The following is a 41,348-nucleotide window of genomic DNA, read 5'->3' as shown; positions in this document are numbered from 1 at the left end:
GTCTCTTGAAGTCGGCGGCGCCACGCCGGATCGCAACTTCACCTACTTCGTCGGTGTCGGCACGTATCATCAATCGTTCCGCTACTTCGACGAGAGCAACGGCGCCGGTATCACGCAGCAGTGGGGAACACCCGCGGCGCGTCTGCCATGCCCGGGCAATGCCACGGACGAGAACTTCGCCAGCTGCTACCCGAACGGCAACGGCCCTGGCGGCTATGCGCTCGCGGCGCCCGTGGACAGCGTCAACGTTTCAGACGTGTGGGATAGCGAGAACATCGTCAACCTGCATTTCGGCCTGCCGCACCGCAACGACGCCGGCAAGGACGACATCCAGCTGCTGTACGACAACTCATATCTGCACAACAACTACTACGGCTCCGCATCGGACTGGGGCGTAACAACTCCGGGTCTACTGCAGAATCTGAATGGCGCCCCGGTGTTCGGCTATTTGAGCGGACCCGGCATCGGCGCGCAGTATCTGGGCAAAGTCGGCGTAGCGCTCGGCGCGGGCGTCACTGCCGCTCAGCTCTCCGCGATGGTCAACCCCTACTACTTCCCCTACAATCCGGATAGCACGAAGCCGTCGCCGTATTTCGGCGGTGCGTTGGCCGCGATCGACCCCAACCATCGCGACGGCACGGAGAACCCGAACTCGATCATCAAGCTGCAATACCAGAAGAACATCGGTACCTCATCGTATTTCCGCATCTATGGCTATACGAACTACTCGGAATGGCCGCAGACTTGCCCGAACACGGCGTGGACCAACTTCGTCGGGTATTGCCCGCTCAACTATTACGTGCAGACGACCACCAACGGCGTCAGCGCGTCGTATGCGAGCCAGATCAACGACAAGAACCTGATCAACGTGGAAGTCGGCGATACGTATGCGCACGATTACCGCGCGAACGACACCACCATGGTCAACGGCGGCAATCGGCCGTTCCTGTGGGCTGTCAACTCGAGCGCTCCGACGAGCGGCGTGTGCTACACAGCGGCCGGACTTGCCGTGAGCTGCTACAGCGCGAATGCAGACAAGGTGACGCTGGGCAACATCACCCCCGCGACCCTGACTCTGCCGGCGAGCTGCGGCACGGGATCGTGCGAGTGGTTCGTGGCCGAAAACGGACGTCGCGGCGGCGGCAACCAAGCCGATCCGACGTTCCTTTCCGGTTCGATCACGGATCAATGGAAGCCGACGGGACAACTGCTGTTCAACTACGGCGTTCGTTTCGACAGCTTCCGTTACAAGCTCTCGGACACGGGCGGATCCGCGCGCAACTTCTGGTTCAACTCGTATAACAACAGCTTCTGCGTGTCGCCCACCGCAGGCAGCACCCCTGCCTACAACCCGGCGAACGACACCGGAGCAAACCAGCCGTGCCCAGCGGGAACGGTTGCGGTGCATCTCACGAACCTGCCCAACGACACGGTCACGTATAACGTGTTCCAGCCGCGTATCGGCGGCACGTACACGATCAACCCCGACAACGTGATCCGCTTCAGCTACGGCAGATACACGCAGGCGCCGAACACCGCCTACGAGCAGTACAACCTGCTGCAGCAAGATCTCGCGTCGTACGACGGCAACAACTTCTGGAAGTTCGGGTTCACGACCACGACGCACCAGATCCGTCCGCCGACGTCGAATAACTACGATCTTTCGTTGGAGCATCAGAGCGGCGACGTGAGCTTCAAGCTCACACCGTTCCTGCGCCAGACGAAAGACCAGATCCAGAACTTCTTCTTGGATCAGAAGACGGGCTTCGTCTCGGGACTCAACGCCGGTAGCCAGACCTCAGACGGCGTCGAGTTCGAACTGACGAAGGGCGACTTCAACCACAACGGGTTGTCCGGACTGCTCTCCGTCACGTTCACGCGCAGCTTGATCAAGTACAGCGCGCTGCAGAACGGCGGCAGCGTGCTCAGCACCGACAACCAGGCGATCCAACAGTACAACGACTTCACGAAGGCCTGCGCGGGCGTCGGACCATCGACGAACCCGAACTCGCTTTGCGGAGTAGCCGGCGGCGTCGGTACCGCGATTCCGACCGAGCCGAACGGCATCGCCAACCCGTACTACAATGCGCCGGCGCGGCCGCTGCTCGACCTGAACGGCGCCTACTTGCCGTTCAGCACCATCCCGGGTGTGGTCGAAGCCGCTTCGGGCTCCTACGAAACACCACTGGCGGCGACGCTCGTGTTGAACTTCAAAGCCAATAAGCTCGCCATCTCGCCGCAGTTCCAATACTTCGAAGGCGGCTACTATGGCGATCCGCTCACTGGCACCGGCGTTGATCCTTCGACTTGCACGGCCAACCTAGCCGGCACCGTCGCAGGCGATCCGCGCTACAAGTACGGCGGCACGGGCACTCCGTTCGATGCACTATCGTGCACCGGCTTAGTTCCCACGCCGGATCCGTTCACCGGCAACTTCGACAGCCTGGGCGCGTTCAGAGCTCCGAACCAGCTCCTGATGCACATGCAGGTCTCGTATGACGTGAGCCCGCGAGTTGCGCTGACGCTCAACTTGGCGAACATCGTCAATACGTGCACCGGCGGAACATCGGAGCCGTGGACTCGCTTCGCGAACCACAACGTGTGCGGCTATACCCTGCCGGGCTACGGCGCGCCGCTCCCGTACGGCTCGAACGTCTACAACCCGGGTTCGACCTTCCAACCGATGGTCCAGTACCCGTATCAGGAGAACCCGACGATCCAACCGTTCAATGCGTTCTTGGGTGTGAAGATCAAACTCTGATCGCCTAAGACCTCGTAGAACAGGGAAAAGCGGGTCCCGGCCTTCGCGGCCGGGACCCGCTTTTCGCATGCAGCGGGACGACCAGCCTTACGTGAAAACCTCGTTAAGGTCAAAGGTCCCAAGTCCCCCGACTTATAAGAATAGTTTTCGGCTTGCGCATTGCCGGCCGACGTTTATTGCAACTCGCCTCGGGAGGAAACCCTATGGGTATCAAGGGCCTACTCCGAATCGCTTTTCTGGCGCTCGTCGTCATGCTGGTCCAGGGAACATGGGTTCTGGCCGGCACCACGGGTTCCATCAGCGGTACGGTAACGGACCAGACAGGCGCCCCAGTAGCGGGCGTCAAGATCACGGCGACATCGCCGTCACAAAGCGCTAGCGTGACCACGGATTCGAAAGGTTTCTACTCGGTTCTCAACCTTTCGCCCGACACGTATAGCATCACAGCTTCCAAGACCGGATTCGATGTCAGCACGCTGTACGGTCTCACCGTCACAGCCGACCAGAACACGAACGGCGATGTGAAGATCCATCCGACCGCTGCAGTGCTCGGTCACGTCACCGCGACGGCGCAAGCCGGCGTGGTCTCGAAGACCGTCACCGGCGACTTGTATGCCGTCAGCGCGACAAAGATGAGCGGCTACCAAGGCTCTGCCGGCGGTGCCGAATCACTGTACAGCCAGAATGGCGTCGTCGGCTCGCTGCCGGGCGTCGTGCGTGCGGTGGGTTCGGGCGGAACGTATAACGGCCAGGGCACATTGAGCCTGCGCGGCGGCGCGTACGACCAGGTCGGCTTTGAGCTGGAAGGCATTCCGCTCAACCGCGGCTTCGACTTCTATAACAGCACCGCGCTTGCCACCAATGGTCTGGCGAGCATCGAAGTGTACACCGGCGGCGCACCGGCCGATTCAGGCCGCGCGATGTCGGGCTTCATCAACGGCACGATTCAGCGCGGCCGCTATCCGGGCGGCGCAGAATTCGACGGCTCGTTCGGCGGACAAGCGTTCGCACACGCGCTGCACATCGCGATGTTCGGCGGCACGCCGGACAACCGTTTCAGCTACTACATCTCCACGCTGTCGAACGACCAAGCGTATCTCTATGGCGATCGCGGCAACCAGGACAACCATCAGTTCAGCATTCCGGCAAACGATCCGGGCTGCGCGTACGTCACCGGCAACTTCGGCGGCGCGCTGAATTGCGCGGTTGGCCATACGCTCAACGTACCGATGGGCGCCTCGTTCTTCACCAACAACCCGCTGCCGTACAACCAGTCGCGCGACACGACGGCGAACTTGCACTGGACGCTGACCCACAACGGTCTGTCGGACGATGTGCAGGCCCTTGCAGTCATGGGCGCGACCGGCGGTCCGTTCCCGTACTCCGGCGCCAATCTCGACCCGAATTTCTACGGATACGAGACGGGCGGCGGTGTCGACCCGGTGTCCGGACGCCTTCTATGGCCTATCGGCAATCCGTATACCGGTGGGCTGAACACGCCGTATGACCCGACGAAGCTCGGCACGTACACGTGGCCGACGGCAGGCAATTCGAAGGGGGCCATTCCGGCAGGGTTCTTCGATAGCCAGAGCACGGTCTACAACATCGAGAAACTCGGCTACACGCGTTCGCTGACCGACACGTCGTTCGTCAGACTGTTCGCGTACTCGCTGTTCTCAGCGTGGAACCTCGACGAGCCGACGGAAGGCTTGAACGGCGGCACGTTCTACCAGCTGCACGATAACGCCACCGGTCTTTCGCTCAACTACCAGAATCAGCTCAACCGGCAGAACCTCATCAAGTTCGACGCCGACTACTCCAAGGACCTGACGCTACGCTACAATTACGCCAACTGGTTGGTCTCGCGCAACACAGGCCTCGGCGTGAACGCCGGCGGCGCCTACGCCACGTGCGGAAACCTTGCGGTCTTCACATCGTTGGCGCCATGCGCTACGCCGGGCGATAACGTCGCACAGATCAACGCGCCGTATGCGTACTGGTCCAGCACGACACCGATCACCACGGACGCGGTTCTGGCCGACACGTTCAAACCGAGCGACAAGCTCAACTTCGACCTCGGCCTGCGCTACGATCAATTCAAGTTCGGCCTTATGCCCCTACAGATCACCGGCGCGAACGGACTGGCCGAAATGGCTCAGAACCAGGATGGCATCTGCCTCTACGGTTATGCATATGCCCCGTCCGAGCCGTGCAACGGATTCTTGACGACCTACGCGGCCGATTCAGTCGCGAATCCGCCCAAGAATATCTCGCCGGGTCAAGCGAACTGGCAGAACGTAAGCGGCTCGCTCGTGTACAACGAGTTCAGCCCGCGCTTCGGCGTGACGTATGCCGCGGATCCGTCGAACGTCTTCCGCGCGTCGGTCGGACGCTACGTCCAACCGCCGAACTCGGCGTTCGAAGAATACCGAGCGGGCCCGCAGTGGGGACCCGGCGACACGGTCGCCGTGCTGAACCGCTTCTATGGCGGTCTAGGCTTCCTCGCGGTGCACAACGTGCAGCCTGAGGACAGCACCAACTACGACATCTCCTACGAACACGACTTCAGCGGCGGCTTGTCGTTCAAGGTCACACCGTACGCGCGCGTGACGCGCGGCCAGGTGCTGAACCTGCCCGTCAACCCGACGCAGCCGTCGTTCGTCACCGGTTACAACTTCGGCAACGCGAAGATCAGTGGATCCGAGTTCTTGCTGCAGAAGAACCGCACGAGCGAGAACGGTCTGACCGCGACGCTTGCCGGCACCTACACGGATTCCAAGATCCGCTTCGGTCCGGCGGCCAACGGCGTGTCGATCATCGACCTGATCAATAAGCAGATCGCCCTCTACAATACCAACAACGGCACGCACTACGCGATGGAAGATCCGAATGCGTATTATGCGCCGTCGTTCACGCAAGCGCCGCCCGCGAGCAGCTCGTACGACGTGAAGTGGGTGTGGAACCTCAACCTCGACGAACGCATGAACGGTTGGGACTTCTCACCATCCTTCAACTACCAGTCGGGCAATCCGTATGGCGATCCGCTTGACTTCGGCGGCAATCCGGATCCGTACACGCACACGTTCGATGCCTTCGGTTCGCTGACCGGTCCGTCGTGGGTGACCATGAACATGGGCATCTCACACGACCTCTCGAGCAAGTCGAAAGTCGGCGTGCTGTTCACGAACCTCTTCACCTCGGTCAGCAACCACGGCTATCCGTGGGAGTATCCGACCAAAGATCAGGTGATCGGTTACGGCAGCAACCCGTTCTACACGCTCAACGCCGGCATCAGCCCCGGTTACATCGGCGAGTCGTACTACCCGTACGTCCCGACCGCAGTCTCGCCGTACCACCAGATCCTCGTGCAATACTCGACGAAGATGTAACTTCGCCCGAGTCCACGATAGTCGTAGGGCAAGCAACGCTTGCCCTACTTCTTTTTACGCGCCGTTTGTTACGATCCCGCGCTGGTGGGTGGCCGTCTCGGGCAGGTCCCCGCCGCCCGTAGTGCAAAAACAGGCGCAACGTAGACCAGCGCAGGGGTGCGGCGCCGGCGACGCTCGAGCGCCTTTTTTCTTGCCCCGCTCATAGACAGCCGTAGGAGACCGTGCATTAGATGACCCCACGCTCGGGTATCGCTCTGCTTTTCGCGTTTTCAGTGGTCGCAGCTTTCGCCGTAGGCGCGTGCAGCAAGAGCAGCACGCCAACGCCCACGCCCATCGCATCCGTCAGTCCGTCGCCTTTTCCGGATACGCTCTACGTACAGGACGTGACATCGAAGACCATTCGCGTCTATAAGAATGCGTCGGGGTCGAACGGCTTCGTTCAGGTGAGCACAACGCTCTCTGCGGTGACCGTCAGCGTCAATGACGTCGTGTACTCGCCGGACAAGAACGTGGCATGGATGCCGTTCTGTGCAGGCAAGCCGTGCCCCGGCACTTCGGGTCCGATCAACGTTTACGCCGGCGCGAATGCATTGCCGACCGATGCCCCTCCGACGTCCACCGTGACGCTCGCCAATATCAACGGCGCCGCCGCTTACGACGATAACCACGATTTTCTCTACGTTCCTGTGAACAACTCCGCCGCCGTCGAGATCTATCAAAACGCGAGCACGCTCGGAACCGGCGGCAATACAGCGCCGGCTGCTTCGGCGACGTTGACGATCACAGATGCGGGCATCCAGTATCCCGGGCCGCCGCGTCCGCAAGAGTTGTACTACGACAAGGCGCGCGATCTGCTCTTCGTCAGCGATTTCGGCACGGTCGTGGCTGTGTTTGACAACTTCGGCGCGCAGGCCGCGGCAGCTGTGAGTAGCCACTCAAACATCAATCTCACCGCCAACAACGAGATCACCGGCCTCGTGCAGACCGATGGCATGGCCTACAACTCGTCACAGGATATTCTCTTCCTTGTTGCCGACCAACACGGTCAGCTCAGCGTTATCTCAAGCGCCAGCACGACCAATGGAGCCGCCGGTCATATCCAACTCGTCACGGGTTTTTCGCTTCCCAAGGGGATCGCGTACGACGACATCCGCAATATCTTGTTCGTCTACGATCCTGGCAATCCGCAAGGCGAAGGGCAGATCCTCAGCTTTCCGAATGCCACGACGCTCGCCGGCTCTCAGCACAGTTGGGCCGGCAGAAAAGGCTTTGTCGACTCGTTCGTCTCCAGCTTGAGCGGATTCGGCATCGCGATCGACGAGACGCACTAGCGGCGGAAAGTTGACTCTATTCTGAAGGGGCCGACGTTAGTCGGCCCACTTTTCTTGTCCAAAATGTAGGGCGGACCTTAATGGTCCGCCGGCGGGCCGTAAAGGCTCGCCCTCCATCAAAAACCTAAGAGGCGGCCGATCACCATGCGCTGCACTTCGTTCGTGCCTTCGCCGATCTCGTTGATCTTGCAGTCGCGGAAGTAGCGCGAAACGGGATACTCGTCCATGAAGCCGTAGCCGCCGTGGATCTGCACCGCAGCGTTGGCGCAGCGGCGCGACACTTCACCCGAATACAACTTCGACATCGCCGCGGCGGTCGCGAAATCGCGCCCTTGATCCTTGAGCCAGGCGGCTTTCAAGACGGCAGTGCGCGCGAGCTCGATCTCCACCGCCATGTCGACGAGTTGGAAACTGATCGCCTGAAATTTCGAGATCGGCTTGCCGAACTGTTGGCGTTCTTTCGCATACTTCGATGCAGCGTCGAAGCACGCTTGCGCTAAGCCGACGGAAAGTGCGCCGACGCTGATACGCCCGCCGTCGAGGATATCCAGGAACTGTTTGAATCCCCGCCCGCGGGGACCGAGCAGATTCTCAGCCGGCACGGTCGAGTTCTGAAAGGAAAGTTCGCGCGTATCGGAAGCGCGCCAGCCCATCTTCTTATAGGGCTTCGCTTGCGTGTAACCGGGTGCGTCCTGCGGCACGATGATGTTCGATATCTCGGGCTTGCCGTCGGCGCCTTTGCCCGTCACCGCAGTGATGGTGACGCCGCCGGAAATCGGGGTGCCGGCGTTTGTGATAAAACACTTCGTGCCGTTGATCGTCCAGCCTGAACTGGAGAGCTCGGCCGTGGTCTTCGTGGCGCCGGCGTCCGAACCGGCTTGCGGTTCCGTCAGGCCAAATGCCCACAGCTTTTCGCCGCGCGCGAGTGGAGTGAGCCAGCGTTCCTTCTGTTCTTCCGTGCCGAAGAGCAGAAAGGGCGATGCGCCGAGCGAGACGTGGGCCGCCATCGTGATGCCGACGGAAGCGTCGGCGCGGCCGATTTCCATGACTGCGAGCGCGTATGACACCGTATCCGCGCCGGCGCCGCCATATTTTTCCGGAAAAGGCAGCCCGAGCAGACCGAGCGCCCCCATCTTCTTGACGACGTCGAGCGGAAACGTGGCGCTCGCGTCCCAACTTTCCGCGTGCGGAGCGATCTCGCCGTCGGCGAACTCGCGGCACAACTTCTGCACATCCAACTGCTCGGTCGTGAGGTCAAAATTCATCGGCCCGGTATTCTCCGGGATAGGGCAGTCCCGCCTGGCGGCGAACTCACTCTTCGATGATCGTCTTCAGGGACGTGGGCCTCGTCTATCCAAACGGCGTGCACGCCCTGTCCAATGTGGACCTTGAGATCGGTCGCGGTGAATTCTTGTTCTTGGTCGGAGGCTCCGGCCAGGGCAAGTCGAGCCTCCTCAAATGCATCAACCGCGAGATCGATCCCACCTCCGGCAGCGTGGAGGTCGACGGCGTCCGTCTTCTCGACCTCTCGCCGGCGCAGATCCCGTTCCTACGCCGAAAAGTCGGGGTGGTCTTCCAAGACTTCAAGTTGCTCCAGCAAAAGACGGTCTGGGAGAATGTGGCATACGCGCTGCAGGTGACGGGCGCGAGCTCGCGAGACGTGGTGCGCCGGGTGCCGCGCATGCTCGAACTCGTCGGCATCGCCCATAAGGCCAAGATGTTCCCATACGAATTGAGCGGCGGCGAGCAGCAGCGCAACGCGATCGCGCGCTCGCTCGTGAACAATCCGCTGATCCTGCTCTGCGATGAACCCACGGGTAATCTCGACCCGGAGACGTCCAACGAGATCATGGCGTTGCTCGCGCGTATCAACGCGAAGGGCACGACCGTCGTGATCGCGACCCACAATCAAGCGGTCGTGGACCGCATGCGCAAGCGCGTGGTCCGGCTTTCGAACGGCCGCATCGCGCACGATCAAGAACGAGGACACTACCATATTGGATTGGGGTAAAGTGCGGTTTTTCTGGGCCGAAGTGGCCCAGAACTTCACGCGCAATCTCACTATGGCTCTCACGGCGATCGGCACGGTCGCCGTTTCGGTGGTGCTGCTCGGCACGATTCTTTTCTTCCACGACTCGTTCGAATTATTCATGAAGCAGGTCGTCGGGCAGGTCACGATCGCAGCCTATCTCAAGGACAAATCACCCCAGTCCGCCGTCGACGGCACGATGCGCGTGATGAAATCCGATCCGCGCGTCGATTCGGTGACGTTCATATCGAAGAAGACGGCGATCGATGCGCTGCGCAAGCAGCTGCGCGGCCAGATGAACCTCGATGTGATCAACACCAACCCGCTGCCCGACGCGATCATGGTGCATCCCATCGACCCGGCGGACGCCGCGTCGATCGCCACGCGGCTGCGCAGACTGCCCACCGTCGCAAACGTAACGTACCGCAGCGAGGTCACGGAAAAGCTGCTGCGCATCGAGTCGGTGCTGGGTGCGGTCGGATTCGGCATCGTCGCGCTGCTGCTCGTGGCGACGGCATTGCTCATCTACAACACGATTCGCTTGACGGTGTTCGCGCGCAGCCGCGAGATTCGCATCATGCAGCTCGTGGGGGCGACGCGATGGACGGTTCGTTGGCCGTTCGTCTTCGAGGGCATCTTGACAGGGCTCACCGGTGCGCTCATCGGTATCGGACTTCTCGACGCTGCGTTTCGCGCTTTTGCCCCGAAGATAGCGATCGATCTGCCGTTCTTGCCGTTTAACTTCACCGTCGTGCCGGTCGGCATGATCGCGATCGAACTGCTAGCGACGGGAGCGGTGGTCGGGATGCTCGCAAGCATGCTCTCCGTCAGCCGGTACCTGCGCGCCAGCTGATGAGCAGGCGACGAATCCGATCTGAAGGGGCCGACGTGAGTCGGCCCAACGATGCGAGACGTGGGCCGACTGGCGTCGGCCCCTTCAAAGAAGTCGGCCCCTTCAAGAAAGTCGGCCCCCTCAAAAAAGTCGGGGCGTTTCGGCACGTTGCAGCAATCGCGATGCTGGCAGTAACCGTGATGGCCGCCGCACCGACGCCGGTGCCCATCACCGAGAAGATCAAGCAGAACCAAGCCGCGATCCATGCGACGCAAGCGCAGCTGCACACAAAGCGGGTCCAGCTGCACGGCGCGCGCTTCAAGGTCATCACCATCGCGCAAGAGCTGGCCGACACGAACAACGGCATCAGCATGGTCAACGCCACGATCGACCAGCTCGACCGCCAGATCAGACAGATCAAACTGCGCTTGGATATCCGCCGCACGCAGCTCGCTGCCACGCGCGCGAGTCTCAACCGTCATCGCACGGCGCTCGACCAACGATTGGTCGACGTCTACGAATACGGCCCCGTGTCATACCTCGATGTGCTGCTCGAGGCGACATCATTCGCCGACTTCGTGGAGCGCTGGGATTTCGTACGCGCGATACTCAAGTCCGATTCGCAGCTCATCGCCGGCATCAACACGGAGCAAGCGCGCTACGAAGGACTCGTCCAAGGCCTCGAACAGGCCAACGCGCAGCTCGCCGCAGCCGAACAAACGCAAGCGAACAAGGAAGCGCAACTCGCCGGCTTGGCCGCGGAACGGCAACAATTGCTCGGAGCAGCGCGAGCGCAGCGCAACGTGATCGCTCAACAGGTCGTCGAACTCGAAGGGTTGAGCGCGGCAGAAGAAGCGCGACTCCAGGCGCTCATCGTCGAGAAGCAACGCGAGGATTATCTGGCCACGCTGGCGGCGCGGCGCGCGGCAGCTGCCGCGCGCCGCGCCGCTGCGATCGCCGCCGGCCTCCCGCCGCCGCCGGAATCGCCGATCGGCGGTCCAGTGACGTTCATCTGGCCCGTGCGTGGTCCGATCACATCGCCGTTCGGCTATCGCACCGATCCGTACACCGGCCGGTACGCCCTGCACTCCGGCGTCGATATCGGCGTGGACTACGGAACGCCGATCCGTGCCGCCGCCGACGGACGCATCATATATGCAGGTTGGTACGGGGGCTACGGCAATCTCATCACTATTGATAACGGCGACGGATATTCCACGCTCTACGCGCACTGCTCAGCCATGTACGTCTCGGTGGATCAGAACGTGCAGCGCGGTCAAGTGATCGGGGCCGTGGGCGCCACGGGCTATGCGACCGGCCCGCATCTTCATTTTGAGATACGTAAGAACGGCGTGCCTTTTGACCCTCTCACCAAGCTCTAAGGTCTGCAGTCCCGCGACGAACGCGCCGGATTTGACGTAAAGTTGACGACAATGCTATTAGGGCTTTAGCAGGCGGTTGGAGAAGAGAGCCGTCCGGGTACAAGCTAGACGGCCACGCCGCAAAATCAAGCAGCCTGCCCCCGATCAGATCGCCGAAAGGACCAACACCGCTCGTGCCGCTTAAATTCCGCATCGCCGCTCTCGCCGCCATCCTTTTCGCCGCAGCCGCCGGCATCGGGTTCACCGTCGCCGCCGCCGAGCGCAACGGTGGAGGCCTCTTCCAGAGCGGGCGACCCGCCTTAGCCCTCTCCGATGGCGGAAATCAGTATTCAAACGCGTCAGTCACGGACGCGACCGGCGGCGATACCAGATCGGGCGGCGTCGACATGCTCGACCGAGCCTTTGAGAAGCTGCACGCCGAGTATTACAAGCCCGTTGAAGACGCTGATCTCCTGAAAGGCGAGCGCGACTCCCTCGCCGCGCTGCTGAAGACCAAAAAAGTCGCGGCGGTGCTGCCGCAAGCATCGGTCTCGGAACCGAACGACGTCTCGAAGGATGAGGATCTTGCAAACCAGATCTTCACCGCCGCGTACGACAAGTATCCGGTGATGAACGGCGGCGACGATGTCGTGTACGCGGCCATCTCCGGCATGCTCGGCTCGCTCGGCGATCCGTATACGGTCTACATGTCGCAGAAAGATACGCAACATTTCAACGAGACGATCCAGGGCGGCGATTTCGGCGGCATAGGCGTCTACATCGAGCAAGACGCCAAATCGAAACAGACGCTCGTGATCGGTCCCATCCAAGACACGCCGGCGGCAAAAGCCGGTCTGCTGCCCGGCGACATCATCGTCTCGGTGGACGGCCATCAGACGAAGAACGTGCCGATCGACTCCGTTATGGGGTACATCCGCGGCGTCGAAGGCTCGACGGTTCACCTCGTCATCTCCCGCGTCGTCGGCAATTCGAAAGCGCAGAAGACGTTTGCGGTGATGCGCGAGCAGATCCACGTGCCATCCGTTTCGTATCGGATGGTGGACGGCAATATCGGCTACGTCCAGCTCTTCATCTTCGGTGAGACGTCGGCCGATGAGATCTCGCACGCGCTCGACGTGCTCGACAAGCGCGGCGCAAAAGCATACATCCTCGACTTGCGCAACAACGGCGGCGGGCTTCTGTACGCTGCCGTGCAGATCGCGTCGAAGTTCATACCCGACGGGCCTATCGTCTCCACGATCGACCGCGACGGTCATGTGGAATCCGAGAGCGCTCAACAAGACGCGATGGCGCCACACCCGCTTGCGGTCCTCGTGAATCAGTACTCGGCGAGCGCATCAGAGATCACTGCGGGAGCACTTCAGGATACGAAGGTCGGCACGCTCATCGGCGTGCGCACCTACGGCAAAGGTGTCGTGCAGACGCTGTATCCGTTCTCCGACTCGAGCGAGTTCAAGATCACGACCGCGCGGTATGTCACCCCGCTTGGCCGAGACATCAATAAGAAGGGCATCGAACCGAACATCGTCGTGCCCATGAGCCCGCAGCTCGTCGGCTATCCGGGCAAGGATGTGCAGTTCGACGCCGCCGTGCAATTCATCAAGAAGCAGATCGCGTTGGTCGGCAGCGTCGGGACCAAGTGATCGAAAGGAATCCCGCCATCATGTGGTCTCGCAGGGGCGCACGCGCCGCTTTCGTCCTCGGTCTTGTGCTCGCGCTGCAGCCTTTCGCTGCTTCGCAGCCGGCGGTCGCCACCGAAAGCGTCGACCGCGATATGCTCACGTATTCGTTTGCGCGCGCGACGACAGAGTTCTATCGGCAGACCGCCGACCAGGTGCTTCTCGACGGCGCGGTCGCCGGCATGCGGCAAGCGATCAAAGAGCACGGCGGCAACGCTTCGAATCTGCCGTCCGTGCATAGCGGCGCGAGCGCCGAAGCGGACAGCGCTTCGCTGGGCCGCGAACTCGATCTCGCCACGAAAGAGTTCGCCCGTTCGGTCGGCGAGCGCGAGCTCGCATATGCCGCGATCCAAGGCATGATGATGTCGCTGCACGACAAATGGACCGTGTTCTTGGATCCCAAGGAATACAAGAATTTCAACACCGTCCTCGACGGCTCCGACTACGCCGGCGTGGGCATCGTCATCGGCATCGATCCCGCGACGAAGAAGATCATGGTGCAGCAGACGATCGACGGCGGCGCGGCCTCGAAGGCCGGCGTCCAGGCCGGCGACGTGATGCTGACGATCGGCGGTCACGACTCCACCGGTTTGAGCATTCTCCAAGCCAGCAAATTGCTGCGCGGCCCGATCGGCAGTTCCGTCACCCTCGTCATGCAGCGGCCCGGCACAGCGTCGCCGATATCGTTCACACTGCATCGCAGCGCGGTGCGTACGCCAAGCGTGCTCGCGCGCATGCTGCCCGGGAATATCGGCTATCTCCAGGTGCTCGTCTTCGGATCGAGCACCGGCTTGGAGACCGACGAGGCGCTAGCGCGGCTCGACAAAGCCGGAGCGGTCGCGTATATCTTGGATCTGCGCAACAACGGCGGCGGTTACCTCAACGCAGCGATCGACGTCTCGTCGAAGTTCATTCCCGACGGCCCGATCGTCTCGATCGATAGCCGCTCAAAGCCGCTCACGACATTCGACGCAGACGACACGGCCATCACGCCGCGGCCGCTTGCGGTGCTCGTCAACGGCAACACGGCGAGCGCGTCGGAGATAACGTCGGGCGCGATTCAGGATAGCAAGGCCGGCGTTATCGTCGGCAGCCGCACCTATGGAAAAGGCGTCGTGCAGACGGTTTATCCCCTGCCCGACGGCAGCGCGATCAAGATCACGACCGCGCGATATCTCACCCCGGACGGCCGCGATCTGAACGCCGTCGGCATCGATCCGGACATCGTCGTGCCGGATGTCGATCCGGCGAGCGTCGGGCAGCTCAATACCGACGGCCAGCTGCGCCGCGCGGTGAGCATCATCCAGTCGCGTCTCGGCGCTCCCCCGGCACCTCCGACGAACTGACGTCTCGCGCAAAACGTCGTCCACCATCCATTTCGTCTACCATCCGAAGGGGCCGACGTCAGTCGGCCCGCTTGCAATTCATAACGTTGGGCCGACTAGCGTCGGCCCCTTCTAGGGAATCGCCCAAGTCGTAGGGGGCAAGCATCGCTTGCCCTGTCGCCGAACAATGGAACAGATGACTATTGGAATCGCGCCGCGGGGCGAAGACGTGGTCTGGTCACCGACTCCCGAAAACATCGCGAACGCAAACGTGACGGCCGCTGCCCGCGCGCTCGGCGTCGACGGCGTTGACGGTTTGCGCGCGCTTGCTCGAGCCGATATCGCCGACTTTTACGATCGGCTCCTGAACCACATCGGCCTCGCGTGGTTCGAGCGCTATAGCACGACACTCGACCTGTCTCGCGGCATGCCGTTCGCGAAGTGGTTCACGGGCGGACGCTATAACGCATCGTATAACTGTCTGGACAAGCACGTGCTCGCCGGCCGCGGCGCAGACGAGGCGCTCGTCTGGGAAGGCGAAGACGGCGCTCTAAGGAGCATGACCTTTGACGAGTTGCTCGCCGCTGTATGCCGGCTCGGCGGAGCGCTGAAATCGCTTGGCATCGTGCCCGGCAATCGAGTCGGGATCTACATGCCGCTCGTGCCCGAGACCGCAATCGCGTTGTTGGCGATCGGCCGGATCGGCGCAATCGCGGTGCCGGCGTTCTCCGGCTATGCTGCCCCGGCACTCGTCGCGAGGCTCGCTGACGCCGAAGCAAAAGCGTTGCTGACCGTGCGCTCTGGGTCGCGCCGCGGAAAATCCGTGCCGATGCTCGATACCGCGATCGAAGCGGCGAGCGCGGTTCCGACGATCGAATTCGTGGTGGCCTTTGGGTCGGAAGCTGCAGGGGCCGACGCCAGTCGGCCCAGGCGCTCGACGTCCTTTGCGATCCACGATTGGACCTCGATCGTCGACGGCCAACCGAACTTCATCGAAGCCGAGCGCACCGCAGCGGATGATCCGTATCTTTTGCTCTACACGTCAGGCTCGACCGGAAAACCGAAAGGCGCTGTGCACGGACACGCCGGTTTTCCGGTCAAAGTGCAGATCGACCAATACCTCTGCTTCGATGTCAAACCGCGCGACCGCATGCTCTGGTTCACCGACATGGGCTGGATGATGGGGCCGTTTCTCGTGCTCGGCGCGCTTGGGCTGGGCGCGACGATCGTATTGTTCGACGGTACGCCTGACTATCCGAGCCCCGACCGCCTTTGGAGCGTCGTCGCGAGGCACCGCATCACGCACCTCGGCATCGCGCCGACGGCGATCCGCGCGCTGATGGCCCACGGCGACGAACATCCGCACAAACACGATCTCTCCAGTCTGCGCATCCTCGGATCAAGCGGCGAAGCCTGGAACCCCGAACCGTATCGCTGGTTCTCGCACCACGTCGGCGCGGATCGCTGTCCGATCATCAACTACTCCGGCGGCACGGAGATCAGCGGCGGCATCTTGGGCTGCTTTCCAACGCAGCCGCTCGTGCCGTGCGCGTTTCACGGGCCGGTGCCCGGCATGGACGCAGATGTCGTGGACGAGAGCGGCGTTTCGCTGCGCGGGCACGTCGGTGAATTGTGCATACGCCAGCCGTGGCCCGGCATGACGCAGTCGTTCTGGCACGACGATCAGCGCTATCTGCAGACGTACTGGTCGCGCATTCCCGGCGTCTGGCTGCACGGCGATTGGTGCAGCGTCGACGAGAGCGGCTACTGGTTCATCCACGGACGCTCGGACGATACGATCAATGTGGCCGGAAAACGCGTCGGACCGGCTGAGTACGAGAGCGCGCTCGTCGCGCACCCGGCGGTCAAGGAAGCGGCTGCGCTGGCCGTGCCGGATTCCGTCAAAGGCGAAGTCGTCGTGTGCCTTGTCGTGTTGCGCCCCGGAACGAAGGCTGACGAGGCATTGCGCGTCGCGCTGGTCGGCGCATGCGCGCATAGTCTGGGCAAAGCGCTCGCGCCAAAGACCGTCCGCTTCGTGAACGATCTCCCGCACACGCGAAACGGCAAGATGATGCGCCGGGTGGCGCGCGCCCGCTATCTGAAGAGCGACGCCCTTGGCGATCTCTCGGCGCTCGAAAATCCGGCGTCACTCGAGGCGATCGATGCCGCCTCGTAACCCGCTCCTCGACGCTCTCACGCGGCGCGTCGTCGTGTTCGACGGCTCGATGGGCGCCACGCTGCAAGCGATGAACCTTTCGGCCGCGGACTTCGGCGGCAAAGAGGGGTGCAACGACCATCTGAGCCTCACCAAGCCCGATGTGATCGGCGCGCTGCATCGCGCTTTTCTCGAGGCCGGCGCCGACGCGCTCGAGACGAACACGTTTCAGGCGTCGCGTCTGAAGTTGGACGAATACGGCCTCGGCGATCAAACGCGCGAGCACAACGTCGCGTCCGCCCGCTTGGCACGCGAGGCGGCCGATGAATACACGAAGCGCGATCCATCGCGGCCGCGTTTCGTCGTGGGCTCGCTCGGCCCGACCGGCATGCTGCCCTCCGCAAACGATCCGGCCCTCTCACGCCTTTCATATGCCGATTTGTTCGAGATCTATCGCGAACAAGCCGATGCGCTGCTTGAGGGCGGCGTGGACGGGCTGCTGGTCGAGACGCAGCAAGATATCCTGGAGACGCGCGCGGCCATCACCGCCTGCGCGCGGGCGGCGCAAGCGCACGCCGATGCGACGGGCGGCGAGCGGGCCGCGGTCCTCGCCTCGGTCTCGCTCGACACGCAGGGCCGCATGCTGCTCGGCACCGATATCGCTGCAGTCTGCGCGATTCTCGAGGCGTTGCCGTGCGACGTCGCCGGTTTGAACTGCAGCACCGGACCGGAGTACATGCGCGATGCCATGCGCTATCTCGCGCAGCACTCATCCAAGTACGTCTCGTGCATACCGAACGCCGGCATTCCGCGCAACGAAGGCGGCCTGGCGATCTATCCGCTCGAGCCTGAGGGCATGCGCGACCATCTGGAATCATTCGTCACCGATTTCGGCGTCAATATCATCGGCGGTTGCTGCGGTTCCGGGCCGGAACACATACGGCTGCTCGCCATCGCCGCAAAAGGCAAGACGCCGCGAACCCCCAAGCCGAAGCCGGATCAGGAAGTCGCGAGCGCGATGACCGCGCTCCAGCTCGCGCAAGAGCCTCGACCGCTCATCGTGGGCGAGCGGCTGAATGCGCAGGGGAGCCGCAAGGTCAAGCGGCTGGTTCTTGCCGACGACTACGATGCGCTCGTGGAAGTGGCGCGCGAGCAGGTGAGCGGCGGAGCCCACGCGCTCGACGTCTGCATGGCGCTGACCGAGCGCGAAGGTGAAGACTCGACCATGGCCGAGATCGTCAAACGTCTCGAGCTCTCGGTCGAAGCGCCGCTCATGATCGACAGCACCGAGGCCAAAGTCGTGCGCCGCGCGCTTGAAACCAATCCGGGGCGCGCGATCATCAATTCCATCAACCTCGAAAACGGGCGATCGCGCATCGACGAAATCTTACCGCTCGCGCTCGAACACGGAGCCGCCGTCGTGGCGCTCACTATTGAGAAATCGATCGGCATGGCCAAGACGCCCGCCGCAAAGGCGGAGGTGGCGCAGATGATCGAGGCGATCTGCTGCGGCGAGTACGGCCTGCCGCGCGGCCGCCTCATCTTCGACGTGCTGACGTTCACGCTCGCCACCGGCCAGCCCGAATATCTCGATGCCGGCGCCAACACGATCGAGGGTATCCGCGCGGTCAAGACGGCGCTGCCCGGCGTGCTGACGGTCTTGGGCGTCTCCAATATCTCGTTCGGTTTGAACCCCGCCGCACGCGCTGTGATCAACAGCGTCTTTCTCTATCATTGCGTGGCGGCCGGTCTCGATCTCGCGATCGTGAATCCGAAGGACATCACGCCGTACGCGCTCATCATGGGCGATGAACGCGAGCTCGCAGAGGACTTGATCTTCAACCGGCGGCCGGACGCGCTGCAGCGCGTCATCACGCGATACGAAGGCGTGAGCGCCGCCACGGCGACCGACGGACAGGCGGAGCCCGACGACGCAGATCTCCCGGTGACCGAACGCATCCATCGCCGCATCCTGCACCGCAAGAAGGAGGGCATCGAAGCGCTCCTCGATGAGGCACTGCGCGATCAGTCGGCGGTCGATCTGCTCAACGGTTGTCTCCTGGGCGCGATGAAGGATGTCGGCGATCGATTCGGCGCGGGCGAGCTCATCCTGCCGTTCGTGCTGCAGTCGGCCGAGGTCATGAAGAAGGCGGTCTCCTACCTCGAGCAGTTCCTTGAGAAAAACGACAGTTACACCAAAGGCATCGTGGTGCTGGCGACGGTCTTCGGCGACGTGCACGACATCGGCAAGAATCTCGTGCATACCATCCTTTCGAACAACGGCTATACGGTGCACGATCTCGGCAAACAAGTGCCGCTGCACGCGATCATCGAGAAAGCCGTGGAGGTCAAGGCAGACGCGATCGGCCTTTCGGCGCTCTTGGTCTCCACGTCGAAGCAGATGCCGCTCTGCCTGCAGGAATTGCATCGCGAGGGTCATGCGTTTCCGGTCATCGTCGGCGGCGCCGCCATCAACCGTGCGTACGTGCAGCGCATCGGCTTCGTGGACCCGGAGACGTATTTTCAGCCCGGCGTCTTCTATGCGAAAGACGCGTTCGAAGGCCTTGCCCTGATGGACACGCTGCAAGATCCGTCGCGGCGCGAAGGCTTGCGCACGCGCGTGGAGATCGAAGCGCGCGATGCCGTCGCCCGGCGCGCGGCGCGGACGGTTCCTGCGGCTGTCGATATGCCGGCGCGTTCAGCTGTCGCGAAAGATGCGCCGATCCCGAAGCCGCCATTTTGGGGTGCGCGCGAGCTGCGCGACATCCGCGTTCCCGATGTGTTCCGCACGCTCGACGTCCGCTCGCTCTACCGCTTGCAATGGGGCGCGAAGAGCGCGAAGGGCGATGCGTGGCGTGCGCTGCTGCATGAGGAGTTCCGGCCGCGTTTCGAACGCATGAAGTCGGAAGCGATCGAGACCGGCTGGCTCGCGCCGCGGGCGATCTTTGGTTTTTTCCCGGCCGCCTCCGACGGCGATGACCTGATCCTGTTCCAGCCGAATGATCCGGCGATCGAACTCGCGCGCTTTTCGTTTCCGCGTCAGCCCGCGATGCCGCGCCTTTGCATCTCGGACTATTTCGCCAGCGTGGACGAGGAGCGCCGCGACGTGGTGGCGCTGCAGGCCGTCACCGTCGGCGCCGAAGCGACCGCGCGCTACACGCGGTTGCAAGCGGCGGGCGAATACGCCGAAGCGTTATACGTGCACGGCCTCGCCGTCGAAGCGGCAGAAGGTCTGGCGGAACTCGTGCATCGCCATATCCGCCGGGAACTGGGTATCGCTGCCGGTCAGGGCAAGCGGTATTCGTGGGGCTATCCGGCCTGTCCGGATATCGAAGAGCACCGGAAGTTCTTCGCGATCATGCCGTGCGATACGATCGGGATGACGATCACCGAGGCGTTCCAGCTCGTGCCCGAGCAATCCACCGTGGCGCTCGTCGTGCACCACCCAGAAGCCACGTACTTCTCCGCGCTCGGCGCCGGCGAGAGCGTGCTCACCGCATCGCTGCCTTAGATGTAGGGCGGACCTTTAAGGTCCGCCGCCGTGTTTATTCGCTCAGCCGACGACGGGGACGACGACATAAGAAAAGGGGCCGACGTGAAGTCGGCCCCTTCAGGGTCAGCGGCCGAGAATGTGGCGGCCGATCACAATGCGCTGGATCTGCTGCGTGCCCTCATAGATCTGCGTGATCTTCGCGTCGCGCATCATGCGTTCCACCGGATACTCGGTCATGTAGCCGTAGCCGCCCACGAGCTGCACCGCATCGGTCGTGACGCTCATCGCGACGTCGCCGCATTTCAATTTGCAGAGCGCGCCCCAATACGTGACGTCATCGGTGGCCAAGTCGCAACGGCGAGCCGCTTCATACAACAGCAAGCGCGCGGCCTGCACCTCAAGATCCATGTCCGCGATCATCCACTGCAGGCCTTGCTGCTTCGACAACGGCTTGCCGAACGCGACGCGCTCCTGCAGATACTTTGCGGCGAAGTCGAGCGCGCCTTGCGCAATGCCGAGCGCTTGCGCGGCAACGCCCGGACGCGATTTGTCCAGCGTCTTCATCGCGATGCGGAAGCCCTCACCTTCGGCGCCTAACAGACGGTTGGCGGGAATCGTGCAGTTTTCCAGCACGACTTCGTTGGTCGGTGACCCGCGAATGCCCATCTTGTGCTCGACCTTGCCCAACTTGAAGCCCGGGTCGTCGGTGTGGCAAATGAAGGCCGAGACGCCCTTCGGACCGAGTTCTTTGTTCGTGGAGGCGAACACGATGCAGATGTCGGCCACGGCGACATTGGTGATGAAGACTTTGGTGCCGTTGAGCACATAGCGATCGCCGTCGCGGACCGCCGTCGTGCGCATGTTGGCGGCGTCCGATCCCGACGATGCTTCGGTGAGCGCGTACGAGGCCATCAGCTCGCCGCTGGAGAGTTTCGGCAGGTACTCTTTCTTCTGTGCCTCATTGCCCGCGATCATGATCGGCAGTCCGCCGAGCTCTTGAACCGCGATGATGAGACCCGACGACGCGCACGCCTTGCTCACTTCTTCGACGACTTTGACGTACGTCGCAAAGGAACCGAGCCCGCCATATTCCTCGGGGAAGGGCACGCTGAAGAGTTCGTTCTCGGCGAATATGTCGCGAATATCTTTAGGATAGTTCCCGGTCGCGTCGATCTCGGCGGCGCGCGGTGCAACTTTTTCGGCCGTGATGCGCCGGACCGTATCCAATATCATGCGCTCCATCTCGAGCGACTCGGCGTTCCGTTCCGGTGCCAGCATGTCGGCGTTTCTCCTCAACGTCTAAAGAACAACGCCCATGGGTTCTGTCCGGCGCAGTGAGCGCCCTTGGTCTGCTCTCAGTTGCAGGGCGGCAGGCGCGCGGAGCAAATGCGGGGCGAATGGATCGCATCGAATGGGGACCGTAAGCCACGTGCTCGCGGAGCGAGCCGATCGGGAAGGCTCCGCCACCGCTCTCGTTTTTCCGGACGAACACGTCGAATTGACGTTCGCCGATATCGCCTCGCGAGCGCGCGACTTTTCGCGAGCGCTCGCGGTCCGCGGGGTATCGGCAGGCGACCGTTTTGCGATCATGATGGGCAATGGGCTCTCATACGTCACGTGCCTGCTTGGTGCGTGGCGGCTGGGCGCGGCCGTCGTGCCCATCGATCCGATGCTCAAGGGTCCTGACGCCCGCGACTTGATCATGGCGAGCGGTGCGAAGGCGCTCGCGATCGATCAGAAACGGCTCGTCGAGCTGCACGGATTGCGCCGCGAGTGCACGACGCTGCGCGCCACGATCGTCGCCGGCGCACGCTCGCCGGAGGACGGAGATATCGAGCTGGACGCGGCGCTTGCGGCGGCCGCACATTCCGATCACCACCAGCTGCTCAATGTCGCGAGCGACGCGGTCGCCGTAGAATCGTATCGCGCGCACACGGACGGTTTCGAACCGGTGCGGCGCACGCATGCCGATCTGCTTTCGGATGCGAACGCGCTGACGTCGGAACTCCATCTCGTCGAGACAGACAGAGCGATCTGCGCGATTCAGCTCGGTCATCGCGACGGCGTGACCGCGCTCGTCGCGGCGCTCACATCGGGCGGACAGTGCGTCGTGCCCGAGCGCTTCGATGGGCGCAGGTTCTGGGAGCTGGTCGCGGCGCAGCGCGCCACGTGGCTCGCGCTCGTTCCTACACAGTTCTACGATCTGCTCTTCGGAGGGCCGCCGCAAAGCGGCAGCCACACCTCAGTCCGTTTAGCGGTCGTCACGGGCAGCGCCATACCGGCGCAAGCGCGCGAAGATTTCGAACAGAAATTTGGCATCCAGATTCGCGGAATACCGCCGGCATGAGCGAGCAGCCGATCTCGCGTTTCCACAGCGTCGCGGATACGGCGCGCTGGATCGCGGCATACCGCGCACAAGAGACCGACAGACCCGACGCGATTTTCCGCGATCCATACGCTCGCACGTTCGCCGGAAACGCCGGCGTCGCGATGGCAGGCTTCAGCCGTCCGGGGAGATCGGCGGCGTGGGCCATGATCGTCCGCACCGCCGTCTTCGACGAATTGATCATGCGCGAGGTGACGGTGGGCGGCTGCGACTGCGTGCTCAATCTTGGCGCCGGTCTCGACACGCGCCCGCAGCGGCTTGCCTTGCCGCCAAATCTGCTGTGGATCGAGGTCGACTTGCCGGCGATGGTCGCTTACAAGAACGAAAGCCTTGCGGGCGTGCCGTCCGCCTGCAGGATCGAGCGTGTGGCAATCGATCTTTCGGAAGAGGGCCCACGTACCGCGCTTTTCGCACGGGTCAATGCGCAGTGCAAGCGCGTGCTGGTCGTGAGCGAAGGTCTGACGGTCTATCTGTCCGAGGAAAACGTGGCACGCTTGGGGCGCGACCTCTACGCGTGTCCGAACTTCGCGCTCTGGCTCATCGATCAAGCATCGCCCGCAATTCTCGACTTCATGCGGCGCGGCTATCACAAGGGTTTAGAGGCCGCGAACGCGCCCATGCTGTTCGGGCCGAAAAACGGTCTAGCGTTTCACGCGGCGCAAGGCTGGGTGCCGCGCGAAGTGCGCGATATGATCGGTGAGGCACGACGGCTCAAACGCGAGATGCGCGGCGCCGCGTTTCTCCGCGCCCTCGGCATATTGCGGGCACGAGACCCGAAGTATTGGTCGGCGATGGCTTTACTGGAACGAAAAACCGGTTAGGTGAGTTGGCGCTGCAGGATCTGGATCTCGTCGAGTAGCCGGAGCACGACATCGACGCCGGCCAGATTCAGGCCGCAGATGTCCGTGAGCCGGCGGATCGTGGAGAGCCGGTCGACGTCCGCAGCGGTGTAGAAGCGCACCTCGTTGACGATTGTGGGCCGCAAAAGTCCCGCCCGCTCGTAGCGCACGAGCGTCTCCGGCTGCACGTCGAAATGGCCTGCGATCGCCGTGATCGCATAGAGCCCGTCGACCGTCTCAGTGTCCATCAGCGTGCCTTCGCTAGTTCTGCCAGTTGTTTGAAAAGTTCTCGCTCCGCGTCCGTCAGATTCGTCGGCACCTGCGCCGCGAGCTTGACGTAAAGATCGCCAAACCCATTGCCCGAGCCGACGCGAGGCATGCCCTTGCCGGTCACGCGCAACGTGCGGCCGTTCTGGGAGCCGGGTGGAACCTTGACGTCGATCTGACCCGTCATCGTCGGCACCGTGATCTCGCCGCCGAGCACGAGCGTGTAGACGCTGACCGGGTGCTCGATATAGAGATCGTCGCCGCGCCGCTCGAAAACCGGATCGCGGCCGATGCGCATCACCATGTAGAGGTCGCCGTTCTGACCTCCGCCTAAGCCGGGCCCGCCCTGACCGGCAAGCCGTATGCGTTGGCCGTCGCGAACGCCCGCGGGGATGGTGACATCAAGCGTGCGCTGCGCGGCGACGGTGCCGGTGCCCCGGCACTGGTGACAGAGCTTGCCGTTGTCGCTGCCCGTGCCGTGGCAGCGCGGGCACGCGCTCTGCGTCTGCAGCGATATCGAACGCGGGCCGCCCGAAAATGCTTCGCGTAACGAGAGGTGCAACTCCGATTCGATGTCTTGTCCGCGCATGCCGCGCTGACCGCGCCGCACACTCCCGGCGGCGCCACCGCCGCCCGCGTTGCGGCCGATGTTGCCGAAGAATGCCTGGAAGAAATCGGAAAAACCGGCGTCTTCAAAATCGCCGTTCTCGAAATGGACGCTCTGCCCGCCCATGCCGCCAGGCCATTGGCCGTAACCGGGCGGCGGCGCTTGCGCGCGCGATTGCCAATCCGGCCCCAGCGTGTCGTAGGTCTTGCGCTTTTCGGGATCGCCGAGCACTTCGTATGCCTCGGCGATCTCTTTGAATTTCTCTTCGGCTTCTTTTTTCTTATTGGGGTTGACGTCGGGATGCCACTTGCGGGCAAGTTTGCGGTAGGCGGACTTGATCTCTTTTGCCGTCGCAGACTTGGGCACGTCCAGGATTTTGTAGTAATCCTTATATTGGACGGCCATATCAGTCGGCCGTTGAGACGATCACTTGTGCCGGGCGTAAGACTTCGTCGCCGATTCGATACCCTTTGCGAGCTTCGTCGAGCACCGTATGTTCGGCCACATCGGCGTTCGGGCGAGTGGCAACCGCCTCCGCGACGGCAGGATCGAACGGGCGCCCGACCACTTCGATCGGCCGCACGCCCTCGTTTTCAAGCAACGTCGTGAACTGCTTCACCGTGGCGAGCAGGCCGTCGACGAGCTGCTCGGCAGCAGCGCCCTGTTCGCGATATGCGGCGGCGCGATAGAGATTGTCGAGCACTCCCAGGACTCGCTTGAGCAGATCGCGGCGGCCTTCCGCCGATCGGTCGGCAGTCGTGCGGTCCACTCGCTTCTTGTAGTTCTCGAAATCCGCAAGCGAGCGCAGATAGCGGTCGCGCTGTTCATCGGCATCGGCGCGCGCGGCCGCAAGCTCTGCCTTCAGCCGCGCGACATCGCCGTCGGCCTGCCCATCTGCGCGCTGGTCCGCCGGCGCAGCGTCGTCGATTCCGGGCACCGGCGCGCCCGACAATGAATCGAACTCGTCAACCGGATTTAGATCGGGCATTCTGCCTTTACCGTTCTTTGAACTCTGCGTCGATGACATCGCCGTCGGGCGAAGATGCGGCTCCGGCCCCTGCCGTCTCCTGACCTTCAGACGACGTGGTGCCGTTGCCGGTGGTCGAACCGTCGCCGCCGCTCGCTCTGGCCTGCTCGTAGATGTGCTGGCCCAGCTTGAGCGAGATCTCTTGCAGCTGATCCGACGCCTTCGTGAGTTCCTCAGGCGAGCCCGTCTTGAGCAGCGACTTGAGATTGTCCAGCGCCTTTTCGACGTCTTGTCGATCTGAAGCTGCCGCTTTGTCGCCGACTTCTTTCAGCGTCTTCTCCGTCACGTACACGAGTTGATCGGCACGATTGCGCGCGTCCGCCGCCTCGCGCTGCTTGCGGTCGTCGTCGGCGTGCGATTCGGCTTCGCGGACCATGCGATCGACTTCATCCTTGGAAAGATTGCTCGACGCAGTGATCGTGATGCGCTGTTCCTTACCCGTGCCGAGATCTTTGGCGCTCACGTGCGTGATGCCGTTCGCGTCGATATCGAAGGCGACTTCGACCTGCGGCACGCCGCGCGGCGCTGGCGCGATGCCCTCGAGCCGGAACTGGCCGAGCGCCTTGTTGGCGCGCGCCATCTCGCGCTCGCCCTGGAAGACGCTGATGTCCACCGACGTCTGGCCGTCTTCGGCCGTGGTGAACGTCTGCGACTTGCGCGTGGGGATCGTGGTGTTGCGTTCGATGAGCTTGGTCATGACGCCGCCGAGCGTCTCGAGACCGAGCGAGAGCGGCGTGACGTCCAACAGCACGACGTTGTGCACGTCGCCCGAGAGCACACCGGCTTGGATCGCAGCGCCTACGGCCACGACTTCATCCGGATTGACGCCCTGATGCGGTTCTTTGCCCGTGAGCTGCTTGACGAGCTCCACGATCGCCGGCATGCGCGTGGATCCGCCGACGAGCACGACTTCTTGGATCTCCTTGACGGTGAGCTTCGCATCCGCGAGCGCCTGCTCGAACGGTTTGCGGCAGCGGTTGGTCAGATCTTCCGTCAGCTGCTCGAACTTGGCGCGCGTCAGCGTGTAGTCCAAATGCTTCGGACCGTTCTGGTCTGCGGTCACAAAGGGCAGGTTGATGGATGTCTGAGTCATGGACGAGAGCTCGACCTTGGCTTTTTCGGCGGCTTCGGTCAAGCGCTGCAGCGCCTGCCGGTCACCCGACAGATCGATGCCTTGATCTTTCTTGAACTCAGCGACCAGCCAGTCGACGATGCGCTTGTCGTAGTCGTCGCCGCCGAGACGTGTGTCGCCGTTGGTGGACTTGACTTCGAAAACGCCGTCGCCCACTTCGAGCACCGAGACGTCGAACGTGCCGCCGCCCAAGTCCCAGACGAGAATGGTCTCGTTGCCCTTCTTGTCCAGGCCGTACGCAAGTGCGGCGGCGGTCGGCTCATTGATGATGCGCAAGACTTCGAGGCCCGCAATGCGGCCCGCGTCTTTCGTGGCCTGGCGCTGTGCGTCGTTGAAGTACGCAGGCACCGTGATGACCGCTTGCGTGACCTTCTCGCCGAGATACGTGCTCGCATCGTTGGCGAGTTTCTGCAGCACCATGGCAGAGATCTCTTGCGGCGTGTAATTCTTGCCGTCAATGGTCACCTTGAAATCGGTGCCCATATGCCGCTTGATCGATGAGACGGTGCGGTCCGGATTGGTGATGGCTTGGCGTTTCGCGAGCTGGCCGACGAGCCGCTCGCCGCTCTTCGTGAACGCGACGACAGACGGCGTCAGTCGGCTGCCTTCCGAATTGGTGATGACTGTGGGCGTCGTCCCCTCCATACAGGCCACGACCGAGTTGGTCGTGCCGAGATCTATGCCGACGACTTTTGCCATGATGATTGGTTCCTCCGAGATACTTGTGAATCCGATATTTTTGAATGTAGTAGGGCGAGCATCGCTCGCCCTCTCTGTTCACGCTATTCCGCGCAGGGCGAGCGTTTTGCTCGCCCTGCTACGAAGAAGCGGGGTTGGCGACGCGCGTATCAGCCTTGCGGAAGGTTGAAGTTGTTCTCGTCTCCGAGGGTGACGTCCACGGGTTGGACGTTGCCCTGCCGCCACACCACGAGAGTCGCCTTTTCGCCGACCTTCATGGCCTTGATGACTTTGGTCACGTCGTCCGGCGATGCCACAGACTGACGATTGATCTGCTCGATGACGTCGCCTTGCTGCAAGCCTGCCTGATCGGCCGGACTGCCCTGCACGACCGCGGCGACGAGCACGCCCGTCTTGCCGTTATAGCCGAGGTAGTTGCGCCAGCGCGTGTCAAGCGGCGCCATCTGGACACCGATGAACGGGTGCGTCGCGGCGATATACTTTCCGCTCTGAATGTCGGCGAGAATGGGTCCGGCATTGTGCATCGGCACGGCAAAGCCGATGTTCTGCGCGCCCGAATCCACGACCGCGTTGATGCCCACGACTTCGCCCGTATCGGTGATCAGCGGGCCGCCGGAATTGCCGGGGTTGATCGGCGTGGTGATCTGAATGAGGTCGTTGTAGTGGATCGTCGGGATGTCCGCCTCACCGCCGGCCGTGATGCCTTGGCGGTCGACGTTGGCGACGATGCCGAACGAGACCGAGTTCTGCAACTCGACCGGCTCGCCGATCGCCAGCACGAACTCTCCCTGCTGGAGAATGCGTGAATCTCCGATGGGCAACGCGGGCGGAAGATTCGACCCCGTGATCTTGACGAGCGCGACGTCGTCCTGCATGTCTTTGCCGACGACCGACCCTGCGAACTTGCGGCCGTTGGAGAGCAACACTTGGATGTTATCCGCTTTGTACACGACGTGGGCATTGGTGGCGATATACGCGGTGTCGCCGTCACGCTGATAGATGAAGCCCGAGCCGGACGCGGTCGCGGTGAACGGCTGAGCGCCCTGCGGGCCGAAGAACTGTTTGAAGAACGGATCTTGGCCGAACGGATTATAGAACTGCTGGACACCATGCACGGTCGATTTGATCAGGACCACGGACGGTTCCGACTGCTTGACGGCCTCGATGATCCGCTGTTCGATGTCGGGATTGAGATTCGCGTGGAGCGCCGCTGCGGAGGCGACGTTCTGGTTTTGCGCCGCTGCGGATCCCAGGATCTTGCCCGACGCGCAAGCGACGATCAATGCTCCGACGAGTACGCCGAGGATTCCGGTGAGGAGAAACCCGATGGACGTGCGCACTTGACTTGCCATGTGAACTATTCGACTCCCTGTGAAAATCGCGCCACGGTTTGCGAGGGCCCGAGCCATTCGGCCCCTGTACCCCGGGCCAGCGGAAGACTAACCGCGGATGCGGCCGCGCGCGGACGATTGGTGCCCTGCATCAGTGTACCCGATATACGCCGTGAAAGTTCCGGGAAATGCCCAGCTCGGTGTCCCGCATCAATTCGAGGTTGGCTTGCGTTTCGCTTACTTTTAGCACTATAGCATCGAGAGTGCTAACCGTCAATATGGGCGGTTGTCCCGAGGGATTGGCGACCCGGACCACATAATTAACGACCCCTTAAGAAGAGACATGCGGCCATTTCGTGGTGCGCGTGCTTTGGCGTATTCCTACCATTCGCTTTTTGCTCGCAGCGAGGAAAACAAAATGTGGACGTATCGTAAACTGGCCGGAGCGCTTATCGCCTTCGCCTTGATCGGCGCGTTCTGCTCGGCGACCGCCTTCGCGGGTACTTCGGGCAACATCTCGGGCAAAGTCACAAGCACATCCGGAGCACCGCTCGCCGGCGTGCAAGTGTCCGCCGTGGCGCCGACGGGGACGTACAGGACGACCACCAACGCAAACGGGTTCTACGCGATCACCGGAGTGCCGTCTGATACGTACAGCATCACGTTTTCACTGAACGGTTACGACCCGCTCAACGAGCAAGGCATCAATGTCTTCGCCGATCAGACCGCGACCGTCGACGGTCAGATGCGGCTTTCGACCAAAACGCTTGGTCGAGAGATCGTGCACGGCGTGACGGGCGGTGCGTATCAGCCCAAGCAGACGGTGGATACGTACACCGTGACGCAAGCCCAGATCAACACGATCCAGGGCAACGCGATGAACATCAGCGAGACAAATCTCATCACGTCTCTGCCCGGTGCTGCTGCCGACTCCTCTGGTTACCCGACGATTCGCGGCGGTCGCGAAAATGAGGAAGGCTTTGCATTCGAAGGGATTCCCTACACCGACGCGTTTACCAACCAGTTCACCAATACGCTTGCCACGCCCGGTCTCGGCCTCCTGAGCGTCCAGTTGACGCCCGGCGCCGGAAGCGCAGCATTCGGCAATAACGGAACTGGAACGCTCAATCTCATCGCCAAGCGCGGCACGTATCCGGGCTACGCCACCGTACAATTCGCGAGCGGCGGCCCGAATTTTTTCCACGCCATGAACGGCGAGTTCGGCACGGGCGCACCGGATGGCCGGTGGTCGGCATACGTCGCATTCTCGGGCCAGAACACGGGCTTCCGGCCAGGTAACGATGCGGCGCCCTCCGCGCAGCTGCTCACATTCTCGGATACAAAGATGGAAGTCGATCGCGAACTGTTGGGCAATTTCACCTATCGCTTCGGCTCGAACAACAGCAAGGAAGTCCAGCTTTTCGTCGATGACGCGAATCACGAGTTCTTGGGTTCGAATGGCGGCAATCCGTATTGCTTCACGAGCTGCGACCAGGAATTTCGAGATACGATCAACGGTCCGCTAGGGCCGATCCTGACAAACGCGCAGTTCGGCGAGATCACGGGTCTGGATCCGTATCAGTCAAACCCCTTCGAAACGCTCGCACAGGCGAATCGAAATCCGTTCACCTACTACCAGCCGAACCACGCCTACAAACTGCAGTTCAACGACAATATCGATGCGTCCACATTCCTCACGGCGATGTTCTACAAAGTGAATGCCGTCACGACATTCGACTTCCCCTCGTGGGAGTCGTTCGGCGGCATCATCCAGCAAGGCGGTTTCGACAACGGCGTGAGCGCCAATTTGACGAAGCAGCTCGGCGACAAGAACTTGCTGAAACTCGGCGCCAGTTATGCGTACCTGCGGCCGGTCTACGACGAACCGGCGCAAGGCTACGGTCTGTATGCGACGCTGTTCGGAGGCGGCGATCCGATCACCGGACTGGGCGCGTTCGAATACGCCGACTTTTTACCGCCGACGGATCCCAGTTGCCCGGCATACGTCCCGGCGCTCGGCGGAGCGATTCCATGCGGCTACTTGGCGACGTACTTCCCCAACGGCATTCCGCGCGTGCCCGCAAACGAAGAGGCGTCCATCTCAAACCGTCAGGACATGTCGTTCTTCATCGACGACACGATTTCAGCGACCTCGCGTCTCAAGATCGAACCCGGATTACGCATGGACGGCGCGAACTATCGCCTGCCTGCTCCGGCTGTCGATCCCTACACCTGCACGACGCTCTACTTGCCGGCGACGTGGAACACGAATGTGACGTCCGGCTGTCCTATCGCGACATTCAACGTGACGAAGGATGAGACACAACCGCGCATCGTCGAGCCGCGTCTCTCGGGTTCTTATGAGATGGGCAACAGCAACTCCGTGCGCGTTTCCTATGGCCGATCGGTCGAGTTCCCGCCGCTGGGCCAGATAGACTTCTACGATCCGCCGTGGTACTACGCGGCGTTCGATAGAATCCCGTCATACGACAATCTCGGAACGGCACTGACCGGATCGAATCAAGTGGCCCAATGCGGCATTTCCGGTTTCAACGTGCCCTGCAAGAACTACGGCGAACAATTGGTGTGGGAGAACCAGAACTTCTTCCAAGGCGTGCCGCTGCAACCTGTGAAGCCGGAGTTGTTCGACAACTACGACTTCTCGTATTCGCACCAATTCCCCAACGGTTTTGCCGCAAAGCTGACGCCATGGTATCGCCGCGGCTACGACGCGACGGCATCGGTCGCTTCACCGCGTCTTGGCCCGACTGGCCAGCCGCTTCGCAATCCGGACGGGTCGTATCAGTTCTTGCCCCCGGTCGTCACGAACAAAGGCACGAATCATGCGACCGGCGTCGAGTTTCTCGTGACAAAGGAGGGCGCGGAAGGGCTTACCGGTCAGTTCACCGCCACCTACATCAACGAGTTCTCGAACGTCATCCCTCTGAGCCGCAGCGAGGACTTCTTCCCGTCCATTCCACCGGCGTCGCTGCTGCTGGGCAATCTCTACCGAGTGGGCTTCGTGTCGCCGTTCCAGACATCGCTCGACTTGAACTATCAGACGAAGAGCGGATGGCGCGTAAGCCCGCAGGTCACCTACAACATCGGCTATCCGAACGGAGCGGGAATCTACACCGCGGCGTTCATCAACGGCGTTCCGTACAACATCTATAACACGAATTTCTCCGGCGCGATCAACACGGCGCCTAACGGTACGACGCAATACGTCGACCCCGAAGATCCGGGTTCGCTCTTCAACCCGCATATCGACGCCACGCGCGGCACGCCCGAGGGCCCGTTCGCTGGGTCAAAATTGAGCCACCCGGCAAGCCTCACAAACCTCACGATTGAGTACGACCACAACAGCCACGCGGCGGTTGGATTTACGGTGTTCAACCTGTTCAACTCGCTCTACGGCGGACCGGGGCTGAACCCGTACTATCAACCGGTCGCGACAGGCTTCGCCGGCCCGCTCACGGGCCAAAATCCAGCGGCGGCGGCGTACCCGACGCTCGGCAACGCCAACTACGGAGCGATCATTCGCGGTCAAGACGCGTATATCAACTCACCGAATGGTTCGCGAACCTACTATCTCTACTACCAGACGAAACTGTGAGGGAAAACCGGTGAAGAATCGATATATCCTCGGAATAGTATCCGCCGGCGCTTTGCTCGCAGGCTGCTCAACGAATGGCTCGGGAATCAACCCGCCGGTCTCCCATGGGAACCTCGGCGCCGACAAACTCCAAATGGCGGTCGGCACGGCAAACATCGCGTTCGACGGCACCGTCGGATTGAACGTCGTCACCACGTTCCGCCAGCCGAATGGATTGTCGGCTGTGTTACTCGATACGCCGACGATCACCGGGCCCGCCGGCTTCGTGGTGACTGGAAACGCGCCCGCGAACGATGCAGGCACGGATCACATCAGCGGATCGCCGCAGACTGCCCCAGGTCCCACGACCTTCGGCACCGCCGGCGGTGCGTTCAAGTACGGATTCGCGCCTTACAACTCCGACAACCTCGGCGACCCGTATCCGAACGGACCGGCTCTTTACGCTGAGCCGTTCTACTCGGGCGACGCAGTCCCGATCGCAGGCGGCCCACCGGCTTACCCGTTCTTCAACAACGGAACGTTCATCAGTGGATTCCAAGGCTATTCGCAGGGCTTCAACGCGTTCGAAACACCGGTCACCGTTGGTTCGTATTCGTTGACGGTCAACGTGCCTGGCACGTCCGGGCCCGGAAGGAACTTCACGGCTACGGCGACGCTGGCAAGCGCGGTGCCTCTGCCAGCGCTCGGCGCGCCGTCGTTCGTGGAAGACGGGGCCGGCGGCGGCACCGCTTCGGTCACCGTTCCCGCGGACCCGCGCATCTTCGAGACGATGATCTACATAGCCGATCTGAACGCGTCGACGTTCTTCACGCTTGGGCCATTCAATGGAACCGGTTCGGTCGGCGGGGCGTTGCCCGATACGCTTGGACCATGCAACGGCAACGACTGTCAAAACGGCTCAGGCGCAACGCCTTCGCTGCCGGCCGGAGACTCGTATCTGGTCTACGCGATCTCGTACGATTATCCGGCGTTCGAAGCGTCGCCGCCGGGCAGCTCGTCGCAGACGCCGGCGATCACCGGCCCGAACAGCGGCGGCCAGGCTGACATCTCGATGTCGCAGGTCTTCGCGGGAACGTACCTCGTGCGCGGTTCGTCGCACATTCGCCCGCATCGGCACTAACGCGATTCCCGAACCATCTTGAAGGGGCCGACGCCAGTCGGCCCTATTTTTTTCTTCGCAGTCACTTCGTTCAGACCGTGCGGTTGGCGACCGGCTCGTCGCTCACGACGACGCCGTCGCGCAGCCGTACGATCCGTTTCGCGTGATTGGCCACGTCTTCGTCGTGCGTCACCATGATCACGGTCCGGCCACCGCGATTGAGCCGCTCGAACACGGCCATAATACCCTCGGCAGTCGTTGAATCGAGGTTGCCGGTCGGCTCATCCGCCAAGATGAGCGCCGGATCGTTCACCAATGCGCGCGCGATGGCAACACGTTGCTGCTGGCCGCCGGACAGTTCGTTCGGGCGGTGCGTGATGCGGTCGCCGAGACCGACTTCTTGAAGCGCCGCCGTGGCCTTTTTCTCGCGATCCGGATCGCCGGCGTAGAAGAGCGGCAACGCGACGTTGCGCACCGCCGTGGTGCGTGCGAGCAAGTTGAAGCCTTGGAAGATGAAGCCGAGTTTCTGCAGCCGGACGGCCGCGAGCGCCGTGTCATCGAGCGCCGAGACATCGACGCCATCAAGCTCGTACGTGCCGGAGGTCGGTTTGTCCAAGCAGCCGATCAGATTCATCAGCGTGGACTTGCCGGAACCAGACGGCCCCATAATCGCCAAATACTCGCCGCGCTCGACGACCAGATCGATGCCGCGCAGCGCATGGACTTCGATGTCGCCGATCGTGTACGTCCGCGTCATGCCTTTGATCCGGATGACTTCACTCATAGCGCAGACAGTCGATCGGATTGAGATAGGACGCGCGGACGGCGGGATAGATCCCGAAGATCAGCCCCACGCCTGCCGAGAACGCGATCGCGATGGTGACGATCGGGAACCAGGCGAACGAAACGATGGTGCCCACGACTTTTGCGATCGCGAGGTGGATGACGATCTCCGCGACGCCGACGCCGAAGACAAGCCCGATCAGGCCGCCGATACAGCAGAGCAGCAGCGCCTCCGCGAGGAATTGCACCGCGATATCGCGCCGCGACGCGCCGATGGCCTTGCGAATGCCGATCTCGCGGGTGCGTTCGCTGACCGACACGAGCATGATGTTCATGATGCCGACGCCGCCGACGAGCAGCGAGATCCCGGCGACGACGCCGACGACCAGCGTCAACACGGTGAACGTCTTGTTGATGATGTCGTTGACCGACTTCAGGTCTTGTGAGTCGTACTGCGCCCTCACACCGTGGATCTTCTGCAGCGCAGCGATCGCTTCGTCGCCGACCTGCGCCACCTTGTCCTGATCGCGCGCTACAATCGCGAGGCCGTCGACGTACGTGTAGCCGAGCTCGGGGATGAGCGAATAAGGAACGGTGACCGTGATAGCGTCGGACGAGTTGCCGAGCGCGCCGCCGTTCAACGGCTTTTGCTGAACTGCGACGACCGTGTAATAGATCCCGGCAAGCCGCACCGTTCGCCCGCTGACCGGGCCGGCGTCGGGAAAGAGCTCCTGGCGCGCCTGGTCAGAGAGAATCGCGACATGGCGGTGAGCGGTGACGTCGTCGACGGTGAAGCGCCGTCCCTCGGCCAGCGGCGTCTGATCGAAGCCGACGCCCGCGCCGTCGGTGTCCACGACGAGCGTCTTCTCCGTGTGCCGCACTTCGGTCGTCGTCACGATCTCAATGACCGGGTAGACGGCGCTTGCGTCGGCGACGTGCGGCGCGATGCGTTGTGCGTCTTCGTATCGGATCGCGGCGCTCTGGGGATCCGGCTGGTCCTCTTTCGGCGAGACGAAACTCGCGGCTTGAGAGAACGGCGACAGCAGATTCTTGACGGAGCGATTCATGGAATCGCCGACCGCCAGCGTCGTGATGACGGAGCCGACGCCGATGATTAGGCCGAGCATGGTCAAAAGCGAGCGCAGGCGGTTGCTCCAGAGAACCGCCAGCGCCTCGACCAGAAATTCGCGAAGCTTATTCATGGCGCAGACAATCGATCGGCGAAAGCCGCGACGCTCGCAGCGCCGGATACGTACCGAAGAAGACGCCGACGAGAATGGAAAAACCGAGCGAAATCGTGATGATCGGCACCCACGCCACGCTGCCCGCGCTACCCGAAAGTTTGGTGATGAGAAGCGTGCTCGCGCCCGCGCCGGCCAGACCGCCAAGAAGCGTGCCTATCGCACCGCCGAGCAGCGTGATGGCGGCCGCTTCGATGAGGAATTGGACGAGTATGTCGCGCGTCGAAGCGCCGATGGCCTTGCGAATCCCGATCTCGCGCGTTCGTTCGTTCACCGAGACGAGCATCATGTTCATCACGCCGATGCCGCCCACGAGCAGGGCGATGCCGCCGATCGCTGATATCGCGACCGAGACGAAGCCGATGATGTTCAAGAACGCCGATTCCTGCTGCGAGGAATCGATGCCGGTGTATTTCGCGCGCGTGCCATGCGTGCGTTGCAAGATCGATTCCACTTCGTCCGTGACCTGCGCCGAGGTGGCGCCTGGAATCGGATAGACCTGCAAGACTCCGATCGCGGTGCCCGCGAGCCGGTGATACGTCGTGTACGGGATGAGCACGACGTCGCCTTGCTGCGCGCCGAGCAATCCAAGACTGATCGGCGCGAAGACGCCGATGACGGTGAACCGATGATCGGCGACTCGCACGACTTGGCCGAGCGCGGACTGGTGTGGAAAGAGTTTTTGCGCTGTCTCGTACGTGAGCTGGCAGACCGAGCGCGCGCCGTCGACGTCGTCGGCGTCGAAATGCCGGCCTTCGGCCATCGGGAGGGAATCTTTGATGTAATCGCTGCGCGAGACGAGGCGCACGGGAGCCTGTTTATGCGCGATCTCCATGAAATACACGGCATTGTATGAGGGAAAAACTTTGAGGCAGCGCGTGCATGCGTCGCGGATCGTCCGGACGTCCGACCACGCGAACGGCTCCGCGACCTGCGTGGTGCTCGTGTTCGGGAAGATGATCGTGCCGCGATCGCCGGTGAGCTGAACCAAACCCGCGATCGACGACGACGCGCTCTGGCCGATCGCGAAGATGCAGATCACCGCGGACGTGCCGATGACGATGCCCACCATGGTCAAGCCGGTCCGCATGCGGTTGGCCCAGAGCGTGTCGAGCGCTGCCAGGAAGAACTCGAAAAGCTTCACCGGGGAGTTCTCGAGATCGCGAAGGCCGTGGCCCCGATGACGAACGCGATGAGCAGGACCACGAACGGCAGCACGGTGCGCATATTCAAGCAGCTGCCGGTGCGCGCGCTCTGCAGCATCCCGTGCTGGATCGCGTCGAACAAGACGAGCGTCATCGCAAAGACGCCGCACGGCATCGGAATCGGCGGTTGGAAAACCGCGCCGGTCTTGCTCACGAGCACAAAACCGAAGATCGGGTTTGTGACGCTTGCGGCGATGAACATCACGACGGCGATCGCCGGCACGAGGAACACGAATTGGCGCGGTCCCCACGCGTTTGGCTTTCCGGTCAGTCCGAAATGGATCGGAACTCTCTCGGGGAGCGTCGGATACGCCATGACGGTGACTCTGATCGCATCCGCCGCCGCCGCGAAGGCGATGACCTCGAGTATGCTCCCGACCAATTCGGTCGTCGACATCAGCTGCTCGATGTAGGCGCCGGCGTTGCGGCCGTGGCGTTGACGCGTGCGCCGTCTTTGAGGTCCTTCACGCCCGTCGTCGCTACGACGTCGCCTTTTGCCAAGCCGCTCAGAATCACCACGTCGGTGTCGTTCTTGATGCCTTCGGTCACGTACGTTTTGTGCGCCGTGCCGGACTTGATCACGTAGACGTAATGCTTCGAGCCGTCGTCGATCACCGCGACCTGCGGCACCGTAAGCGCGTTCGATGCTTTGCCGGTCACGATGTCGACGTCCGCCGACATGCCGTCGCGCAAGAAATCGTACGAACGGCCCAGCGAGATCGTGGTCTCCACGTTCTTGGCTGCGTTGCCGGCCTGGCTCTGCGCCACGACGACGGGCGCGATTCGCGTGACGGTGCCGACGAGCGTTTCGCCCGGGAAGTCCGCGCCGCTGATGAATGCATGTTGGCCAAGCTTGACGTTGATGATATCTTGCTCGTCCACTTGCGCCTTCACGACCATGGGACCGCTGCCGGCAAACGTGAACAGCGTCTGGCCCGGCTGCACGGCATCGCCGACGGCGAGATCCACGAGTCCGGTTCCCTGCGACGACTGCACCGTGCCGACGGACTGCACGACGCCGTCGAACGGCGCGCACACGCGCGTGGCATCGAGTTCGGCTTGGTCTATGACGAGCTGTGCGTTCGCGGAGTCGAGCCCGGCTTGACCCGAACGGACATCGATCGTCTTATCGCTGCCGGCCTGCACCCGCGCTTGGCGCACGCCAGCTTGCGCGCTCGCCACGGCCTGCCGATCGGCCTCGATCGTGCTTTCGAATTGGGATGCGTTATCGGAAAGTTGCCGCTTGACGAGGTCGTATTGCTGCTGCGCGGCGACCGCTGCCGTCTGCGCTTGCTCGTAGGCCACGCGATCGCGGTCGAGCACTTGCCGCGATACGGCGTCGATCTTATACAATGCTTGGTCCGATGCGTACGTTTCGCGTGCTGTCTCGAGATTGGTCGTGGCGGCCTGCAGCAGCTGCTGCTGTTGGATGAGCTCTGACTCACCGCTCACGCCGAGTCCGGCGGATCCCGCGACCGCGCCCGATAATTGGCCTTCGCGCTTGCTGTTGATGTCGGCTTGCAGTCTGGCCTGCGCCTGCAACAGCGTCTGTTCTGCGCCGGCGACGGTCTGAATGCTCGTATCGCCTGACGTCTGCTCCGCCTGTTGCGCCTTATCCAGCGTGGCGCGCGCTTGCGCGGCTTGCGCCTGATCGGCAGCCACCTTCGCCGCCGCCTGCCGATCGTCGAGCAGCATCAATAACGCGCCTTGCGAGACGTGCTGGCCTTCGTGTGCGATGATCCGTACGACCGTGCCTGCGCTCTGCGCCGCGATCGTGGCTGTCTGCGGCAGATCCACGACGCCGTTTTCAGGCAGCTTCACGACCATGTTCGACGGAGAAACGACGATCGTGGTGACGTCCACGCCGCCGCCGCCGTGGCGCGTGACCGTGCCGAGGATGACGAGCAATAGCACGCCCGCGACCACGATGACGGGTATGAGCCACTTGGGTCTATTCCGCAACGCGTTCTCCTTGACCAATGTAGGGCGGACCTTTATGGTCCGCCTGGGCAAGCGATGCGTGCCCTACGACGAGATTCATCACAAATCACCAACCGCAAGTTTGAGCTTTGCAACAGACAACACGTACCCGACTTGCGCGTCGAGCAGATCTTTGGCTGTTTGAAGATACGTCTGCTCGGCCGACTGCACGTCGATCTGGCTGATGAGACCGGTGCGGTATTGGACTTGCGAGACATCCGCGCTGCGTTTTGCGAGTTGGTCGTTCGCAGTCGCCAGATCGAGATTCTGCTTGTTGACAGCGAGCCGTCGAAAAGCCTGATCGACGTCGATCGCGGCTTGACGCTGCGCGGCTTCATAGGCCGCGCGCTTCTCGTCCGCCGCGGTCGAAGCGCTCTGGCGCGCCGCGTGCTTCGCGCCCCAATCGAGCACCGGCAGCGTCCACGTCGACGTCAACGACACGCTATAGAAATGCGACGCGCCCAACGCACACGGCACGCCGAGCGGGTGGCTCGGATTGTTGCATGCGGCAAGCGTCGCGGCGTTGCTGGTCGGAGAGACCTGGTTTCCCCAACCGCCGGTCAGGTTCACGATCGGCCGATCCGAGGCATCGACGAGCGATCGGAGGACAAGCGCCTCATCCAACGCATCGGAGGCTGCGAGCAAGTCGGGTCGATCGCGCAAAGCAAGCGCGGTCAGCGACGCCTTATCGCCGGCGGGCGGGGCAGGTACCGGTATCGAGTCCGGTAAGGCAAATGTCTGATCGGCGGGTGCGCCGATCAGCTGCGCCAAGTTTTGGCGAGCATCTTCGAGGTCCGCTTCAGACGACGACGAGTGCTCCTCGCTGGTCGTCGACTGGATGCGCGCCTTCAAGACGTCGATGCCGGCGACTTTACCCGTCTGATAGTTGATCTGCGCGATCTGGACGAGCGCCTGCTGATACTTCAGGTCCGCCAACGAGAGCGTGACAAGCTGGGCGTCCTCGGCCAAGCCATAAAAAGCCGTCATGACATCGAGCGTCGCTTGCGACTTTGCGCGCCGCAGATCGCGGTCGGCAGCGTCGTAGGCGCGCTGCGCCTCTTTGGCCTGCAGCGTCGTGGTGAGATCGAAGACGTTTTGCGAGGCGGTGAGCTGCGCCGTGTTCTGCGAGAAATTCGGGCTGGGCGAGAGCCCGAATTGCGCGAACGCGCCCGCGTTGCTCGAGCTTTGCCGATTCAAGATCGATTGTGCCTGGCCGTTGACGTTCAAGAGGCCGGCGGCGCGATTGGCTGCGAGCTGCGCACCCGCAGCCGCATATGCGGAACGCGCTGCCAGCACCGTCGCGTCGTGCGACATCGCAAACGAGATCGCCTGATCCAGTGTCATCGGCTGCGCCGCAGGTGCAGCAGGCGAAGGCGTCGCCACGATCGCGGAAGCGACGGCGGCTGCGAACCAGGTCGCGATCATCTGTTGGCCGCTATCTCCTTATCGCGCGAACGCCGCGGCGATGGCTGCGCCGAGCAACGCGTAGATGACGGCAGTGATCCAAGCCGCGCCCGGTTTCATGCGCATGACGATCTGCAGACCGATCGCTGCAACGACGTAGTACCAGAGCGCGAGCGGGTTGAACGCGTAGAGGAAAGCGAACAACTTTGGTTGGCTCTGCGCGATCAATCCGAGAGAGGGGATCGCGTACGCATCGCTCGCTCTGGTGATCGCATCCGGACCGCGCATGGCCACGATGATCGCATTGATGATCGCGGTCAAAGCGACGACGACAAACGAATTGACCGCAAGCACCCATGCGTCGGTGAACTTCGTCGAAGACTTTGTGGCGGCGCCGGCGATGAGGAAGACGACCGCGGCCACGAGCCAGATGATCCAGGGAACCACCAGTGAACCGATGGCTGCGAAGACCGGCACTGCGTGCGAAACGCTCGCCATGGTCGCTGTTGCGGCTGCTTGTCTATCGGCCGGCATCTGCGAAAGTTGCTGGGCGAACTGGACCTGGGAGACCTTAGCGATCTCCGGCAGCTGGACAATCGTCGCAACGACCATGCAGATGAGGCCGACGATAGCGGCCCAACCCCACATCGGCGTGCGCGCGAGTGTGGCGAACGATTCACCCGGCGAGAACAGGATGCCTAAGTACGTCGCCAAGCCGTTTGGCTTCGCGGCCGGGGGAACTGGCGGCGGCGCGTCGGGTCCGGTGCTATCGGTCGTCATCTAGTGCCTCCCAACTAAGGCGAACGCCGCCGGATTCTCGCCCGTGGGGGCTGCGGCGCTGTGCTTGCGGAGCGTTTCCGTGACGCCTTGCAGCGGCACGTCGAGCTCGTCCATGACCAGTGTTCGCGGGTCATACCAGATGGTGAACGCGGTCGGCGTGATCACGGAGACCGAGGTGTCGCCGGCAGGCACGCTGACGGGATGCGCTGCCTTCAGTTTGCGGTCGATCACGATCGGATACGCCGTGCCGTTGGCGGCGACGATAGCCGTCATGCTGTTGTCGGACGAACTCGACGCGATCGCCGGCAATACCACGAAACCCGCGAGCAACGCGCCATCGAGCACGAGCATCTTCGGTGCGCCGACGAGCGGCGCGATGCCGATCGGCTGACCCGATTGCCCGTCCACGGTTTCCGACGCGCTTTGACCGTTGAACGAGATCGCGACGGAACTCGGGTTCGATGAGCCGGGGTTATACGCCGCGACGTACGAGATCGGCGCGAGGGTCATGGGATCGAGAACCAACGTCGCGGTTGCGCTCTTGCTGGCGATCGAGGTGTTTTCGTCGACATGCAG

The 41,348-nt window shown here is 62.5% G+C and carries 29 protein-coding genes (1 of these 29 cut by a window edge); 14 read left to right on the top strand and 15 right to left on the bottom strand.

Annotation, left to right across the window (positions count from 1 at the left end; genetic code table 11):
* From VKT51_09560 to VKT51_09550, 3 genes are all read left to right on the top strand, one after another.
* A partial coding sequence (locus tag VKT51_09560) for a TonB-dependent receptor (protein ID HLJ84404.1) occupies positions 1–2,761 on the top strand: 2,761 nt, incomplete at its 5' end.
* A 203-nt stretch (positions 2,762–2,964) separates the two neighbouring features.
* Positions 2,965–6,150, top strand: a complete 3,186-nt coding sequence (locus tag VKT51_09555) for a TonB-dependent receptor (GenBank protein ID HLJ84403.1) — start codon at positions 2,965–2,967, stop codon at positions 6,148–6,150.
* A gap of 230 nt (positions 6,151–6,380) precedes the next feature.
* Positions 6,381–7,481, top strand: coding sequence for a hypothetical protein (locus tag VKT51_09550; protein ID HLJ84402.1), 1,101 nt, complete (start codon positions 6,381–6,383; stop codon positions 7,479–7,481).
* 116 nt (positions 7,482–7,597) lie between these two features.
* On the opposite strand, the gene VKT51_09545 is transcribed toward VKT51_09550, so the two are convergent.
* A complete protein-coding gene (locus tag VKT51_09545; GenBank protein HLJ84401.1) occupies positions 7,598–8,746 on the bottom strand; it encodes an acyl-CoA dehydrogenase family protein in 1,149 nt (382 codons plus the stop codon).
* A gap of 56 nt (positions 8,747–8,802) precedes the next feature.
* Here VKT51_09545 and ftsE point away from each other — a divergent pair, with 56 nt between their 5' ends.
* The 7 genes from ftsE to metH all read left to right on the top strand — a co-directional run bounded on the left by ftsE (position 8,803) and on the right by metH (position 20,394).
* The gene (gene ftsE, locus VKT51_09540) at positions 8,803–9,492 is read left to right on the top strand and encodes a cell division ATP-binding protein FtsE (protein ID HLJ84400.1); all 690 of its coding nucleotides are present in this window, start codon (positions 8,803–8,805) and stop codon (positions 9,490–9,492) included.
* 1 nt (position 9,493) lies between these two features.
* Positions 9,494–10,363: a permease-like cell division protein FtsX gene (ftsX, locus tag VKT51_09535; GenBank protein HLJ84399.1), complete on the top strand. Its 870-nt coding sequence runs from the start codon at positions 9,494–9,496 to the stop codon at positions 10,361–10,363.
* Between the two features lie 161 nt (positions 10,364–10,524).
* Positions 10,525–11,724: a peptidoglycan DD-metalloendopeptidase family protein gene (locus VKT51_09530; protein ID HLJ84398.1), complete on the top strand. Its 1,200-nt coding sequence runs from the start codon at positions 10,525–10,527 to the stop codon at positions 11,722–11,724.
* A 173-nt stretch (positions 11,725–11,897) separates the two neighbouring features.
* Positions 11,898–13,367, top strand: coding sequence for a S41 family peptidase (locus VKT51_09525; GenBank protein ID HLJ84397.1), 1,470 nt, complete (start codon positions 11,898–11,900; stop codon positions 13,365–13,367).
* A 20-nt stretch (positions 13,368–13,387) separates the two neighbouring features.
* Positions 13,388–14,749: a S41 family peptidase gene (locus VKT51_09520; GenBank protein HLJ84396.1), complete on the top strand. Its 1,362-nt coding sequence runs from the start codon at positions 13,388–13,390 to the stop codon at positions 14,747–14,749.
* Between the two features lie 175 nt (positions 14,750–14,924).
* The gene (locus VKT51_09515) at positions 14,925–16,904 is read left to right on the top strand and encodes an AMP-binding protein (protein HLJ84395.1); all 1,980 of its coding nucleotides are present in this window, start codon (positions 14,925–14,927) and stop codon (positions 16,902–16,904) included.
* Entirely contained in the window at positions 16,891–20,394 is a 3,504-nt protein-coding gene (metH, locus tag VKT51_09510) for a methionine synthase (GenBank protein HLJ84394.1), read from the top strand. Before VKT51_09515 ends, metH begins: the two co-directional genes overlap by 14 nt.
* A 105-nt stretch (positions 20,395–20,499) precedes the next feature.
* On the opposite strand, the gene VKT51_09505 is transcribed toward metH, so the two are convergent.
* Positions 20,500–21,654 carry an acyl-CoA dehydrogenase family protein gene (locus VKT51_09505; protein ID HLJ84393.1) on the bottom strand — a complete coding sequence of 385 codons (1,155 nt, stop codon included), beginning with the start codon at positions 21,652–21,654 and terminating at the stop codon, positions 20,500–20,502.
* Positions 21,655–21,787: 133 nt separating this feature from the next.
* Between VKT51_09505 and VKT51_09500 the strand changes: the two genes are divergently transcribed.
* Positions 21,788–22,723 (top strand): class I adenylate-forming enzyme family protein, encoded by a 936-nt coding sequence (locus VKT51_09500; GenBank protein HLJ84392.1) that lies wholly within the window; start codon positions 21,788–21,790, stop codon positions 22,721–22,723.
* Positions 22,720–23,583, top strand: a complete 864-nt coding sequence (locus tag VKT51_09495; GenBank protein ID HLJ84391.1) for an SAM-dependent methyltransferase — start codon at positions 22,720–22,722, stop codon at positions 23,581–23,583. The genes VKT51_09500 and VKT51_09495 overlap by 4 nt, the downstream gene beginning before the upstream one ends.
* Here VKT51_09495 and VKT51_09490 read toward each other — a convergent pair.
* The 5 genes from VKT51_09490 to VKT51_09470 all read right to left on the bottom strand — a co-directional run bounded on the left by VKT51_09490 (position 23,580) and on the right by VKT51_09470 (position 28,685).
* Positions 23,580–23,849 (bottom strand): MerR family transcriptional regulator, encoded by a 270-nt coding sequence (locus VKT51_09490; protein ID HLJ84390.1) that lies wholly within the window; start codon positions 23,847–23,849, stop codon positions 23,580–23,582. The two genes, VKT51_09495 and VKT51_09490, sit on opposite strands and share 4 nt — an antisense overlap.
* On the bottom strand, positions 23,849–24,880 hold the full coding sequence (locus VKT51_09485) for a J domain-containing protein (GenBank protein HLJ84389.1): 1,032 nt from the start codon (positions 24,878–24,880) through the stop codon (positions 23,849–23,851). Before VKT51_09485 ends, VKT51_09490 begins: the two co-directional genes overlap by 1 nt.
* A 1-nt stretch (position 24,881) precedes the next feature.
* Positions 24,882–25,463, bottom strand: coding sequence for a nucleotide exchange factor GrpE (locus VKT51_09480; GenBank protein HLJ84388.1), 582 nt, complete (start codon positions 25,461–25,463; stop codon positions 24,882–24,884).
* A 7-nt stretch (positions 25,464–25,470) separates the two neighbouring features.
* Positions 25,471–27,333, bottom strand: a complete 1,863-nt coding sequence (gene dnaK / locus VKT51_09475; protein ID HLJ84387.1) for a molecular chaperone DnaK — start codon at positions 27,331–27,333, stop codon at positions 25,471–25,473.
* A 149-nt stretch (positions 27,334–27,482) separates the two neighbouring features.
* On the bottom strand, positions 27,483–28,685 hold the full coding sequence (locus VKT51_09470) for a trypsin-like peptidase domain-containing protein (protein HLJ84386.1): 1,203 nt from the start codon (positions 28,683–28,685) through the stop codon (positions 27,483–27,485).
* A gap of 397 nt (positions 28,686–29,082) precedes the next feature.
* Here VKT51_09470 and VKT51_09465 point away from each other — a divergent pair, with 397 nt between their 5' ends.
* Both VKT51_09465 and VKT51_09460 read left to right on the top strand, forming a co-directional pair.
* Complete coding sequence (locus VKT51_09465) at positions 29,083–32,280, top strand: carboxypeptidase-like regulatory domain-containing protein (protein HLJ84385.1); 3,198 nt, start codon at positions 29,083–29,085, stop codon at positions 32,278–32,280.
* A 10-nt stretch (positions 32,281–32,290) separates the two neighbouring features.
* Positions 32,291–33,400 carry a hypothetical protein gene (locus VKT51_09460; protein ID HLJ84384.1) on the top strand — a complete coding sequence of 370 codons (1,110 nt, stop codon included), beginning with the start codon at positions 32,291–32,293 and terminating at the stop codon, positions 33,398–33,400.
* Positions 33,401–33,470: 70 nt separating this feature from the next.
* Here VKT51_09460 and VKT51_09455 read toward each other — a convergent pair whose 3' ends face one another.
* The 8 genes from VKT51_09455 to VKT51_09420 form a co-directional block, all read right to left on the bottom strand.
* Positions 33,471–34,163: an ABC transporter ATP-binding protein gene (locus tag VKT51_09455; protein ID HLJ84383.1), complete on the bottom strand. Its 693-nt coding sequence runs from the start codon at positions 34,161–34,163 to the stop codon at positions 33,471–33,473.
* Complete coding sequence (locus VKT51_09450; GenBank protein HLJ84382.1) at positions 34,156–35,364, bottom strand: ABC transporter permease; 1,209 nt, start codon at positions 35,362–35,364, stop codon at positions 34,156–34,158. The genes VKT51_09455 and VKT51_09450 overlap by 8 nt, the downstream gene beginning before the upstream one ends.
* Entirely contained in the window at positions 35,357–36,547 is a 1,191-nt protein-coding gene (locus VKT51_09445; GenBank protein ID HLJ84381.1) for an ABC transporter permease, read from the bottom strand. The genes VKT51_09450 and VKT51_09445 overlap by 8 nt, the downstream gene beginning before the upstream one ends.
* Positions 36,544–37,005, bottom strand: coding sequence for a DUF1648 domain-containing protein (locus VKT51_09440; GenBank protein HLJ84380.1), 462 nt, complete (start codon positions 37,003–37,005; stop codon positions 36,544–36,546). Before VKT51_09440 ends, VKT51_09445 begins: the two co-directional genes overlap by 4 nt.
* Entirely contained in the window at positions 37,005–38,570 is a 1,566-nt protein-coding gene (locus VKT51_09435; GenBank protein ID HLJ84379.1) for an efflux RND transporter periplasmic adaptor subunit, read from the bottom strand. Before VKT51_09435 ends, VKT51_09440 begins: the two co-directional genes overlap by 1 nt.
* A gap of 78 nt (positions 38,571–38,648) precedes the next feature.
* Positions 38,649–40,013, bottom strand: coding sequence for a TolC family protein (locus VKT51_09430; GenBank protein HLJ84378.1), 1,365 nt, complete (start codon positions 40,011–40,013; stop codon positions 38,649–38,651).
* Between the two features lie 18 nt (positions 40,014–40,031).
* Positions 40,032–40,772 carry a YIP1 family protein gene (locus VKT51_09425; GenBank protein ID HLJ84377.1) on the bottom strand — a complete coding sequence of 247 codons (741 nt, stop codon included), beginning with the start codon at positions 40,770–40,772 and terminating at the stop codon, positions 40,032–40,034.
* Positions 40,773–41,348, bottom strand: partial view of a hypothetical protein gene (locus tag VKT51_09420; GenBank protein ID HLJ84376.1) — the 3' portion only. 135 nt of this gene lie beyond the right edge of the window; the window shows 576 of its 711 coding nt (coding positions 136–711); the start codon falls outside the window, past its right edge; the stop codon is at positions 40,773–40,775.

The sequence above is a fragment of the Candidatus Eremiobacteraceae bacterium genome (genome assembly GCA_035295225.1).
Lineage (GTDB): Bacteria > Vulcanimicrobiota > Vulcanimicrobiia > Eremiobacterales > Eremiobacteraceae > JABCYQ01.
This window is presented reverse-complemented; position numbering and strand designations above follow the sequence as displayed.

Excerpts from the sequence above, each read along its gene's own strand:
- VKT51_09555 (HLJ84403.1), top strand. The coding sequence starts at position 2,965 with ATGGGTATCAAGGGCCTACTCCGAATCGCTTTTCTGGCGCTCGTCGTC.
- VKT51_09550 (HLJ84402.1), top strand. The coding sequence starts at position 6,381 with ATGACCCCACGCTCGGGTATCGCTCTGCTTTTCGCGTTTTCAGTGGTC.
- VKT51_09545 (HLJ84401.1), bottom strand. The coding sequence starts at position 8,746 with ATGAATTTTGACCTCACGACCGAGCAGTTGGATGTGCAGAAGTTGTGC.
- ftsE (HLJ84400.1), top strand. The coding sequence starts at position 8,803 with ATGATCGTCTTCAGGGACGTGGGCCTCGTCTATCCAAACGGCGTGCAC.
- VKT51_09530 (HLJ84398.1), top strand. The coding sequence starts at position 10,525 with ATGCTGGCAGTAACCGTGATGGCCGCCGCACCGACGCCGGTGCCCATC.
- VKT51_09520 (HLJ84396.1), top strand. The coding sequence starts at position 13,388 with ATGTGGTCTCGCAGGGGCGCACGCGCCGCTTTCGTCCTCGGTCTTGTG.
- VKT51_09515 (HLJ84395.1), top strand. The coding sequence starts at position 14,925 with ATGACTATTGGAATCGCGCCGCGGGGCGAAGACGTGGTCTGGTCACCG.
- metH (HLJ84394.1), top strand. The coding sequence starts at position 16,891 with ATGCCGCCTCGTAACCCGCTCCTCGACGCTCTCACGCGGCGCGTCGTC.
- VKT51_09505 (HLJ84393.1), bottom strand. The coding sequence starts at position 21,654 with ATGCTGGCACCGGAACGGAACGCCGAGTCGCTCGAGATGGAGCGCATG.
- VKT51_09500 (HLJ84392.1), top strand. The coding sequence starts at position 21,788 with ATGGGGACCGTAAGCCACGTGCTCGCGGAGCGAGCCGATCGGGAAGGC.
- VKT51_09495 (HLJ84391.1), top strand. The coding sequence starts at position 22,720 with ATGAGCGAGCAGCCGATCTCGCGTTTCCACAGCGTCGCGGATACGGCG.
- VKT51_09490 (HLJ84390.1), bottom strand. The coding sequence starts at position 23,849 with ATGGACACTGAGACGGTCGACGGGCTCTATGCGATCACGGCGATCGCA.
- VKT51_09485 (HLJ84389.1), bottom strand. The coding sequence starts at position 24,880 with ATGGCCGTCCAATATAAGGATTACTACAAAATCCTGGACGTGCCCAAG.
- VKT51_09480 (HLJ84388.1), bottom strand. The coding sequence starts at position 25,463 with ATGCCCGATCTAAATCCGGTTGACGAGTTCGATTCATTGTCGGGCGCG.
- dnaK (HLJ84387.1), bottom strand. The coding sequence starts at position 27,333 with ATGGCAAAAGTCGTCGGCATAGATCTCGGCACGACCAACTCGGTCGTG.
- VKT51_09470 (HLJ84386.1), bottom strand. The coding sequence starts at position 28,685 with ATGGCAAGTCAAGTGCGCACGTCCATCGGGTTTCTCCTCACCGGAATC.
- VKT51_09465 (HLJ84385.1), top strand. The coding sequence starts at position 29,083 with ATGTGGACGTATCGTAAACTGGCCGGAGCGCTTATCGCCTTCGCCTTG.
- VKT51_09455 (HLJ84383.1), bottom strand. The coding sequence starts at position 34,163 with ATGAGTGAAGTCATCCGGATCAAAGGCATGACGCGGACGTACACGATC.
- VKT51_09450 (HLJ84382.1), bottom strand. The coding sequence starts at position 35,364 with ATGAATAAGCTTCGCGAATTTCTGGTCGAGGCGCTGGCGGTTCTCTGG.
- VKT51_09440 (HLJ84380.1), bottom strand. The coding sequence starts at position 37,005 with ATGTCGACGACCGAATTGGTCGGGAGCATACTCGAGGTCATCGCCTTC.
- VKT51_09430 (HLJ84378.1), bottom strand. The coding sequence starts at position 40,013 with ATGATCGCGACCTGGTTCGCAGCCGCCGTCGCTTCCGCGATCGTGGCG.
- VKT51_09425 (HLJ84377.1), bottom strand. The coding sequence starts at position 40,772 with ATGACGACCGATAGCACCGGACCCGACGCGCCGCCGCCAGTTCCCCCG.